This is a genomic window from Stenotrophomonas sp. YJH_SMC_127, from assembly GCF_059372445.1.
This window is the reverse complement of record NZ_JCAFVO010000009.1, coordinates 112,008-159,759: the sequence shown is the minus strand read 5'-3', so window position 1 is coordinate 159,759 and position 47,752 is coordinate 112,008. Positions and strand designations below refer to the sequence as shown.

Annotated in this window: 38 protein-coding genes and 1 riboswitch (1 of these 39 running past the window's edge); of the genes, 24 read left to right on the top strand and 14 right to left on the bottom strand. The window is 67.7% G+C overall.

Annotation, left to right across the window (positions count from 1 at the left end; genetic code table 11):
* Nucleotides 1–285, top strand: a 285-nt coding sequence (locus tag AC5QAB_RS17980) for a hypothetical protein (RefSeq protein WP_495233532.1), incomplete at its 5' end; no start/stop codon positions are given.
* Between the two features lie 24 nt (nucleotides 286–309).
* Here the strand turns inward: AC5QAB_RS17980 and AC5QAB_RS17975 are convergent.
* The 3 genes from AC5QAB_RS17975 to hemH all read right to left on the bottom strand — a co-directional run bounded on the left by AC5QAB_RS17975 (nucleotide 310) and on the right by hemH (nucleotide 4,519).
* Nucleotides 310–2,415: a methyl-accepting chemotaxis protein gene (locus AC5QAB_RS17975; protein ID WP_197561342.1), complete on the bottom strand. Its 2,106-nt coding sequence runs from the start codon at nucleotides 2,413–2,415 to the stop codon at nucleotides 310–312.
* 290 nt (nucleotides 2,416–2,705) lie between these two features.
* A complete protein-coding gene (locus tag AC5QAB_RS17970; RefSeq protein ID WP_032957858.1) occupies nucleotides 2,706–3,560 on the bottom strand; it encodes an alpha/beta fold hydrolase in 855 nt (284 codons plus the stop codon).
* Nucleotides 3,557–4,519, bottom strand: a complete 963-nt coding sequence (hemH, locus tag AC5QAB_RS17965; protein WP_197561341.1) for a ferrochelatase — start codon at nucleotides 4,517–4,519, stop codon at nucleotides 3,557–3,559. Before hemH ends, AC5QAB_RS17970 begins: the two co-directional genes overlap by 4 nt.
* A gap of 165 nt (nucleotides 4,520–4,684) precedes the next feature.
* Between hemH and AC5QAB_RS17960 the strand changes: the two genes are divergently transcribed.
* From AC5QAB_RS17960 to tatC, 4 genes are all read left to right on the top strand, one after another.
* Complete coding sequence (locus AC5QAB_RS17960) at nucleotides 4,685–5,578, top strand: lipid-binding SYLF domain-containing protein (protein WP_024957775.1); 894 nt, start codon at nucleotides 4,685–4,687, stop codon at nucleotides 5,576–5,578.
* A 75-nt stretch (nucleotides 5,579–5,653) separates the two neighbouring features.
* Nucleotides 5,654–5,881 (top strand): Sec-independent protein translocase subunit TatA, encoded by a 228-nt coding sequence (gene tatA / locus AC5QAB_RS17955; protein ID WP_014648907.1) that lies wholly within the window; start codon nucleotides 5,654–5,656, stop codon nucleotides 5,879–5,881.
* 15 nt (nucleotides 5,882–5,896) lie between these two features.
* Nucleotides 5,897–6,355 (top strand): Sec-independent protein translocase protein TatB, encoded by a 459-nt coding sequence (gene tatB, locus AC5QAB_RS17950; RefSeq protein WP_197561340.1) that lies wholly within the window; start codon nucleotides 5,897–5,899, stop codon nucleotides 6,353–6,355.
* The gene (gene tatC / locus AC5QAB_RS17945) at nucleotides 6,352–7,101 is read left to right on the top strand and encodes a twin-arginine translocase subunit TatC (RefSeq protein ID WP_005420449.1); all 750 of its coding nucleotides are present in this window, start codon (nucleotides 6,352–6,354) and stop codon (nucleotides 7,099–7,101) included. The genes tatB and tatC overlap by 4 nt, the downstream gene beginning before the upstream one ends.
* 85 nt (nucleotides 7,102–7,186) lie before the next feature.
* Here tatC and AC5QAB_RS17940 read toward each other — a convergent pair whose 3' ends face one another.
* Genes AC5QAB_RS17940 through AC5QAB_RS17930 form a run of 3 tightly spaced genes read right to left on the bottom strand, consistent with a single transcriptional unit; the run spans nucleotide 7,187 to nucleotide 10,702 of the window.
* Nucleotides 7,187–8,098, bottom strand: a complete 912-nt coding sequence (locus AC5QAB_RS17940) for a BPSS1780 family membrane protein (protein ID WP_014648905.1) — start codon at nucleotides 8,096–8,098, stop codon at nucleotides 7,187–7,189.
* Between the two features lie 50 nt (nucleotides 8,099–8,148).
* Nucleotides 8,149–8,895: a glutamine amidotransferase gene (locus AC5QAB_RS17935; RefSeq protein WP_197561339.1), complete on the bottom strand. Its 747-nt coding sequence runs from the start codon at nucleotides 8,893–8,895 to the stop codon at nucleotides 8,149–8,151.
* Nucleotides 8,867–10,702, bottom strand: coding sequence for a GspE/PulE family protein (locus AC5QAB_RS17930; protein WP_014648903.1), 1,836 nt, complete (start codon nucleotides 10,700–10,702; stop codon nucleotides 8,867–8,869). The genes AC5QAB_RS17935 and AC5QAB_RS17930 overlap by 29 nt, the downstream gene beginning before the upstream one ends.
* Nucleotides 10,703–10,785: 83 nt before the next feature.
* Here AC5QAB_RS17930 and glyQ point away from each other — a divergent pair, with 83 nt between their 5' ends.
* From glyQ to AC5QAB_RS17910, 4 genes are all read left to right on the top strand, one after another.
* Nucleotides 10,786–11,697, top strand: a complete 912-nt coding sequence (gene glyQ / locus AC5QAB_RS17925; protein ID WP_014648902.1) for a glycine--tRNA ligase subunit alpha — start codon at nucleotides 10,786–10,788, stop codon at nucleotides 11,695–11,697.
* Between the two features lie 87 nt (nucleotides 11,698–11,784).
* Nucleotides 11,785–13,860 (top strand): glycine--tRNA ligase subunit beta, encoded by a 2,076-nt coding sequence (glyS, locus tag AC5QAB_RS17920; protein WP_197561338.1) that lies wholly within the window; start codon nucleotides 11,785–11,787, stop codon nucleotides 13,858–13,860.
* Between the two features lie 213 nt (nucleotides 13,861–14,073).
* Nucleotides 14,074–15,870, top strand: a complete 1,797-nt coding sequence (locus AC5QAB_RS17915) for an autotransporter assembly complex protein TamA (RefSeq protein ID WP_164232652.1) — start codon at nucleotides 14,074–14,076, stop codon at nucleotides 15,868–15,870.
* Nucleotides 15,867–19,724, top strand: coding sequence for a translocation/assembly module TamB domain-containing protein (locus tag AC5QAB_RS17910; protein WP_197561337.1), 3,858 nt, complete (start codon nucleotides 15,867–15,869; stop codon nucleotides 19,722–19,724). Before AC5QAB_RS17915 ends, AC5QAB_RS17910 begins: the two co-directional genes overlap by 4 nt.
* An 11-nt stretch (nucleotides 19,725–19,735) precedes the next feature.
* Here the strand turns inward: AC5QAB_RS17910 and AC5QAB_RS17905 are convergent, their stop codons facing one another.
* From AC5QAB_RS17905 to AC5QAB_RS17895, 3 genes are all read right to left on the bottom strand, one after another.
* On the bottom strand, nucleotides 19,736–20,983 hold the full coding sequence (locus AC5QAB_RS17905) for a J domain-containing protein (RefSeq protein WP_495233531.1): 1,248 nt from the start codon (nucleotides 20,981–20,983) through the stop codon (nucleotides 19,736–19,738).
* A complete protein-coding gene (locus AC5QAB_RS17900; RefSeq protein ID WP_495233530.1) occupies nucleotides 20,980–22,125 on the bottom strand; it encodes a heat-shock protein in 1,146 nt (381 codons plus the stop codon). The genes AC5QAB_RS17905 and AC5QAB_RS17900 overlap by 4 nt, the downstream gene beginning before the upstream one ends.
* Nucleotides 22,126–22,430: 305 nt before the next feature.
* Entirely contained in the window at nucleotides 22,431–24,119 is a 1,689-nt protein-coding gene (locus AC5QAB_RS17895; protein ID WP_032957843.1) for a molecular chaperone HscC, read from the bottom strand.
* Nucleotides 24,120–24,245: 126 nt separating this feature from the next.
* Here AC5QAB_RS17895 and AC5QAB_RS17890 point away from each other — a divergent pair, with 126 nt between their 5' ends.
* On the top strand, nucleotides 24,246–26,393 hold the full coding sequence (locus AC5QAB_RS17890) for a S46 family peptidase (RefSeq protein ID WP_197561335.1): 2,148 nt from the start codon (nucleotides 24,246–24,248) through the stop codon (nucleotides 26,391–26,393).
* A 233-nt stretch (nucleotides 26,394–26,626) separates the two neighbouring features.
* On the top strand, nucleotides 26,627–30,073 hold the full coding sequence (locus AC5QAB_RS17885; protein ID WP_049407653.1) for a hybrid sensor histidine kinase/response regulator: 3,447 nt from the start codon (nucleotides 26,627–26,629) through the stop codon (nucleotides 30,071–30,073).
* A 153-nt stretch (nucleotides 30,074–30,226) separates the two neighbouring features.
* Here the strand turns inward: AC5QAB_RS17885 and AC5QAB_RS17880 are convergent, their stop codons facing one another.
* The 4 genes from AC5QAB_RS17880 to acs all read right to left on the bottom strand — a co-directional run bounded on the left by AC5QAB_RS17880 (nucleotide 30,227) and on the right by acs (nucleotide 34,413).
* Nucleotides 30,227–30,802, bottom strand: a complete 576-nt coding sequence (locus AC5QAB_RS17880) for a manganese efflux pump MntP (RefSeq protein ID WP_049407655.1) — start codon at nucleotides 30,800–30,802, stop codon at nucleotides 30,227–30,229.
* A gap of 88 nt (nucleotides 30,803–30,890) precedes the next feature.
* A riboswitch (yybP-ykoY riboswitch) is annotated at nucleotides 30,891–30,980 on the bottom strand.
* 179 nt (nucleotides 30,981–31,159) lie between these two features.
* Nucleotides 31,160–31,552: a hypothetical protein gene (locus tag AC5QAB_RS17875; protein WP_197561334.1), complete on the bottom strand. Its 393-nt coding sequence runs from the start codon at nucleotides 31,550–31,552 to the stop codon at nucleotides 31,160–31,162.
* A gap of 171 nt (nucleotides 31,553–31,723) precedes the next feature.
* Nucleotides 31,724–32,389 carry a response regulator transcription factor gene (locus AC5QAB_RS17870; protein ID WP_006477308.1) on the bottom strand — a complete coding sequence of 222 codons (666 nt, stop codon included), beginning with the start codon at nucleotides 32,387–32,389 and terminating at the stop codon, nucleotides 31,724–31,726.
* A gap of 80 nt (nucleotides 32,390–32,469) precedes the next feature.
* The gene (gene acs / locus AC5QAB_RS17865; RefSeq protein WP_049407658.1) at nucleotides 32,470–34,413 is read right to left on the bottom strand and encodes an acetate--CoA ligase; all 1,944 of its coding nucleotides are present in this window, start codon (nucleotides 34,411–34,413) and stop codon (nucleotides 32,470–32,472) included.
* Between the two features lie 245 nt (nucleotides 34,414–34,658).
* On the opposite strand from acs, the gene AC5QAB_RS17860 reads away from it, so the two are divergent.
* The 4 genes from AC5QAB_RS17860 (at nucleotide 34,659) to xth (ending at nucleotide 40,424) form a co-directional block, all read left to right on the top strand.
* Entirely contained in the window at nucleotides 34,659–36,086 is a 1,428-nt protein-coding gene (locus tag AC5QAB_RS17860) for a DcaP family trimeric outer membrane transporter (RefSeq protein WP_032957835.1), read from the top strand.
* A gap of 127 nt (nucleotides 36,087–36,213) precedes the next feature.
* Nucleotides 36,214–37,878 carry an MFS transporter gene (locus AC5QAB_RS17855; protein ID WP_014648890.1) on the top strand — a complete coding sequence of 555 codons (1,665 nt, stop codon included), beginning with the start codon at nucleotides 36,214–36,216 and terminating at the stop codon, nucleotides 37,876–37,878.
* Nucleotides 37,879–38,076: 198 nt separating this feature from the next.
* The gene (locus AC5QAB_RS17850; protein ID WP_197561333.1) at nucleotides 38,077–39,486 is read left to right on the top strand and encodes an aldehyde dehydrogenase family protein; all 1,410 of its coding nucleotides are present in this window, start codon (nucleotides 38,077–38,079) and stop codon (nucleotides 39,484–39,486) included.
* 170 nt (nucleotides 39,487–39,656) lie between these two features.
* Nucleotides 39,657–40,424, top strand: coding sequence for an exodeoxyribonuclease III (xth, locus tag AC5QAB_RS17845; protein WP_164167328.1), 768 nt, complete (start codon nucleotides 39,657–39,659; stop codon nucleotides 40,422–40,424).
* A 72-nt stretch (nucleotides 40,425–40,496) separates the two neighbouring features.
* Here the strand turns inward: xth and AC5QAB_RS17840 are convergent, their stop codons facing one another.
* On the bottom strand, nucleotides 40,497–40,748 hold the full coding sequence (locus AC5QAB_RS17840) for a GlsB/YeaQ/YmgE family stress response membrane protein (protein ID WP_014648887.1): 252 nt from the start codon (nucleotides 40,746–40,748) through the stop codon (nucleotides 40,497–40,499).
* Nucleotides 40,749–40,832: 84 nt separating this feature from the next.
* On the opposite strand from AC5QAB_RS17840, the gene AC5QAB_RS17835 reads away from it, so the two are divergent.
* The 9 genes from AC5QAB_RS17835 to AC5QAB_RS17795 all read left to right on the top strand — a co-directional run.
* Nucleotides 40,833–41,432 carry a 4'-phosphopantetheinyl transferase superfamily protein gene (locus AC5QAB_RS17835; RefSeq protein WP_197561909.1) on the top strand — a complete coding sequence of 200 codons (600 nt, stop codon included), beginning with the start codon at nucleotides 40,833–40,835 and terminating at the stop codon, nucleotides 41,430–41,432.
* Nucleotides 41,433–41,471: 39 nt separating this feature from the next.
* Nucleotides 41,472–42,110 (top strand): 16S rRNA (guanine(527)-N(7))-methyltransferase RsmG, encoded by a 639-nt coding sequence (gene rsmG, locus AC5QAB_RS17830; RefSeq protein WP_197561910.1) that lies wholly within the window; start codon nucleotides 41,472–41,474, stop codon nucleotides 42,108–42,110.
* Between the two features lie 112 nt (nucleotides 42,111–42,222).
* Nucleotides 42,223–43,020 carry a ParA family protein gene (locus AC5QAB_RS17825; RefSeq protein ID WP_014648884.1) on the top strand — a complete coding sequence of 266 codons (798 nt, stop codon included), beginning with the start codon at nucleotides 42,223–42,225 and terminating at the stop codon, nucleotides 43,018–43,020.
* A complete protein-coding gene (locus tag AC5QAB_RS17820) occupies nucleotides 43,020–43,943 on the top strand; it encodes a ParB/RepB/Spo0J family partition protein (RefSeq protein WP_014648883.1) in 924 nt (307 codons plus the stop codon). The genes AC5QAB_RS17825 and AC5QAB_RS17820 overlap by 1 nt, the downstream gene beginning before the upstream one ends.
* A 126-nt stretch (nucleotides 43,944–44,069) precedes the next feature.
* Nucleotides 44,070–44,804, top strand: coding sequence for a suppressor of fused domain protein (locus tag AC5QAB_RS17815; RefSeq protein WP_197556635.1), 735 nt, complete (start codon nucleotides 44,070–44,072; stop codon nucleotides 44,802–44,804).
* 45 nt (nucleotides 44,805–44,849) lie between these two features.
* Nucleotides 44,850–45,815, top strand: coding sequence for an NAD-dependent epimerase/dehydratase family protein (locus tag AC5QAB_RS17810; RefSeq protein ID WP_197561911.1), 966 nt, complete (start codon nucleotides 44,850–44,852; stop codon nucleotides 45,813–45,815).
* A gap of 90 nt (nucleotides 45,816–45,905) precedes the next feature.
* A complete protein-coding gene (locus tag AC5QAB_RS17805) occupies nucleotides 45,906–46,628 on the top strand; it encodes a glycosyltransferase family 2 protein (protein ID WP_005420380.1) in 723 nt (240 codons plus the stop codon).
* Nucleotides 46,628–46,975, top strand: a complete 348-nt coding sequence (locus AC5QAB_RS17800) for a lipid-A-disaccharide synthase N-terminal domain-containing protein (protein WP_014648879.1) — start codon at nucleotides 46,628–46,630, stop codon at nucleotides 46,973–46,975. The genes AC5QAB_RS17805 and AC5QAB_RS17800 overlap by 1 nt, the downstream gene beginning before the upstream one ends.
* Before the next feature lie 280 nt (nucleotides 46,976–47,255).
* A protein-coding gene (locus AC5QAB_RS17795) for a DUF885 domain-containing protein (protein ID WP_075075845.1) crosses the window boundary here: on the top strand, nucleotides 47,256–47,752 show its 5' portion. Its footprint extends 1,276 nt past the window's final position; 497 of the gene's 1,773 nt are visible here — the first part of the coding sequence; its start codon is at nucleotides 47,256–47,258; its stop codon lies beyond the right edge, outside the window.

Genomic DNA, 47,752 nt, shown 5'->3' with positions numbered 1-47,752 from the left:
TATCAGTTCGAGCGCCAACTCAACCAACTGTTCGGGCGGTTCAGGGAGAATCCGGCGTGGGGACCCAAGCTACTTCTCGGTCGCAAGACCTGGATCCACACGGTCGCCCACGCCGGGCTCTCGGCCCCCAAGGTGCCAGATTGGCAAGAGATAAGATCCACGCCGTGTGTGGATGCGGCGCCAGCCAGGGTTGGTCGCTCCTCACGGCAGGTCCGGAAGCGGACTTTCCTGACCCATCACGCAAAAGCAGGCAAAAAAAACGGCGCCCTGCGGGCGCCGTCTTGACCGGGATGGAACTGCAGGCCCGGATCAGGCGGCCCGCGAGACCTCGTGCGGTTCCTGCTGGCGGAACACCGATACCGCCTCGGTAAGCGTACCCGCCTGCAATTGCAGCTCGCGTGCGGCCGCGGTGGCTTCCTCCACAAGCGCGGCATTCTGCTGCGTCGCCTGGTCCATCTGCACCACGGTCTGGTTGATCTGCTCGATGCCGACCGACTGCTCCTGCGAGGCCGCCGAGATCTCGTGCATCAGGTGGCTGACATTCTCAACGCCCCCGACAATGCCCTGCATCCGCTGGCCCGCATCGGCCACCAGCTGGGCGCCTTCGCCCACCTGGCGACCTGCCTCATCGATCAGCTTCTTGATTTCTTGAGCCGCAGCGGCGGAGCGCTGCGCCAGCACGCGCACCTCGCTGGCCACCACCGCGAAGCCACGGCCCTGCTCGCCGGCACGGGCGGCCTCCACTGCCGCGTTGAGCGCGAGGATATTGGTCTGGAAGGCGATGCCATCGATCACGCCAGTGATGTCGCCGATCCGCTTCGAGGCTCCCTCGATCGCCTGCATGGTGTCGACGACCCGCTGCATGGCGACGTTGCCGTCGCTGGCGGCGCTCTGGGTGGTGATCGCCAGCTGGCTCGCCTCGCGCGCATGGGCAGCGTTCTGGCGCACGGTGGCAGTCAGCTCTTCCATCGAAGCGGCGGTTTCCTGCAGGTGCGCTGCCTGGCGCTCGCTGCGCTCGGACAGCGCGCCATTGCCCGCAGCGATTTCGCTGGCAGCGGTGCTGATCGAGGACGCGCACTGCTGGATACGGCCCACCATGCGCGCCAGCTGGCCGGCGGTGGCGTTGGCATCGCGCTGGATCGCGGCAAAGGCGCCGTGATACTCGCCATGCATGCGTCGATCGAGATCGCCGCTGGCCAGCGCCGAGAGCATCTGCCGCACCTCGTCAACCGTACTGCCCAACGTATCCAGCAGCTGGTTGATGCCACCGGTGAGGCCATCGAGGAAGCTGGCACCTTCGGTTGCCTGCAGGCGCTGGTCGAGGTCGCCGGCGGCGGCGGCCGCGACGATGCCGGCGACGGCGTTCTCCAAGGCGAGCTCATGGGTACGGTCATGCCACTCCACGGCAAAGCCCAGGCGCACGCCCTGTGCGTCGAAGACCGGAGTAACCACCTGTGCGAAGTGCACCGGGCCGATCTGTACCTTGCCGTTGTGGCTGACCTGCAGGCCATTGAGGATGGCGCGGATCCGGTCCGGGTTGGCGTGGAAGCGATGAATGCTGCTACCGACCAGGCGCTCGGCATCGAAATCGGGGAAGGCCTGGCGCAACGTTGCCTGCTGGTTGCGCAGCAGGGCCACCACCGAGCGGTTCACGTAGCGGATCACGTGATCGTTGTCGGCAATCATCATCGCGGTGCGCGAGGCATCGAGGGCCTGGCGGATCTGCGCGTTCTCGGCGTGTGCCTCCGCTTCGCGTCCACGCTGGGCCTGCACATGGCGTGCGGTGTCGGCCAGCGCATGGGCCAGCGAACCCGGTGCGTAGGCGGTGGTGTCAGCATGTGCACCAAGATCGGCGCCGGTGGCGATGTCGCGCGCCAGCGCGGCCAGCCGGCGGGGACCGTGGCCGAGTGCTTCGGTCTGCTGGCGGAGCCGCAGTGCGACCTGGCCAAGGAACAGGGTCAGGCCGGCCAGCATCGCGGCCTGCAGCAGCGCCGGCCCCACCGCAGCACCGGCCGGCAGCGGGGCCAGCAGTGCAAGCGTGCCGATGCTACCGGCCAGCCACACCGGCAGACGATCGCGATGGTCCAGCAGCACGCCCAGCAGCAGGGCGATCGGCAACGCCGGCGACAGGCCGGCGATCGCGGACAACAGGGCCAGCTGCAGCGCCACCAGGATTGCCAGGGCGTTGCGGGCGATGCCGCGGCCTGCCAGCGGACCGGCCAGCCACAAGGCGGGCAGCACAGCGCCCGCGGCCAACGCGGCGGCCACACCGTGCGGACCGCGCAGGGCCAGCACCAGCCCGGTCACGGCCAGTGCCGCGCTGCCGGTCAGCAGGCGGCGGTCAGCACCGCGGGCGAGCTGTTGCAGGTGCGACAGGCGGGCGGTATCGGGGGGACGGGCGGATGCAATGGACATCGGAGGCTCCTGGGTCAGCAGACGACAACGAGCACGCCGCAACGCACGCAGCAGGGCGTGACGAGGGCGGGTGCCGGGAATTCGAGGGATGCGGCGCGATCAGCGACGCGGAGACGGGACACCGCGGCCACATCCTGTGGGTGACGGTGCAGCAGAGCGGGCATGCGGACTTCCTTGCAGAACCAGACACATGCCGCAGGACCGACCGGGCCCGCGTGCAGCGGGCGCAGGGGCCCACAACTGATGTATCGGCCGCAAACGCGCGGAGTGAAGCGCGCGGACGCCTGCGCTCAGCCGGCGTTGTCGTTGCTGAAGAAGTGCAGGATCACGCCTGCGATCTGTTCCGGATCTTCCATGTGCAGGTGATGGTTGCCGGGAAATACTGCCAGCCGGCCATCCCGCAGGTGCTGCAGGCGATCGCTGCGCATCGGCTCGGGATAATACGACTGCGCCGGCGTGGCATAGATCACCTGTGTCGGGCAGGCGATGGCCTGCAGCAGGTTGTCGATCTGGCCCTCGCTGAGGCGGATCGCGGTGGGCAGCATCAGGCGCGGATCGCTGCACCAGCGATACCCGCCTTCGACCGGTTCCACGCCGCGCTCGACCAGCAGTCGTGCGCACGGTTCGCTGAGCTGGTTGGTCATCATCCGTGCGCGGATCGGCGCGGCCAGGTCGGGGAACACGCGCAGCTGCTTGCGCGCCAACGCACGGGTGGCGTTCACATGCTCGCGCAGGCGATGGGCGGTCTCTTCTTCGGGGCCGCGCAGGCCGCCGAGAGCTTCGATCGCCACCAGGCGCTCGACGCGGTCGCTGACCGAGGCGGTGAGGCTGGCGATGCCGGCGCCCATCGAATGGCCGAGCAGGCTGAAGCGGTCCCAGCCCAGGGCGTCGGCCACATCAAGCACGTGGCAGATCGCGGCCGCCGTGGTGTAGCTGGCACCGGCCGGCAGGTGCGCGCTGTGGCCATGGCCGGGCAGGTCGATCGCCACCAGCTGCAGCGACGCCAGGTGCGGCGCCAGCGGCACGAAGCTGGCGGCATTGTCGAGCCAGCCATGCAGGGCCAGCACGCGCGGGCCGTCGCCGCTGTTGCGCAGGCCGGCGACGCGGGTGCCGCCCACCTCGAGTTCAAAGGGTTGCAGACTCATGCCAGCGAGGCCACGGCCAGTCGTGCCAGGGCGCGCGCGTGTTCCGGTTCGGCATTGAGGCAGGGGATGTAGCGCATCGTCGCGCCACGTTCGGCCAGCGTTTCGGTGAAGCCCATCGCGACTTCTTCCAGCGTTTCCAGGCAATCGGTGGCGAAGCCGGGGCAGACCACGTCGATCTGCTTCACACCGGATTCGGCCAACGCCCACAGGCTCGGCTCAGCGTAAGGCTGCAGCCAGCGCTCGCGGCCGAAGCGCGACTGGTAACCCATCTGCCAGTCGTCCTTGCCCAGGCCCAGCGCGTTGGCGATGGCCTGCGCGCTGGCCTCGCAGCGCCGCGGATACGGATCACCCGCGTCGGCCAGGCGCTGCGGGATGCCGTGGAAGGAGAACATCAGTTTCTGGCTGCGGCCGTGCTGTTCCCAGTAGCGGCGGATCGAGCCGGCAACGGCCTCGACCCAGCCCGGGTCGACCGAGTAGTCGCGTACCAGACTGACGGTCACGCCCGGGTTGCGCCGCTGCCAGGCGTCGACGCGGTCCTCGACCGAGGCGGTGGTGGTGGTGGAGTACTGCGGGTACAGCGGCAGCACCACGATGCGGCGTGCGCCTTCGGCGGCGAGGCGGTCGAGCTCGTGGGCCAGGGCCGGTTCGCCATAGCGCATTGCGTGGCGCACTTTCAGGGTTGGCAGCAGGGCCTGCATCGCCTGCGCCAGCTGCCGGGTATGGACCATCAGCGGTGAGCCATCCGGCAGCCAGACCTGGGCGTACTTGGCCGCCGAACGGCTGCTGCGCAGCGGCAGGATCAGTCCGCGCAGCAGCGGCTGCCACAGCAGTGGCGGGATCGCGACCACGCGGCGGTCGGACAGGAATTCGGCCAGGTAACGGCGTACGGCGGGGGCCGTCGGCGTATCGGGCGTGCCTAGGTTGACCGCCAGCACGGCGGTATCGGGTGCGTCGAGCATGGGGTGCATTGTCGCCGATCCGGTGTCGCACTGGGATGCAGGGTTCGGATTGCAGGCATAGCGGGCATCTATGTGAGCGGGGAGCGCTCATTGGCGATTCATGACAACACTACTAATTTCAGTCACTTGCTATATCTTCCTATGGACTGACTTCTGGAGCCTGCCATGCGTCGCCCGATCCAAGCCCTGCTGATCGCCGCCAGCCTGCTGTCCAGCCAGGCCATGGCCGGACCGCAGGAAGACCAGCGCGCCCGCAATGCCGTGCGCGTGCTGGCGGAGATCCAGGAAATCCCTGAACAGGGCATTCCGGATAAATTGCTGGACGAAGGCCGCGCGGTCATCGTCATTCCCGACACGATCAAGGCCGGTCTGGTCATTGGCGGTCGTCGTGGCCACGGCCTGATGTCGGTGCGCATGCCCAACGGCGCCTGGTCCAACCCGGTGTTCGTGAAGCTTACCGGCGGCAGCATCGGCTTCCAGGCCGGCGTGCAGTCCTCCGATGTGGTGCTGGTGTTCCGCAACGACCGCAGCCTGGACAACCTGGTCAACGGCAAGTTCACGCTGGGTGCCGACGCTGGCGTCGCCGCCGGTCCGGTGGGCCGCAACGCCGCCGCGGCCACCGACGGCCAGCTGAAGGCCGAGATCTGGTCCTGGTCGCGCGCCCGCGGCCTGTTTGCCGGCGTCGCGCTGGATGGCGCGGTGCTGCAGATCGACGATGCCGCCAATCTGGACGCCTACGGCAGCAACACTACGCCGCGGATGATCTTCGAAGGCCGCGCCGCCGGTTCGCCGTCGATGGATGTGGTCGCCTTCCGCGATCGCCTGGAAGAGGCCACCTACGCGGCGCGCAACAACCGCAGCGGCAACGGCGGCAGCGCGCCGCGCCCGGCTGCCGCCCCGGCCGCTGCTCCGGCGCCTGTTCAGGCAGCGCCGGCTGCGCCGGCTGAGGCCACCACCGCGCCGCTGCAGAACGTTCCGCAGAACCCGCCGCCGCAGCAGCAGGGCTTCCAGCCGGTCAACGACGGCGAAATCCGCACGGAAACGCTGGGCGGAAACTGACTTTCGTCACGCGCGCCGGCTAACAGCCGGTGCGCTATGCTCGACAGCCTGATCACTAACGTAACGAGCGTCTTTATGGGCAGTTTCAGCATCTGGCATTGGTTGGTCGTGCTGGCCATCGTCCTGCTGGTGTTCGGCACCAAGCGCCTGACCAGTGGCGCCAAGGACCTCGGTTCGGCGGTCAAGGAATTCAAGAAGGGCATGCGCGACGACGACAAGCCGAACGCGCAGCTGGGCGACGAGTCGCGCAGCCAGGACGCCTCGCGCACCGCGCAGGACGAGCACGACCGCACCCCTCGCTGATCCGGAGCGGTCGCGGTGTTTGATATCGGCTTCAGCGAACTGCTGGTGATCGCCGTGGTCGCCCTGGTGGTGCTCGGTCCCGAGCGCCTGCCCAAGGCGGCCCGCTTTGCCGGCCTGTGGGTGCGTCGCGCCCGCAATCAATGGGATTCGGTGAAACAGGAACTGGAGCGCGAACTGCAGGCCGAGGAGATCAAGCGGCAGATGCAGGACGTTCGCCAGGGCATGCAGGACACCGAGAACCAGCTGCGTGCCAGCGGCGAAGCGATCCGTCGCGAAGCGCAGGAGGCGCAGCAGCAGGGCGATACGCTGGCGCAGGAGGTACGCGCACCGGCGCCTGCGGATCTGCCGCCGCATATGGGCGGCCTGACCCGTGCCGATGCACCGGTACAGGAGGGCGTCGCTCCCGAGCCGACGCCGGCGACACCCCCAGAAGCCGGTGCGCCGCCGCCGCCGCGCACGGAGCGCCAGCCATGAGTGAACAGGATTTCGGCGAGAGCTCGCTGGTCGAACATCTGGTGGAACTGCGCGGCCGCCTGGTGCGCGCATTGCTGGGCCTGGGCGTGGTGCTGCTGGCGCTGCTGCCGTTCACCCAGAAACTGTACAACGCGTTGGCCGAGCCGCTGGTCTCGCAGCTGCCGAACGGGCAGACGATGATTGCCACCAATCCGGCCGGCGCCTTCTTCGCGCCGTTGAAGCTGACCTTCTTCGTTGCCCTGTTCGTGGCGGTGCCGTGGCTGCTGTACCAGCTGTGGGCCTTCGTCGCGCCCGGCCTGTATGCGCGCGAGAAGCGCCTGGCGGTGCCGCTGCTGGTGTCCTCGGTGCTGCTGTTCTACACCGGCTGTGCCTTTGCCTACTTCCTGGTGCTGCCGGCGGTGTTCCACTTCCTCACCACCTTCAGCCCGGACGTGATTGCGATCACCCCGGATGCAAATGCCTACCTGGATTTCGTGCTGGCGATCTTCTTCGCCTTCGGCGGCAGCTTCGAACTGCCGGTGGCGATGGTGATCCTGGTGCTGCTGGGCTGGGTGACGCCGCAGCAGTTCAAGGAAGGCCGCGGCTACGCGATCGTCGGCATCTTCGTGCTGGCGGCGGTGCTGACCCCGCCGGACGTGGTTTCGCAGCTGATGCTGGCGATCCCGATGTGCCTGCTCTATGAGCTGGGCATCCACGCCGCACGCTGGCTGGTGCCGTCGTCGGCAGTCAAGAAGCCCGCCGCCTGAAAGAAAAAAGGGGACGGAGGGGATTAAGTCGTTTATGCCCAGTGTGTGCAGCTAACGACTTAATCCCCTCCGTCCCCTTTTTTCATCAGGCGTGGAAGATGTCGCTCGAGGTCGGCGTGGTCGGGATCGGCGGTGCGGCGCGGCTGCCACGGTGCACGAACATCTGCTTCCACGCGGCGTAGACCGCGCCGACATACAGCGGCATCAGCACCGTGGTCAGCACCAGCTGGGCGATGAAGGCGGCGGCCAGCGGGCCGCCGATCAGCATCGCGATCTGGATCACGATCACGAACAGGATGTAGATGCAGAACGCGGCGATCAGGCCGAGCACGGCGAACACGATCATTGCGCCGATGTTCTCGATGCAGCCCTGCAGGCTCAGGCGCAGCGCGTGCATGCCGCTCTGCTTGTCGAACACCACCAGCGCCGGCTGGGTGAACATTGCCAGCGACAGTGCGACCGCGCTCAGGAACACCAGCAGCATCCACAGTGCGATGCGCTTGGCCGGCAGGTTGGCCACCAGCGCCGCGGCATCGTCCGGCTTGATCTGCTGGCCACTGCGGCTGATCTCTTCCATCTTGGTCATGACCTCGCTGAAGGCGGTGAAGCCTTCGCGGCCGATCATCAGGAACAGCAGCGCGCCCAGCAGCAGCACCGCCAGCACCTGGATCGCCAGCGGCACCAGCAGGTGGCTGACGCGGTGGTCGCGGATCGGCTGCAGCAGGTGCGAGGCCAGGCCCGGGCGACCTTCGTCGATCTCACCCACGGCGTACAGCATGCCGCCGAACATGATCGGCGAGATGGCCAGGGTCATCAGCTGTACGGCCATGCCGGCGGCGCCGGGAATCAGCGTCGACAACAGGGTGACCACCCAGCTCACCAGCAGCCAGGTCAGACCGATCCGGGCCAGCTGCAGCGGCGCACGCCGGTACAGCGAGAACGTATCCAGCAACCACTGGGCGCCCGCCGAGGCCGGCAGCTTGCGAATCTCTTTCATGGACATCCGGGAAGGACAGGAGGGGGCCGGGCGCTTGCCCGTGCCGCCGATTATCCCTGTTTTGCCGCCGGCTGGGCTGAAGACAGCCGCGCCTGGCGAACGAAGCGGCGCAGCAGCTGGCGCGCCAGCGGTGCGGCGCTGACCGCGCGCTCGATGCTGCGGGCACAGCCGCCATGGCGGCCGATGCAGTCGGCGCGGGCACGCACGTAGCCGCGCATGTGGTGGGTGGCGAACTCGGGGTGGAACTGCACGCCCCAGGCCTGGCGCCCCCAGCGGAAGGCATGGCAGCCATCCAGCGGCGAGCGTGCCAGTACTTCGGCACCGTCAGGCGCGCGCAGCACGGTCTGCAGGTGGGTGGCGTGGGCGGCGAAGTGCTGCGGCAGGCCCTGGAACAGCGGGTCCTGCGCGGCCTGCGGCTGCAGCTCCAGTTCGATCGTGCCCGACTCGCGCCCGGCCGGGTTGTAGGCCACCTCGCCACCCAGCGCGTGCGCCAGCAGCTGGTGCCCGTAGCAGATACCGAACACGGGCAGGTCGTCGTGGGCGGCCTGGCGCAGCCATGCGGCACTGCGCTCACTCCATTCGGCGTGGTCGGTGACGAAGGCGGCCGAGCCGGTCACCAGCACGCCGGCGAAGGCATGCGGGTCGGGCAGGGCATCCCCGTGTTCGACATCGACCGCCACCGTCTCGTGCTCTTCCAGCCCGGCAGCCACCCGGATCCAGTGCGGGAAGCGCCCGTAGCGGCGCAGCGACGGCACCGGTCGGCCGGTTTCAAGGATCAGGAACGGGGCTGGGTTCATCCGGGGGCGGCAGGACTGACAGGACTTCCTCGATTGTAGTCAGCCCCTGCGCCACCTTTTCAAGCCCGGCCTGGCGCAGGGTTCGCAGCCCTTCAGCCCGCGCGGCACGGGTGAAACCGGCCAGATCCATGTCGGCGCGGATCTGCCCACGCAGCCGCGAGCCCAATGGCAGCAACTCATACAGGCCGATGCGGCCGAGGAATCCGGTGCGCCGGCACTCCAGGCAACCAACCGGCCGACAGGGCGTGGCGGCATCTGGATATGCAGCTTGGCTATCAGCCAGCACCGCCCAGTCGGCAGCACCAAGGGTGTGCGGCTGCTTGCAGTGCGGGCACAGGGTGCGCACCAGGCGCTGGGCGAGGATGCCGTTGAGGGTGCTGGCCAGCAGGTAGTGCGGCACGCCCAGGTCGAGCAGGCGGGTGACCGCCGACGGCGCGTCGTTGGTATGCAGCGTGGACAGCACCAGATGGCCGGTCAGCGAGGCCTGCACCGCCATCTGCGCGGTTTCCAGATCGCGGATCTCGCCGATCATGATGATGTCCGGGTCCTGCCGCAGCAGGGTGCGCACGCCGCTGGCGAAGTCCAGGTCGATGTTGGCCTGCACCTGCATCTGGTTGAACTCGGGCGCGATCATCTCGATCGGGTCCTCCACGGTGCACACGTTCACGTCCGGCGTGGCCAGCCGCTTCAGCGTGGAATACAGGGTGGTGGTCTTGCCTGAGCCGGTCGGGCCGGTGACCAGCACGATGCCGTGCGGGCGTTCGACCAGTGCATTCCAGCCGGCGGCCTCCTGCGGACTGAAACCCAGCTGGTCGATGCTCTTGAAGGCGGCATCCGGGTCGAAGATGCGCATCACGCACTTCTCGCCGAAGGCGGTGGGCATGGTCGACAGGCGCATCTCGACCTCGCGGCCGCCCGGCGAGCGGGTCTTGATGCGGCCGTCCTGCGGGCGCCGGCGTTCGGCCAGGTCCATGCGGCCGAGCACCTTGATGCGGCTGACCACGGCGGTCATCACCGCCGGTGGCACCTCGAAGACCTTGTGCAGCACGCCATCGATGCGGAAGCGCATGCGCCCCATCTCGCGGCGCGGTTCCAGGTGGATGTCCGAGGCGCGCTGTTCGTAGGCATATTGCAGCAGCCAGTCGACGATGTGCACGATGTGCTGGTCGTCGGCATTGACGTCGCCGGTACGGCCCAGCTCGACCAGCTGCTCGAAGCTGGGCAGGGTGGTGCTGGCTTCGCCGCGGACATCGCCGCGCGCGCCACGCACCGAGCGGGTCACCCCGTAGAACTCCATGGTGTAGCGGTGCAGGTCGAGCGGATTGACCACCGCCAGCTCGATGCTGCGGCGGGTCAGGTGCTGCAGGTCGCGGCGCCACTCCTGCACCAGCGGCTCGCTGGTGGCCACCAGCACCCGTTCGGCATCCACCGCCAGCGGCAGGAAGCGGTGGCGGCGGGCGTAGGCATGGGAGACCAGCGCGGTGACCGCAGCGACGTCGACCCGGGTCGGATCGATGCGCAGGTAGCGGCTGCCGGTGCGCCGGGCCAGCCATTCGGTCAGGCGTTCCAGGGTCAGTTCGCCACCGTCGCGGGCGGCCAGCTTGAGGTTGGACAGCAACACCAGCGGGTGCACTTCACTGGCGTTGCGCGCGCCCTGTGCGGAAAACCGCATGCGCTCGACGTCGTGCTCGGCCACCAGGCCATCGGCCAGCAGCGCTGCGCAGACCTGTTCGAAATGCAGGCGGCCCCACGGCAGCGGGATGTCGCCTGGCTCGCCGGGCGTGCCCACCGGCAGCCGATGTTCCATCTGCCTGCTCCTCCCGGGTACGGAATGCCCCGCAGGTCGGCCGTTATACTAACGCACCCCCTTGCCGGCCAAGACTCGTACGCATGTCCGCGACCCCGACCGTTCCGATCACCTTCCAGGGCCTGATCCAGACCCTGAACCAGTTCTGGGCCCAGCAGGGCTGCGTGCTCATCCAGCCGCTCGACCTGGAGGTGGGCGCCGGTACCTTCCATCCGGCCACCTTCCTGCGTGCGATCGGTCCGGAACGCTGGAACGCGGCCTACGTGCAGCCGTCGCGCCGCCCGACCGATGGCCGCTACGGCGAGAACCCGAACCGCCTGCAGCGCTACTACCAGTACCAGGTGGCGATGAAGCCGGCGCCGGACAACATCCAGCAGCTGTACCTGGATTCGCTGAAGGCGCTGGGCATCGACCCGCTGGTGCACGACCTGCGTTTCGTCGAGGACAACTGGGAATCGCCGACGCTGGGCGCCTGGGGCCTGGGCTGGGAAGTCTGGCTCAACGGCATGGAAGTGACCCAGTTCACCTACTTCCAGCAGGCCGGTGGCCTGGAGTGCCGCCCGGTGCTGGGCGAGATCACCTACGGTCTCGAACGCCTGTGCATGTACCTGCAGAACTGCGACAACGTCTACGACCTGGTCTGGACCTACGGCCCGGACGGGCAACCGGTGACCTATGGCGACGTCTACCACCAGAACGAAGTCGAGCAGAGCACCTACAACTTCGAATACGCCGACGTGGACGAAATGTTCCACCGCTTCGATGCCTGCGAGCGTGAAGCGCAGAAGCTGGTCGAGGTGGGCCTGCCGCTGCCGGCCTACGAGCAGGTGATGAAGGCCAGCCACACCTTCAACCTGCTCGATGCACGCCGCGCGATCAGCGTGACCGAGCGCCAGCGCTACATCCTGCGCGTGCGCGCGCTGGCCCAGGCGGTGGCCAAGGCGTACTACGAGCAGCGCGAGAAGCTGGGCTTCCCGGGCGCGAAGAAGGCCTGACGGGCCGTCGGCACCCACCCGCTTTTCATCAACTACCCGGGGCGCCGGACGCGTCGCGCGCTGCGCCCCCACCACAGGATCGAACCGATGAGCCAACTGTCCCCCCTGCTGATCGAACTGGGCACCGAGGAGCTGCCGGTCAAGGCGCTGCCGGGCCTGGCCCAGGCGTTCTTCGACGGTGTTGTCGAAGGCCTGCGCACGCGCGGCGTCGCGCTGGAACTGGGTGATGCACGCCCGCTGTCGACCCCGCGCCGCCTGGCCGTGCTGCTGCCGGGCGTGGGCCTGGAACAGCCGGAACAGCACAGCGAAGTGCTGGGCCCGTACCTGAACATCGCACTGGACGCCGAAGGCCAGCCGACCAAGGCGTTGCAGGGCTTCGCCGCCAAGGCCGGGATCGACTGGACCGCGCTGGAGAAGACCACCGACAACAAGGGTGAGCGCTTCGTGCACCGCGCGGTGACCCCGGGCGCACGCACCGCCAGCCTGCTGCCGGAGATCCTGCGCGAGGCGATTGCAGCGATGCCGATTCCCAAGCCGATGCGCTGGGGCGGCCACACCTGGGGCTTTGCCCGCCCGGCGCACTGGCTGGTGCTGCTGCACGGTACCGAGGTGGTGGAGGCCGAACTGTTCGGCCTGCAGGCCGGCCGTGTCAGCCGTGGCCATCGCTTCCACCACGACCAGCCCGTGTCGCTGGCCCAGCCGCAGGACTATGTTGAAGCCCTGCGCGCCGCCTTCGTGCTGGTCGACCCGCGCGAGCGCCGTGCGCGCATCGTCGCCGAGGTCGAGGCCGCCGCGGCCAGGGCCGGTGGCAGCGCCCGCATCACCGACGACAACCTGGAGCAGGTGGTGAACCTGGTCGAGTGGCCGTCGGCGGTGCTGTGCAGCTTCGAACGTGCGTTCCTGGCAGTGCCGCAGGAAGCGCTGATCGAAACGATGGAGATCAACCAGAAGTTCTTCCCGGTGCTGGATGCCGCAGGCACGCTGACCGAGAAGTTCATCGGCATCGCCAACATCGAATCGAAGGACGTGGCCGAAGTGGCCAAGGGCTACGAGCGGGTGATCCGCCCGCGCTTTGCCGACGCCAAGTTCTTCTTCGACGAGGACCTGAAGCAGGGCCTGGCGTCGATGGGCGACGGCCTGAAGACGGTGACCTACCAGGCCAAGCTGGGCAGCGTGGCCGACAAGGTGGCGCGCGTGGCCGCCCTGGCCGAAGTGATCGCACCCCAGGTGGGCGCCGATGCCGTGCAGGCCAGGCGGGCTGCCGGATTGGCCAAGAACGATCTGCAGTCGCGCATGGTCAACGAGTTCCCGGAGCTGCAGGGCATCGCCGGCCGCCACTACGCCGTGGCCGGTGGTGAGCCGGAAGAGGTGGCGCTGGCCATCGACGAGGCCTACCAGCCGCGCTTCGGCGGTGATGACATCGCGCTGTCGCCGCTGGGCAAGGTGCTGGCCATCGCCGAACGCGTCGACACGCTGGCCGGTGGTTTCGCCGCGGGCCTGAAGCCGACCGGCAACAAGGACCCGTTCGCGCTGCGCCGCAATGCGCTGGGCCTGGCCCGCACGATCATCGAAAGCGGCTTCGAGCTGGACCTGCGCGCGCTGCTGGCCAGCGCCAACGCCGGCCTGGCCGCGCGCAACGTGCAGGCCGATGTCGGCGAGCTGTACGACTTCATTCTCGACCGCCTGAAGGGCTATTACGGCGACAAGGGCGTGCCGGCCACGCACTTCAACGCGGTGGCCGAACTGAAGCCGGCCTCGCTGTACGACTTCGACCGCCGCCTGGATGCGATCGGCACCTTCGCCGCACTGCCGGAAGCCGAAGCACTGGCTGCGGCGAACAAGCGCATCCGCAACATCCTGCGCAAGGCCGAGGGCGACATTCCGGCGCAGATCGACCCGGCGCTGCTGCAGGAAGACGCCGAGCGCGCGCTGGCCGAAGCGGTCACCGCCGCCATCGACGACACCGGCGCCAGCCTGCACCAGAAGGACTACGTGGCCGTGCTGGCACGCCTGGCGCGCCTGCGCCCGCAGGTCGACGCGTTCTTCGACGGGGTGATGGTCAATGCGGACGATCTGGCGCTGCGTGGCAACCGCCTGGCGCTGCTGACGATGCTGGGCGAGCGCCTGGGCAAGGTCGCGGCGATCGAGCATCTGTCGAGCTGATGCCCGTATCGGTAGTGCCGGCCGCTGGCCGGCATTACCCCCGCGCACCGCATCGCCGGTGGATGTCCATCGGGGTCATTGCCGGCATCGCGCACGATGCCGGCATCCTCGCCTGCATTCACGATGATCGCCACAAAGGTGCGTATTTTGACCGCCACTTAACAACCGATCCCGAATGACGTGATGCATTTCGCATCGTCACCTTCGGTCGGTATGCTGTCCCGCATGCAGCCAAAGAAATACGCCCTGCCGCTGATGGTCCTGTCGTTGGCCGCCACTTCCGTGGCCCACGCGCGCGGCACCATCGACAAGGTGGACATCAAGGGATTGGACAAGGGCGACGACGCCGCAATCATCGAGAACATCCAGGAATCGCTGTCGCTGTACGACACGATCGGCAAGGAACAGGGCGAATCACGCCTGGAGTACCTGCTGTCGCAGGCCGAGCGGCAGACCCGCCAGGCACTGGAACCGTTCGGGTACTACAACCCGGTGATCAAGGTCGAGGCACCGCGCGAGGACGAACACGTGCGTGTGCTGATCCATGTCGACAAGGGCACCCCGGTGACCGTGCGCCGCGAGCACATCGACATCACCGGCCCGGCGATGTACGACCAGTACCTGCAGGATGACCTGGCCGCGTTCAAGCCGCGCAAGGGCCAGCGCTTCGAGCACACCCAGTACGAAGCCAGCAAGATCACCATCACCCGGCGCCTGGCCGAGCGCGGCTACTTCGACGCCGACTACACCCAGCGCCAGGTGCAGATCACCCGCGCCGACAACGCCGCCGACATCGACCTGACCTGGGACAGCGGCCGCCGCTACAACATGGGCCCGGTGCGCTTCCAGCAGGACTACTTCGTCGACAAGCTGTTCGATCCACTGGTCTACTGGGACCAGGGCAGCTACTACCACGAGGGCAAGCTGGACCGGCTGCGCGAGTCGCTGACCAAGCTGGACTACTTCAGCGTGATCGACATCCAGCCGCGCCCGGACCAGGCCGACGAGAACGGCGAAGTGCCGGTGGACGTGAAGCTGACGCGCGCCAAGCGCACCATCTATACCGCCGGCCTGAGCTACGGCAGCGAGAGCGGCCCGGGTGTGCGCGGTGGCATCGAGCGGCGCTTCCTGAACAACCGCGGCCACAAGATGAACACGCAGCTGGACTATGCGCAGAAGCGCAAGAGCCTGGTCACCAGTTACCGCATTCCGGCCTTCAACTGGCTTGACGGCTGGTACACCTTCGCCGCCAGTGCGTATGACGAGCAGACCGATTACATCGACCTGCGCAACTTCAAGCTGATCGCCAGCCGCAGCGGCGAGATCAACGAGCACTGGACCGCGATCGCCTCGATCAACGCACTGCGCGAGCGCTGGCGCTACGCGTCCGGCACCGAATTCACCGATGCCGTCTACAACACCTCGACGTTGGTGTACCCGCAGATGGTTGCCGACTACGTCAACGTCGACGACGAGATGTTCCCGCGCAAGGGTGTCAGCGGCGCGGCGACGGTGCGTGCCGGCGTGGAAGGCGCCGGCTCGGATACCAGCTTCGTGCAGGCCAACGCCGTGCTGCGCTGGTACATCCCGGTGGGTGAAAGCAACCGCCTGATCCTGCGCGGTGAAGGCGGCACCACCTGGACCAGCGACCTGGTGGCGATGCCACCGAGCCTGCGCTACTTCGCCGGCGGTGATCGCAGCATCCGCGGCTACGCCTACCGCGAAGTTGGTCCGCGCACGCCCAAACCCGACAAATACGCGCTGGGCGCCAAGAACCTGGTGATCGGCTCGGCCGAGTACGAGCACTACTTCAATGGCGGCCCGTGGGGCGCGGCGGTGTTCGTCGATACCGGCAGCGCATTCGACAACACCATTGACCTGCACACCGGCGTCGGCTTCGGCGTGCGCTGGAAATCGCCGGTGGGCCCGGTGCGGGTGGATATCGCGCATGGCCTGAACAACCCGGATTCACAGTTCCAGCTTTACCTCAACATCGGAGCGGACCTGTGAGCACGCCCGCACCCACCCCGAACACGCCGCCGCCGCGCGTGCGTTTCTACCGCCGCCGCCGCTTCTGGGCGTGGTCCGGCGTGGGCGTGATCGGCCTGGTGCTGCTGGCGTTGCTGGCGGTGTACTGGCTGCTGCAGACCGTGGCCGGCCGCGATGTGCTGCTGGCCCAGGTGGTGGCGCGACTGCCGGTGGGCGCCAGCTTCACCTGGGACAAGGTGGACGGCCCGGTGGCCGGTCCGCTGACCCTGTACAACGTCGATTTCCGCTACGACGACATCCACTTCCACGCCGAGCGTGCGCACCTGGAGCCGGACCTGCGCCCGCTGCTGGGCCGCAAGCTGCTGCTGGACAAGCTGGAGCTGACCAACGCGACGTTGAACCTGGCCAAGAGTGACGAGCCGTTCAAGCTGCCATCGTGGCCGGATTCGCTGCCGCAGATCGAGATGCCGCTGGCGATCCAGGCCGATGCCATCGCCATCGACGGCTTCCGCATCAGCCAGGCCAACGAACCGGTGATCGACATCAGCCGGGTGCGCGGCGGCATCGAGATCGCCAATGGCGAGTTCCAGGCGCACAAGCTGGTGGTGGACAGCGACATGGGCAACTTCACCGCCCAGGGCCGTTACATTCCGGCCGAGGACTACGACACCGATGTGACGGTGACGGCGGTGCTGCCAGCACCGCGTGGGCGCACCGCCGCTACGGTGGGCCTGGTCGCACGTGGCGACCTGTCGCACATGGAAGTGGCCGTAGCCGGGCGCGCGCCGAAGCCGCTGCACGCGATGCTGGTGTTCGATGGCCGCACCGACCCGAGCTGGAGCGCCAGCATCCGCAGCGACGAGCTGGATCTGGCGCTGTTGTCGCCAGCATTGGCGAGCTCGGCGATTGCGCCGTTGTCGCTGGACTTCACCGCCGCCGGCAAGGGCGGCAATGCCAACCTGCGCGGCAGGGTGAAGCAGGGCGACCAGGAGCTGGAACTGGCACCGTCGGTGGTGTCGCTGCAGGACCAGGTGCTGAAGGTCTCACCGCTGCTGGTGAAGGGCCTCGGTGGCGAAGCGCGGCTGGAAGGCACCGCCGACTTCAGCCAGGACGATCAGCAGAAACTCAATTTCTCGGTGGTCGCACGCGATCTGACCTACGTGCCGGCACCCGACCCGAACACGGCTGGCAGCGCACCGGTGCCGGTCACCCTGAAGGAAGCACGCTTCGGCCTGGCCGGTACCCTGAAGGCCTGGGCGGCGATCGGCCGTGCCGAGATCGAACGCGAGGCGCAGAAGGCGCAGCTGCAGTTCGACGTACGCGGCAATGACCAGGCCGCGTCGATCCACCAGCTGCAGGCGCAGACGCCGGGTGGGCAGCTGCAGGTGGAAGGCCAGGTGGCCTGGGCGCCGCAGCTGGACTGGGACGCCAAGGCCACGCTGAAGGACTTCGACCCCGGCTATTTCGTGCCGGGCTGGAACGGCCGCCTGTCCGGCAACCTGGCCTCCAAGGGCCGTCAGCTGCCGCCGCCGGCCAATGCCGCACCGGGCACGGCCGGCACGCTGGAAGCCACCGTCGACCTGCCGTCGCTGAAGGGCATCCTGCGCCAGCGCAACCTTGATGCACAGGGCAAGTTCGCGCTGCAGGGCGCGCAGGGCCAGGGTGACCTGAAGCTGTCGCTGGGCAGCAGCCGGGTGACCGCGTCGGGCAAGGTCGGCGACCGCCTCGACATCGATGCACGTTTCGAACCGCTGCAGCTGAGTGACCTGCTGCCGGGCGCCGACGGCGGCCTGCGCGGCCAGGTGCAGGTGAAGGGGCCGCGCGATGCGCCGGACATCACCGCCGACCTGGTCGGCAACAATCTCAACTGGGAGGGCTACGGCGCCGAGAGCGTGAGCATCAAGGGCCACCTGCCGTGGCGCGGCGACAGCGGCACGCTGGCGGTGCAGGGCCAGCAGGTCAACGCCGGCATGCTGCTGGAGCGCTTGAACGTGGATGCGCAGGGCAGTGTGTCCAACCTGCGCCTGGCTGCGCAGACCCGCAATGAGATGGGCGCGATCGAGCTGCAGGGCAGCGTGCGCCAGCAGGGGACGCAGTGGCGTGGCGAGCTGGCCTCGCTGCGCATCGCACCGGTGAAGGGCGATGCGTGGTCGCTGCGTGCACCGGCGGCGTTCGCGATCAACGGCAGCACCTACATCCTGTCCGAAGCCTGCCTGGCCGCCGCCAGCAGCGGCGCGCTGTGCGCACAGGCCAACTGGCCGCGAGAAGGCCTGGTGCTGCGCAGTGACGCGCTGCCGCTGGCGCTGGTGCAGCCGTGGCTGCCGCCGCAGTCCGGCCGCCGCATCTACCTGCGCGGCGACGTCAGCCTGGACGCGCAGATCCGCCCGCGCGGCGCGGCCTGGGAAGGCCATGTGGAAGTGCGCTCGAAGGAAGGCGGCGTGCGCCTGGGCGAGAACCGCAACACCGTGGGCGATACCACCCGCGGCGAGCTGGTGCGCTATGACCAGTTCTCGCTGAAGCTCGACATGACCCCGGCCAGCATCAAGGGCTACCTGGGCATGGGCTTCCAGGGCAATGGCTTCGTCGACGCGAAGATGCAGACCGGCTGGGAAGCCAGCGCACCGCTGAACGGTGAGCTCTACCTCAACATGTCGCGGCTGTACTGGCTGGAGCTGTTCTCGCCGGACATCGTGCGCCCGACCGGCCTGATCGAAGGCCACGTCAGCCTGCGCGGTACGCGCGGGCAGCCGTCGCTGGGCGGCGACGCGCAGCTGAGCAACTTCAAGGGCGAATTCCCCGCGCTGGGCCTGACCTTCGACCAGGGCAAGGGCAGCTTCGTGGCCCAGCCCGACGGCTCGGCCAAGATCACCGCGCAGGCCAACTCGGGCCAGGGCACGCTGTATGTCGACGGCGGCCTGTCGTGGTTCGGTGATGCACAGCCGCTGCAGCTGAAGATCCACGGCGAGAACGTGCTGCTGTCCAACACCAGCGAGCTGCGCATCGTCGCCAACCCCAACCTCGACTTCACGTTGGCCAAGGCGGCGATGGAGCTGCGTGGCACCGTGCACGTGCCCGAGGCCGACATCGACCTGGAGCGCCTGGACCGTGGCACCTCGGTGTCCGAAGACGTGGTGGTGCTGGACCCGGCCGATCCGGAAGAGTCGCGCACCTCGCCGCTGGACATGGACCTGACGGTCAGCCTCGGCGACAAGGTGAAGATGACCGGGTTCGGCCTGAAGGGCGCGCTGACCGGCAAGATGCAGGTCTGGGCCAAGCCCGGCCGTGAAATGACCGCCAATGGCGGCCTGGAAGTGAGCGGCCGCTACAAGGCGTATGGGCAGGACCTGACCATCACCCGCGGCAACCTCACCTGGAACTACAACGCGGTGTCCGACCCGCGCATCAACATCCGCGCCGAGCGCCGGATCGGTGATGTCACCGCCGGCATCGACGTGACCGGGCGTGCGCAGCAGCCGCGCGCGGACGTGTGGTCCGATCCGGCGATGTCGCAGTCCGAGGCACTGGCCTATCTGGTGCTGGGACGCAGCCTGACCGGTGCCAGCAGCGACCAGGCGCAGCAGGTCAACGCGGCCTCGGCGGCGCTCTCGGCGGGCAGCGGCCTGCTGGCTTCGCAGCTGGGCGCCAAGCTGGGCCTGGACGACGCCGGCGTGAGCCAGTCGCGCGCGCTGGGCGGCTCGGTGATCGGTGTCGGCAAGTACATCTCGCCCAAGCTGTACGTCGGCTACGGCGTGTCGCTGGTCGGTGCCGGTTCGGTGATCACGCTGAAGTACCTGCTGCGCCGCGGGTTCGACGTGGAAGTGGAGTCGAGCACCGTGGAAAACCGCGGGTCGATCAACTGGCGGCGGGAGAAGTAACCCGCTGCCCCTCAACCACCCTCTGTGTCGGGATCGGTCTGGCTGACAACGGCGAAGCAGGGGGCTGGCCTGCGCGGACGAGGCCCGTGCGTGAGCATGCCGTGCCCATCAAGCGCCGACGGTGGCTCGACGGGCGCTGGCGCGGACGCCGTCCGCGATGGGGTGCCTCCAACGAAAGGCGTCAGCATGAGGACGCCAGACACGATGACCACCGAGGCATGGATTGCCACGTGTTTCATGCTGGACGTGCTGATCGCGATAGGGCGAGCGGCATCACCGAGCAATGCCAGCGCCGCCAGAACGGCCAGCACGACGAGAGCGCCCAGCAGGCAGCGGACAATGGCCACCTGCATCTTCATGAGATTGAAGTGCCCGGGTTGGGATACCGCCATCCAGAAGGCGACCTGATCCGTGTCCAGTGGCGCCAGCGTGTCACGGACACCATGCACTCCCAGACGCTGCATCGTTTGCCGCATGATGCCAGCACGCCCGGGCACGCTGGCCGACAGCAGCGATTGCAGCCAGTGCCACGGTCGGGTCAAGCGTTCCATGCGGGCATGGGCCTCGGTTACGGACACCCGGTCATGCGGTTGGTCCAGGGCTGCGGTGAGGGCCGTGTGGTTGCGCGGCTGCAGCTGCCAGCGGCGATGCAGCAGGTTGCGCCGTGCGCGGACCCGGTAGGGATCGATATCAGCCCGGATCTCATCCCAGCAGAAGTATCGACCCAGCAGATCGAAGTTGGACTCGCACAGCGGCTGGCCCTGGTGCAGCAGCTGCTGCAGTACCACGTCACCGATACGCGGCCTGTCGGCCAATGACCACAGCTCCGGGCGATGGGCCAGCCAGTGCTCGAAGCTGGCCGGGTCGGCGTCGCCGGCGGTGTTGATCAGCAGGCGCGCAAACCGGGGCAGGTTCAATGATGGCTCCACCACATCGTCCGGCATGTCGGTGTCGGGCGTGCATGGATGATGCAGCACCGGCATGTGGTCCATCGGCGAATGGCTGTCGTACGGCGCCGGTGGGCCGGGTGGGCTGTTGTCTGCAGGTGGCGTCGACAGCGCTTCTGCACTGCTTTCCTCCTGCCATTGCGTGCGGCTGCGTGCCCACAGCAGGGCCTGCTGGTAAGCCTCGTGCAGCGCCTGGAATGCCACCGGGTCTTCGTCCGGGCGTGCCGCGCGCAGTCTCTGCGCGTAGGCGCGCTTGATCGCCTTTTCGTCGGCGCTGGCGTCGAGCCCGAGAGCGTCCAGTGCCCGGTTCACACGGTGTTTCCAGAAGCAGGTGGAGGCAGGTCGATCGACAGGCGACGGCACCTGTCACGCAGGAACCAGGTGGTCCATAGCAGCAGGACCAGGGCGCAGCCCACTTCGGGGACGAACATGCCGATGCCCGGTCCAATCAGGTTGCGCGGCCGGAATCCCCGGCCATCCTCGCGCCGGATCCAGCGTGCCGTCGCCAGAGCAAGGCCAGGGAACAGCAGCAACGTACCTTCCAGCCGCAGATCCAGGCCATGGACCAGGATCAGGCTGGCGAGGGCGATCAGCGGCGCTGGCAACGCCAGTAGCCATCCCCAGCGCGAAGGGGGCAGATCCAGCGTCAGCTGGCGCAGCGCCCAACGGACATGGACCCACAGAGCGCCGGCCAGGGCGAGCAGGACCCCGAGCAGCACGCCGCCTATGCCGAGCGCGGCGGCGGTGCGCAGGTCACGCTGGGCAAGACTCATGAGAGTCGAGCCACCGGCAATCGCGAGCGTCAGGGCAGCCAACAGGCCGCCCCGCAGCGCATTGACCTGGCAACGCCAGCGGTTGGGACGGGAAACGTCGGCAAGGCTGCGCCAGAACTGCACCTGCTGCCGATCCCAGGCGGCGGGCAATGGCTCCTGGCCGCCGCGTTCCAGCGCATCCAGCAGCGCGTTGACCTCAATGATGTGCTCGGGCAGCTGCGCCTGCCAGAGGGATCGTCGCGCGTGCCATGGCTGCGACAGGTAGCGCAGGCAACGCGCAAGGGTGACCCTCCCCAGCCGCAGGCTGCCCTCCTCCTCCAGCAGCGCCGACAGCTCCGCCGCATTGCCGGATTCGGCAGCCCAGCGCCGATGACCGCGCGACTGGATCGATGCCAGCCTGTCCGGGTCCACGCCGTCGTGTACATCATCCCAGCCAAAGCAGCGTGCCAGCAGACCCATGTTGGCTGCGCTGACGCTGTTGTGACTGCGTGCCAGTTCATCCAGCAGCGCGTCGCCCACCAATGGCTTGTAGCGCAGCGACCACAGCACCGGCGTGGCCTCCAGCCAGGGGCCGAAGTCTTCAGGGGAAGACAGATGGGCCATGCGCAGGATCGTGTGCGCATGGCCCGATACGTGGACCGCTCCCTCCAGTTCCGCCACTGGTGCCGTGCGCAGCAGCACAGGCGTGCCGCGAGGTGGCCATGGAGGCGAGTACGAACGCGTTTCGGGCGGCGCCCATGCCACGTCTGCGTCGGGCGGCCAGGGTGCGATGTCGGTTGCATGCTCCGCCGGTTCGTCTTCGTCCGCGATATCGGCCAGCGCTTCCTGGCGGACCCAGTCCAATGCCGCCTGATAGGCCTCATGCAGGTGCTGGAAGGCGACCGGATCCTCGTCGGGTCGAGTCACCCGCAGGCGCTTTGCATAGGCGCGCTTGACCGCGCGCTCGTCAGCCGTTTGGTCCAGCTCCAGGACGTGCAGTGCCCAGCTCATGCATCGCGCTCGAGGGCGTCGAGTGCCTCGTCCAGCTGACGGCGATGACGCTCGACGGCAACGGCATCCTGGCTCTCCAGCACATGGCGGAAGCTGCTCAGCCACGACTGCAACTGTTCACGGTGATGGATGCGTTCCTCGTACAGGCGCTCGGTGCGGGCGATCACCGCGAGGTTGGGCTGGGCGTCACGCGGGTGGATCTTCAGCGCTTCCAGCGCGCGCAGGCGCTGCTGGATCTCTTCGGGTGACAGCAGCCCGGGATTCTGTTCCAGGATGAGCTCGTGGCGCCTGCCGGTGGCATCCTCGGTGACTTCCACCTGCAGCAGCCCGTTCACGTCGTAGGTGAAGCGGGCGGTGACGCTGCGTTCCTGCATCGGGACAGAATGGGTCAGCGGCACGGTCAGCTCACCGAGCTTGATGTTGCGATCCACCGTCGGGCTCTCGCCCTGGAACACGTCGATGCGGATGGCACTTTGCCGCTCGTGCAGCGGGTAGAAGCGATCCTCGCGGCTGACCGGCACCACGCTGTTGCGCTGGATGATCGGGTGGAAATAGCCGCTGCGCTCGCCACCGGCAGCATCCTGGCGGGACACCTGCGTGCCAAGCGTGTAGGGGCAGACATCGGTCAGCACGACTTCGCGCAGCGATTCGTCGCGCGCCTTCAATCCCGCTGCAACGGCGGCACCCAAGGCAATCGCCTGGTCCGGATGGACATGGCGCAGCGGCAGCCGGCCGAACATGCGGGTCGCAAGCCTGCTGACCATCGGCATGCGTACCGCACCGCCGACCAGGATGATGTCGTCCAGCGCCTCGGGCTTGAGCCGGGCGTCGCGGATCGCGCGCTCGATGGGCGCGCGCATGCGCAGCAGCAGTGGCTCGCAGAGCTGGGTGTAGCGAGCTTCATCCAGCTGCCACTGGCGTTCGCTGCCGGCCAGGGGCAACTGCAGGCTGGCAGTGCCGCTCTGGCTGAGTTCGCGCTTGAACAGTTCCAGCCGACGCAGCAGCTGCGCCTGCTCGGCAGCGGACAGGTCGCTGGCGGACGTGCCCTGGTCGGCGTGGAAGGCCTGCACGAGTACCTGCAGGAAATCCTCGCCGCCCAGGAAATTGTCGCCGGCGCTGGCATGCACTTCGACCACGCCATCGAACAGTTCCAGGATGGAGACGTCGAAGGTGCCGCCGCCCAGGTCCAGCACCAGCACGCGGCCTTCGCCGTCACGCTCCTGCAGACCATAGGCCAGCGCAGCGGCCGTGGGTTCATTGATCAGGCGCTCGACGCGGATGCCGGCCAGTTCGCCGGCGGCCCGGGTGGCCTTGCGCTGGGCGTCGGAGAAGTAGGCCGGCACGCTGATCACCGCTTCCTCCACCTTGTGGCCCAGGGCGGCTTCGGCGTCGGCCAGCAGCGAGCGCAGCACCATGGCCGAGAGCTCCTCGGGACGGAAACTGCGCTCACCCAGCCGGGTCTCACGGTCGCTGCCCATCCAGCGCTTGAAATGGGCCACGGTCTGCTGCGGATGGCTGACCAGGCGGTCACGGGCCGGCTGGCCGACCAGTACGGCACCATCGACGAGGCTGACCACCGAAGGGGTCAACAGCTCGCCATGGGCATTGGGGAACAGCTGCGGCCCTGCTGCCGTGTGCCTGCCGATGAGGGAATGGGTGGTGCCAAGATCGATGCCGACGATCATCTGCGAACGTCCGATGTGCAGAAAACGGCAATTCTAGGAGCGCGGCGCAGGCCTGACTATCGGGCGTTGCCCGACAGCGCCCCACGGGCTATGGTCCCGGGCTGTTCTGTCGTACCGGATTGCCTCATGTCATCACGCAAAGCCCTTCCCACCGCCCTGGCCCTGGGCCTGACCCTCGCCACCGGCGCCCACGCCGATGAAGGCATGTGGATGCCGACGCAGCTGCCGGACCTGGCCCAACCGCTGCAGGCCGCTGGCTTCAAGGGCAATCCGGCCGACCTGGCCAACGTCACCGCGCCGCCGCTGAGCGCCGTGGTGCGCGCCGGTGGTGGCACCGGTTCGTTCGTGTCCGCCGACGGCCTGCTGCTGACCAACCACCACGTGGCGATGGGCGTGATCCAGTACAACAGCTCGCCCGAGCACGACCTGATCGCTGGTGGCTTCATCGCCAGGGACCGTGCCGACGAGCGCCCGGCCAACCCGGACTTCCGCGTGCTGGTCACCGTCGGCTTCGACAAGGTGACCGACCAGGTGCTGGCGCAGGCCCGTGGCAAGACCGGCCGTGCCTACTTCGATGCCGTGGATGCAGCCAGCAAGCAGATCGTGGCCGAGTGCGAGAAGGACGGCAGCGTGCGCTGCTCGGTGGCCAACATGTACTACGGCACCGATTTCTACCGCATTGCCCAGCTGGAACTGAGCGACGTGCGCCTGGTGTATGCGCCGCCGCGTGCGATCGGCAACTACGGCGATGAGATCGACAACTTCATGTGGCCCCGCCACACCGGCGACTTCACCCTGCTGCGCGCCTACGTGGGCAAGGACGGCAAGCCGGCCGCCTACAGCAAGGACAACGTGCCCTACCAGGCGCCGGCACACCTGCAGATGTCGGTGGAAGGCCCGAAGGAAGGCGATTACGCGATGCTGGCCGGTTACCCGGGCATCACCTACCGCCACCGCACCGCGGCCGAATTCGCCGGCCAGATCGATACCGTGCTGCCGCGCCGCGTATCGGTGTTCCAGCAGATGATCGACACCATCGAGGCCGCCAGCGCCAAGGACGCGCAGGCGCGTACCCGCTACGCCTCGCAGCTGCAGTCGCTGAAGAACAACCGCAAGCGCGCCGCCGGCGAACTGGAAGGCCTGCTGCGCAGCGATGCGAAGGCCCAGCGTGCCGCCGACGAGACGGCCATGCTGGCTGCCACCGACCGCAGGTACCAGGGTGACATCAAGGCGCTGCTGGCCAACCTGTCGCAGGGTGCGGCGGTGGGCGAGCGTGACCTGCTGCTGGAGCAGATGGCCGCGCAGAGCCAGCTGCTGCGCTCGGCGCTGCTGCTGGAACGCCTGCGCATCGAATCGGCCAAGCCGGACGCGCAGCGCGAGAGCGGCTACCAGCAGCGCGACCAGGCGATGATCGAAGGGGTGCTCAAGCAGGTCCAGCGCCGTTACGCGCCGGAGGTCGAGAAGGCCCTGCTGACCACCCTGCTGACCCGCTACCAGCAGCTGCCGGACGCGCAGCGCGTGGCCGAGTTCGACGCGGCCTTTGGTCGTACCCCACAGCAGCTGGCCAAGGCGCTGGACACCCTGTATGCCGGTACCCAGCTGGGTGAGGAAGCGCAGCGCCTGTCGCGCTTTGCCGCCGCACGCGAAGGCAAGGCACTGGCCGCCGATCCGCTGATCAGCGTGGCCGGTCCGCTGGTGGCCGCGCAGCTGCGCATCGAGAACGAGAGCAAGACCCGCGAAGGCGAGCAGCTGCGCCTGCGCCCGGCGTACATGCAGGCGCTGTTCGCCTGGCGTGCCAAGCAGGGCCGCGCGGTGTATCCGGATGCCAACCGCACCCTGCGCATCAGCTACGGCAAGGTCGAGGCGCTGCACCCGCGCGATGGCGTGACCTACTCGCCGGTGACCACCGTGGCCGGCATCGTCGAGAAGAACACCAACGCCTACCCGTTCGATGCACCCAAGCCGCTGCTGGCCGCCATCGCCAAGGGTGACTTCGGCAGCACCGCCGATCCGGCACTGAAGACCCAGACGGTCAACTTCCTGACCAACCTGGACACCACGGGCGGCAACTCCGGCTCGCCGGTGCTCAACGCCAGGGGCGAACTGATCGGCCTGAACTTCGACAGCAACTGGGAGTCGGTCAGCGCCAGCTGGTGGTTCGACCCGCGCTACAAGCGCGCCGTGCACGTGGACATGCGCTACCTGCGCTGGCTGCTGGCCAAGGTCTACCCGGCGCCCGAGCTGCTGAAGGAAATGGGCGTGCCGGCCCAATAACGCCGGTACCTGGCAGGCGCCCACCGCTTCCTGGTGGGTGCCCATTGATTCCCGGTAGGTGCCCACTGTTAGTGGGCACGGATGTCCCCGTCACGACCAACGGTCGTGACCCACCAGACGGATCAACGATCGTGACCTACTGCCATGCCCCACCCTTGCGGTCCTTCCTCGTGACCTACCCGCACGACCAACGGTCGTGATCTACTGACCCCTGTCCTGACGGAAACGCACGCGTGGTCTCCAGCTGGATCCTGCTGCTGGTCTCGGTTGCCTATGCCGCGCTGCTGTTCGGCGTGGCGTGGTGGGGCGACCGTCGGCCGATGTACCCCGACCGGCCGTGGCTGCGGCCGGTGGTCTACAGCCTGGCACTGGCCGTGTACTGCTCGTCGTGGACCTTCTACGGCGCGGTCGGCACCGCCGTGCGCAACGGCGTGGGCTATCTGCCCATCTACATCGGCCCACTGCTGCTGCTGCTGTTCGGCTGGCGCATCATCGAGCGCCTGGCGCTGATCGCGCGCAGCCAGAACGTGGTCTCCATCGCCGACTTCATCTCCTCGCGCTTCGGTCGCTCGCGGCGGCTGGCGGCGCTGGTGGCGATCATCGCGCTGATCGGCATCATTCCGTACCTGGCGCTGCAGTACAAAGCGGTGGCGATGAGCCTGCAGGTGCTGACCGGCAACACCGGCCCGACCGGCTTCTTCACCGATCCCGCGCTGTACGTGGCGCTGCTGATGGCGCTGTTCGCCACCCTGTTCGGTACCCGCCAGGTCGATGCCACCGAACACCACCACGGCATGATGCTGGCCATCGCCTTCGAATCGGTGATCAAGCTGCTGGCGATGCTGGCCGTGGGCGTGTTCGCCTACCTGTGGCTGAGCAACCGCACCGACGCGGTGGTCGAGTCGGTGCATACGCTGTTCACCGGCCTGCCGCCGGTGGGCTTCATCTCGCAGACGCTGCTCAGTTTCCTGGCCATCATCTGCCTGCCGCGCCAGTTCCACGTGGCCGTGGTCGAGTGCGGCGATGTGCGCGACGTGCGCCGCGCGCGCTGGATGTTCGGCGGCTACCTGGTGCTGATCTCGGGCATGGTGCTGCCGATCGCCACCGCCGGCGTGACCCTGTTCGGCACCGGCGGCAGCGTCGCCGACGACTCGATGGTGCTGGCCCTGCCGCTGGCCGAGGGCCGCAACGCGCTGGCGCTGATCGCCTACGTGGGCGGCTTTTCGGCGGCCACCGGCATGGTCATCGTGTCGTCCATCGCGCTGGCTACCATGGTCAGCAACGACCTGGTGATGCCGGTGCTGCTGCGTCGGAGCGGTGACCATCAGGAGGCCGCCGACGTCGCCTCGCGCGTGCTGTGGATCCGCCGCCTGGCGATCCTGCTGCTGGCGCTGATGGCCTACAGCTACTACCGCACCAGCAGCAACGACAGCACGCTGGCCTCGTACGGCCTGATGGCGTTCGCAGCGGTGGCGCAGTTCGCGCCCGGCCTGATCGGCGGCCTGTACTGGCGTGGTGCCAGCCGGCGCGGCGTCGAGGTGGGCATGCTGCTCGGCTTCGCCACCTGGCTGTACACCCTGCTGTTGCCGGCGATGACCATGGCCGGCTGGGTCGATGCCGCCTGGGTGCAGCACGGCCCGTTCGGCATCGAGTGGCTGCGCCCGCAGCAGCTGTTCGGCATGACCGGCTGGGATCCGCTGACCCATGGCACGTTCTGGTCGCTGCTGGTCAATGCGGCGACGATGATGCTGGTGTCCGCACGCTGGCGACCCGGCGTCGACGAGCGCCTGCGCGCTGCCCCCTTCCTCGACCCGTATGCCGAGCGCCCGTCGGTGGCCGGCGGCTGGCCCGGCCACGTGCACGTGGGCGACCTGCTGGCACTGGCGTCGCGCGTGGTCGGCGAGCGCCACGCGCGGCGTTCGTTCTTCGAGCAGGCGCAGTCGCTGGGCCGCGAGCTGCAATCCTCGGCGCCTGCGGACCGGCCGTGGGTACAGTTCACCGAGCGTCTGTTGGCGGCCTCGATCGGCGCGGCATCGGCGCGCCTGCTGCTGACCAGCCTGCTGCGTGGCTCGGGCATGGACCTGGGCGAAGTGGTGGCGGTGCTGGACGAAGCGGGGCAGGAGCTGCGCTTCAACCGCGAGATCCTGTCGACCACGTTGGAGAACATCAGCGCCGGGGTCAGCGTGGTTGATCCGGACATGCGCCTGACCGCATGGAACCGCCGCTACCAGGACATGTTCGGCTACCCCGACGGCATGCTCTACGTGGGCCGCCCGGTGGCCGACCTGATCCGCTACAACGCCGAGCGCGGCGAGCTGGGCGAGGGCGATATCGAAGTGCAGATCAACCGCCGCATCGGCTACATGCGCGCCGGCTCACCGCACGTGTTCGAGCGCACCCGCAGCGACGGCAAGGTGATCGAGATGCGCGGCCAGGCGCTGCCCGGCGGCGGTTACGTGACCAGCTACAACGACATCACCGACTACAAGCACGCGGAGAAGGCACTGCTGGAAGCCAACGAGACGCTGGAACAGCGCGTGGCCGAGCGCTCGCACGAGGCCGAGGTCGCGCAGCAGTCGAAGACCCGCTTCCTGGCGGCGATCAGCCATGACGTGCTGCAGCCGCTGAATGCCGCGCGGCTGTTTGCTTCGGCGCTGCGCGACAGCGACCATGTGAGCGACGAGCAGAAGCATCTGGCCGAACGCGTGGATGCGTCGCTGCGCGCCGCCGAAGAACTGCTCGATGGCCTGCTGGACGTGTCGCGGCTGGATGCCGGTGGCCTGCACCCGGTGATCGGCGAGTTCGACGTGAGCGCGCTGATGCGCGAACTGGCCGCGCAGTACACGCCGGTCGCCGCCGGCCGTGGCCTGCGCCTGGACCTGTTCACGCGTCCGGCCTGGGTGCGCAGTGATCGCCGCCTGCTGCGCCGCGTGCTGCAGAACTTCCTGGCCAATGCGCTGCGCTACACCCGTCAGGGCCGCATCGTGCTGGCGGTGCGCCAGCGTGGCAACGAAGTGGAGCTGCAGGTATGGGATACCGGCCCGGGCATTCCCGAGCACCACATGCGGCAGATCTTCGACGAGTTCCACCGCTACCAGCAGCCGTTCGATTGGGGCGAACAGGGGTTGGGCCTGGGCCTGTCGATCTGCCAGCGCATCTCGCGCCTGCTTGACCATCGCCTCAATGCGCGCAGCCGGGTTGGCAAGGGCTCGATGTTCTCGATCATCCTGCCGCGGGTGGCGCCGCTGCCGGGCTATACCGAACTGGCCGCGCCGGTACAGGCCGCAGCCGCGCCGCTGCGCAGCGATTCGCTGGCCGGCCTGCGCGTGCTGTGCGTGGACAACGACGAAGAGATCCTCGACGGCATGCGCGCGCTGCTCGGTCGCTGGCAGGTGCAGGTGATTACGGCATCGACGGTGGATCAGGCGCTGGAGAAAGTGGCCGAGCGGCCGCAGGTGATGCTGGTGGACTACCACCTGCACGACCGCATGGACGGCCTGGATGCGCTGGTGGCGCTGCGTGAAGCCGCCGGTTACCCGCTGCCGGGTGCGTTGTTGACCGCCGATGGCCGCGACGAACTGAAGCGGATGGCACGCGAACGCGGCTACCGCGTGCTGACCAAGCCGATCAAGCCGGCCTCGCTGCGCGCCTTCCTGGGCGCGCTGCGCGATGCGCAGTAGTGCCGGCCGCTGGCCGGCAACCACGACGTAAAACCATGCCAGGCAAGCCTGGCATCGACCAGAGCTTCATCCTGGCAGTAGATCCACGCCATGCGTGGATGTGACGTCAGGTAGTGCCGGCCGCTGGCCGGCAACCACGTAATCGCGGAAGCGTTACCCCACGCCGTGCAGGTGCTCGTACAGGATCATCGCGCCGATGATCACCAGGATCACGCCACCGATGATCTCGGCACGCTTGCCGACCATGCTGCCCAGCACACGGCCGAGCATGATGCCGACGGTGACCATGGAGAGCGTGCACAGGCCAATGACCGCGGCCATCACGCCGATATGGACGTCCATGAAGGCCAGGCCGATACCCACCGCCATCGCGTCGATGCTGGTGGCGAAACCGGTCAGCGCCAGCTTCCAGAAGCCGTGGTGATGCGAGGGGTCCTCGTCGTCCTCGGTACTATCCGGGCGCAGGCCGTTGTAGATCATGTGGATGCCCAGCGCACCGAGCAGGCCGAACGCGATCCAGTGGTCGAAAGCTTCCACGTACTGCAGGGCGGCGCGACCGAGCAGCCAGCCGATGATGGGCGTGATCGCCTCGATGACGCCGAAGATGATGCCGGCACGCAGTGCATCGCGGAACACCGGCTTGCGCATGGCCGCACCCTTGCCGATCGCCGCAGCGAAGGCATCGGTGGACATGGCAAAGCCGATCAGGAGGATCGAAATGGGGGACATGGACAGCTGCTGAGGTCGGGCAAGGACGGACGCACGGCTCGCGCTCGCGCCCAACCTGACGTTGCGCGCGCGGGCCGCTGGTCTCGCCAACCATCATGGTTGTCCACGCCACGGCGCACTGGCCGAGTATGTTGACGTGGACGATTCCTGCGAAGGAATCCGGCTACTCCCCAAGGGGACGCGAAGCTTAGCACCGCGATTCGCGCGTGGCGCGTTTCCAGCGAAACGCGCAGGCAGGGCTGGTTTGTATAGCGATGGCTATAACAGGGCGAAGCAAAGGCGTGCCAAGCAAGCTTGGCACCCACCCGGGATGCGGTAGTGCCGGCCGCTGGCCGGCATGGCTCCTGCCACAACCGGCTACATCACGTGCATGTCGTACAGCCTGGGCCCGCTGAACGCTGCACTCTCACGATCAAGATCGAAAGTGGCGGTCAAGTCGCATCGCTCGCCATCAGCGAATAGATCCAACTCCACGTGAATACCCGATGGGTGCTCGTAGACCTGGGCCTCAGCACGGATGTACTCATCGCTGGGGACATCAATCCGGAAATGATTGATGGGATCTGGCGGATCGGAGAAGTACTCGAGGGCTGCGCGCCTGAAGTCGTCGATCCGGTCAGCAGGAAAACCGGGAGGACAAGCGCCGTCTGGACAGCCTTCGCGGACGAAGGCAATCAACCTGCGGATGGACTCCCGTTCTTCCGGTTGGAGCTGTAGCCGAGCCCCTGTGGTGTCGAGCGGATTGTTCATTGTCGGCGGTGTGTGGAATGGCAGCAGCAGTTTGCAACGACAGCCGGTTCAGCCACAGGGCCGAAAGCGTCGTTCGAGTCGGCGATGTTGCCCAGGTGGCGCCGGGCCATGCCCGGCGAGCACGGCGGCGACGCCGTTCCGGGCGATTGCCGGCCAGCGGCCGGCACTACCTCAATCTTCTTCCGGCGGCAGCACGATGGCGTCGTCGTCGATGGCCAGCTTGCCGGCCATCAGCACGGCCTGGGTGCGGTTGGTCACGCCCAGCTTGCGCAGGATGGCGGTGACGTGGGCCTTGATCGTCGCTTCGGAGACGTTGAGGTCGTAGGCGATCTGCTTGTTCAAGCGGCCGGCGCCCAGCATCTGCAGCACGCGGAACTGCTGCGGGGTCAGCTCGCGCAGGCGCTGGCCGACTTCGCGTTCTTCGCTGCCGGTGGGCGGCACGTTGTGCGCTTCCGGCGGTGCCCAGGTCTCGCCATCGAGGATGGTGCCCAGTGCGTGGCCGATGGTGTCCGAGTCCGCAGACTTCGGAATGAAGCCCAGCGCGCCGTGGTCGAGCGCGCGGCGCATCACCGTGGCTTCTTCGCGTGCGGACACCACCACCACCGGCAGGTGCGGGTGCAGCGAGCGCATGTGCACCAGCGCGTTGAAACCCTGCGCACCGGGCATGTTGAGGTCCATCAGGACCAGGTCGGCGTCGTTGTGCTGGTCGGCCAGTGCATACAGCGCTTCCACGCTGTCGGCCTCGAACAGCTGCACGCCGGGGATGACCCGCTGCACGGCCCCACGCAGGGCCTCGCGGAACAGCGGGTGGTCATCGGCAATCAGGAGGGTGGTCATGGTCGGGGGGAACCGTGGGGGAAAGCAGATGGGGTCAGAGCCCTTTCCTTGCGGAAAGGGATCCGACCCCGGGTCGTACGTCAGCGCACCTTGCGCTCGTCCACCAGCGAGGCCACCACCGATGGGTCGGCCAGGGTCGAGGTATCGCCGAGCTGGTCCGGCGCGTTCTCGGCGATCTTGCGCAGGATGCGGCGCATGATCTTGCCCGAGCGGGTCTTCGGCAGGCCCGGCGCCCACTGCAGGTGGTCCGGCGTGGCGATCGGGCCGATCTCCTTGCGCACCCAGGCGACCAGTTCCTTCTGCAGCTCGTCGCTCGGCGCCTCTTCGGCCACCAGCGTCACGTAGGCGTAGATGCCCTGGCCCTTCACGTCGTGCGGGAAGCCGACCACGGCCGCTTCGGCCACCTTCGGGTGCGAGACCAGCGCGCTTTCCACTTCGGCGGTGCCGATGCGGTGGCCGGACACGTTGATCACGTCGTCGACGCGACCAGTGATCCAGTAGTAGCCGTCCTCGTCGCGGCGGCAACCGTCGCCGGTGAAGTAGCTGCCCGGGTAGGTGCGGAAATAGGTATCGATGAAACGCTGGTGGTCGCCGTACACCGTGCGCATCTGGCCCGGCCAGGAATCACGGATGATCAGGTTGCCCTCGGTCGGGCCGTCCTGGATCTCGCCATCGGCATTGACCAGCGCCGGCTGCACGCCGAAGAAGGGCAGGGTGGCCGACCCCGGCTTGAGGTCCATCGCGCCGGCCAGCGGCGAGATCAGGATGCCGCCGGTCTCGGTCTGCCACCAGGTATCGACGATCGGGCAGCGGCTGTCGCCGACCACTTCGTAGTACCAGCGCCAGGCTTCCGGATTGATCGGCTCGCCGACGCTGCCGAGCAGGCGCAGCGACGCGCGCGAGGTCTTCTTCACCGGCTCCTCGCCTTCGCGCATCAGCGCACGGATCGCGGTCGGGGCGGTGTAGAAGATGGTCACCTTGTGCTTGTCGATGACGTTCCAGAAACGCGAGGTGTCCGGGTAGTTCGGCACGCCTTCGAACATCAGCGAGGTCGCGCCGTTGGCCAGCGGCCCGTACACGATGTAGCTGTGGCCGGTGACCCAGCCGACATCGGCGGTGCACCAGTAGATATCGTCTTCGCGCAGGTCGAACACCGCTTCATGGGTGTAGGCCGCGTACAGCAGGTAACCGCCGGTGGTGTGCAGCACGCCCTTGGGCTTGCCGGTGGAACCGGAGGTGTAGAGGATGAACAGCGGGTCTTCCGCGTTCATGCGTTCCGGTTCGCAGGTGGACGGCTGGCTGTCCACCACATCGTGGAACCAGCGGTCGCGCGGGGCCTGCATGTCCACCGCGCCGCCGGTGTGGCGCACCACCAGCACGGTTTCAACCGTATTCGTGCCCGGCAGCTTCAGCGCGGCATCAACGTTGGCCTTCAGCGGAATCCTGCGGCCACCGCGCAGGCCCTCGTCGGCGGTGATGATCAGCTTGCTCTGGCAGTCGCTGACGCGGTCGGCGATCGAATTCGGCGCGAAGCCACCGAACACCACCGAGTGGATCGCACCGATGCGCGCACAGGCCAGCATGGCCACCGCGGCGTCGACGATCATCGGCAGGTAGATGGTGACCCGGTCGCCCTTCTTGACGCCGAGGTTGCGCAGCGCGTTGCCGAGGCGGCAGGTGCGCTCGTACAGCTCGCGATAGGTCACGTGCTGGGCCGGTGCATCCGGGCCGTCCGGCTCGAACAGCAGGGCGGTCTTGTCGCCGCGCGTTTCCAGCTGGCGATCCAGGCAGTTCACGCTGGCATTGAGCTCGCCATCTTCGAACCACTTGATGTGGAAGTCGGACAGGTCATAGCTGACGTTCTTGATCTTCGTCGGCTTGCGCATCCATTGCAGGCGCTCGGCGGCCTTGCCCCAGAAACCATCCGGGTCGGTCACCGACGCCTGGTACTGCTGTTCGTACGACGTCTTGTCGATGCGTGCCTTGGCGGCGAACTGCGGATCGACGGGGTAGATATCAGCCATGGCACCCTCACTTGCACGTTGACTTTGTATGTGCGGTCGCAGCATCGCAACGACCGATCCCCCTCAGTTTGCCCCATCCACCCCCGGCCGCGTCACCACCCTGGTTAGACCATGGTCGAAAGTGAGCGCCCAGCAGGGCCGGGTTCGACCAATGGCCAATAGCCGCTGTGCGCGAACGCCCCGCAGTCTCGGCTCGACCGTGCCCCACGCGCGGCATCACCTTGCCACTTGGGAGAGAGGGCAACATGAGCCACCGTACGTTGAAAGCCGTGCGCACACCTTTGGCGGCCTGCCTGTTGGTCGCCCTGGTCGCACCGGGCATGGCGTTCGCAGAGACCGCCAAAGAGAAGGCACTGGAAGCACGCGTTGCCGAACTGGAACGCCAGGTCCAGCTGCTGCTGTCTTCGCAGCAACAACAACAGACCCAGATCAGCCAGACCCAGCAGGCGGTGACCGAAGTGCGCACGGTGCAGGCCGGGCAGAAGCCGGTCGCCTCGGTGCCGGCGGGCAAGCAGCCGATCCAGGTCACCACCATCACCCCGGGCGCCGCGCCGGGTACCACGGTCAAGATCGGCGGCTTCATCAAGGCCGACTTCCTGGCCACCCAGACCAGCGATGGCCAGTTGGCCGACGACGCCACCGGCCGCTCGCTGTACCTGCCGGGCCAGACCCCGGTGGAAGGCGCCGGCGGCAGCGGCAAGCGTTCGGGCACCGACTTCAACGCCCACGCCAAGTTCTCGCGCTTCAACCTGGGCATCGACAACGTGAGCGAATCGGGCAACAAGGCCGGTGCGTTCTTCGAGATGGACTTCTTCGGCAACTCGCTGGGCAACCAGACCGCCACCAATACCTATGGCGTGACCCTGCGCCACGCCTACATGTACTGGAACAACTGGATGGCCGGCCAGACCTGGTCCAACTTCATGGACGCGGCCGCGCTGCCGGAGGCGGTCGACTTCGTCGGCCCCACCGACGGCGTGATCTTCGTGCGCCAGGCCCAGGTGCGCTACACCCAGGGCGGCTTCAGCGTCGCACTGGAAAACCCGGAAACCACCACCCTCACCGGTACCCGCAACCCGGTCACCGGGGCCTGGACCAACGCTAGCGCCAACTCCGACCGTGGCAGCCTGCCCGACCTGACCATGCGTTATGGCTGGAAGGGCGACTGGGGCACCTTTGGTGTCGGTGGCATCGTCCGCCAGTTGAAGGTGGACAACCAGGCCACCGGCGCGAAGGCCGACAAGGTGGCCGGCGGCCTGACCCTGGGCGGCAAGTGGGTGATGGGTGACAGCGACTCGCTGCACTACCAGCTGACCGGTGGCGAAGGCATCGCCCGCTACATCGGCCTGGGCATCACTGCCGACAGTGCCTATGACGTGGCCCGCGACGAGCTCAACCCGACCGGCGTGCTGGCCGGCTACGTGGGCTGGCGGCATGCGTTCTCGCCGAAGCTGCGCACCAACCTGATCTACGCGCGCAGCGACTACGACAACGACAGCATCCTTGGCCCGCTGGTGACCAAGAGCGTGCAGAGCATCCGCGGCAACATCTTCTATTCGCCGCTGCCCAAGGTCGATATCGGCGCCGAGCTGATGTATGGCCGTCGCGAAGTGGAAAACGGCAACAAGGGTGACATCACCCGGTTGCAGTTCACCACGAAGTACAGCTTCTAAGAGCGTGCCGGCCAGCGGCCGGCACCTACCGAGATGGGGTGCCGACCAAGGTTGGCACCTACCGAATTGAGTGCCGACCAACGGTCGGCACCCACCCACAACGATTGCTTCGGAGGGGAAGCGTCTTATGTCCAGCACTGCACCAGGCCCGCACCATGCGGCGGGCACCCTGACCAAGGGCCACAAGAAAGTCATCTTCGCCTCGAGCCTCGGCACGGTCTTCGAGTGGTATGACTTCTTCCTGTACGGCTCGCTCGCGGCCATCATCGCCAAGCAGTTCTTCAGTGGCGTCAATGAAACCACGGGCATGATCTTCGCCCTGCTGGCGTTCGCTGCCGGCTTCTTCGTGCGTCCGTTCGGCGCGGCCTTCTTCGGCAGCCTCGGCGACCGCATCGGCCGCAAGTACACCTTCCTGGTCACCATCCTGATCATGGGCATCTCGACCTTCCTGGTCGGCGTGCTGCCCAACTACGCCTCGATCGGTTTCGCCGCACCGGTGATCCTGATCATCCTGCGCCTGGCCCAGGGCCTGGCGATGGGCGGCGAGTACGGCGGTGCCGCCACCTACGTGGCCGAGCACGCGCCGGACGACAAGCGCGGCCTGTACACCAGCTTCATCCAGTGCACCGCCACGCTCGGCCTGTTCCTGTCGCTGCTGATCATCCTGGCCTGCCGCATGACGCTGGGCAACGAGGCCTTCGAAGCCTGGGGCTGGCGCATCCCGTTCCTGGTCTCGATCCTGCTGCTGGGCATTTCGGTATGGATCCGCCTGCAGCTGAGCGAATCGCCGCTGTTCCAGCAGATGAAGGCTGAAGGCAAGGGCTCCAAGACCCCGTTCCGCGACAGCCTGAAGGGTGGCAACCTGAAGCTGATGCTGCTGGTCCTGCTCGGTGCGGCGGCTGGCCAGGCGGTGGTCTGGTACGGCGGCCAGTTCTACGCGCTGTTCTTCCTCAGCAGCATGCTGAAGGTCGATGCCACCACCTCCTACCTGCTGATCGCCGCTGCGCTGGCACTGGGCACGCCGTTCTTCATCTTCTTCGGCTGGCTGTCCGACCGCATCGGTCGCAAGAAGATCATCCTGGCCGGCTGCCTGCTGGCGGCCATCACCTACATCCCGATCTTCAAGGGCCTGACCCACTTCGCCAATCCGGCCATCGAAGAAGCCCGCAGCAGCTCGCCGGCCCTGGTCGTGGCCGATCCGGCTACCTGCTCGTTCCAGTTCGATCCGGTCGGCCTGCGCAAGTTCACCAGCTCCTGCGACGTGGCCACCGCCGCGCTGACCAAGGCCGGTGTGCCGTACGACGTGCAGCCCGCCGCCGCCGGTTCGCTGGCGATGGTGAACGTGGGCAGCGCCAGCGTCACCTCGTATGAGGCCGCCGGCCTGACCAAGGAAGAAGGCAAGGCCAAGGCCGATGCGTTCGGTGCGGAACTGAAGACCGCCCTGACCACCGCCGGCTACCCGGCCAAGGCCGATGGCGCCCGCATCAACATCGCCGGCACCATCTTCATGCTGTGGCTGCTGGTGCTGTACGTGACCATGGTCTATGGCCCGATCGCCGCCTACCTGGTCGAACTGTTCCCGACCCGCATCCGCTACACCTCGATGTCGCTGCCGTACCACATCGGCAACGGCTGGTTCGGTGGCTTCCTGCCGGCGATCTCGTTCGCGCTGGTGGCCGGTACCGGCAACCTGTACTACGGCCTGTGGTACCCGATCGCGATCGCACTGATGTCGGTGGTGATCGGCGGCCTGTTCCTGCGCGAAACCAAGAACGTGGATATCACCAAGTAACCGGTGGGTTCCATGCAGTGAAGGAAAGGCCGCGGTGCAGACCGCGGCCTTTCTGCTTGTGGGCCGTGCCCACTCGGCCCGCATCCGGTAGTGCCGGCCGCTGGCCGGCAACCTCCTGAATCGCCGCGGACATGAAGCCCTTGCCGGCCAGCGGCCGGCACTACCATTGCGTTGCGCAGCACCCCGTATAGTCGGCCCATGACCACCACCACGCCGGCCGACCTTCCCGCCCTCCTGCACACCCTGCGCAGCGCCTGGCAGGCCCAGCGCCCCACGTTCGACCAGCGCGAAGCCGACCTGCGCCGTCTGCGCGAGGCATTGAAGCCGCGCCTGGACGAAATGGCCCAGGCCATCGCCGAGGACTTCGGGCATCGCGCCCACGTTGAATCGAAACTGGCCGATGGCATGAGTGTGCTGTCGGCCATCGACCACCTGCGGCGCCACCTGCGGCGCTGGTCGAAGCCGCAGCGGGCATCGGCGGGATGGAAGCTGTGGCCGGCGCGCGCGCAGCTGCGGCCGACGCCGCTCGGCGTGGTGGGGGTGATCTCACCGTGGAACTACCCGGTCACGCTGGCGCTGGTGCCGCTGGTCACCGCGATTGCTGCCGGCAACCATGTGCTGCTGAAGCCTTCGGAACACACGCCGCGCACCAGCGCGTTCCTGGCCGATCTGCTGGCCAGCGTGTTCCCGCCCGATCGGGTGGCGGTGGTGCAGGGCGGGGCGGATGTGGCCGCAGCGGTGTCGTCGCTGCCGCTGGACCATCTGCTGTTCACCGGCTCGACGGCGGTTGGCCGCAAGGTGATGGCCGCCGCCGCTGAGCATCTGGTACCGGTCACACTGGAGCTGGGCGGCAAGTCGCCGGCGATTGTCTGTCGCGATTTCCCGCTGGACAAAGCCGCTGCGCGGCTGGCCACCGGCAAGTGGTTCAACGCGGGCCAGACCTGCATCGCGCCGGATTACGTGCTGATCGATACCGTTCGCCAGCGCGAATTCGTACAGGCGCTGCAGCAGCAGGTGCGCGAGCGCTATGGCGACTTCAGCGATGCCGACGACTACACCCGCATCATCAATGAAGGTCAGTACCGGCGCCTGCAGGGCTATCTGGCACAGGCGCGGCAACGCGGGGTGCCGGTGATTCCGTTGGCGCAGGTGGATGACGCGCGCGCCGACCGCGAGCGCCTGCTGGTGCCGACCGTGGTGCTGGACCCGCCGGACGACCTGGACCTGATGCGCGAGGAGATCTTCGGGCCGATCCTGCCGGTGCGGGCCTACCCGGATCTGGAGGCGGCGCTGGGCGACGTGCTGTCCCGCGACCGGCCGCTGGCGCTGTATCCCTTCAGCCACGACCGCGCGGCGGTGGAGCGCATCCTCGGCCAGGTGGTGGCCGGCGGGGTGACGGTGAATGACACGCTGCTGCACTTCGCCGCCGATGGCCTGCCGTTTGGCGGGGTAGGGGCAAGCGGCATGGGCGCGTACCACGGCCGCGCCGGGTTCGATGCGATGAGCAAGCGGCTGCCGGTGCTGTGGCAGTCGCGCTGGGCGGCCAGCGACCGGCTGCGGCCGCCGTATTCGAAGATTGCGGGGTTGTTGAAGCTGCTGCTTCGGTAGTGCCGGCCGCTGGCCGGCAACTGCAGGGTCTTGCCGACGGTTCATGGGGTTGCCGGCCAGCGGCCGGCACTACCGGTGGGTGCAAGCCTTGGTTGGCACATGGGGGCCTCGGCGCCAACCAAGGTTGGCGACTACCGGGCATGGGTGGCCCACCCGGGTAGAATGCCCCCATGAAAATCGCCTCGTGGAACGTCAATTCGCTCAATGTCCGCCTGCCGCACCTGGAGCAGTGGCTCAGGGAGTTCGGCCCGGACATCGTCGGCATCCAGGAAACCAAGCTGGAGGACCACAAGTTCCCCGATTCGGCGCTGATCGCCGCAGGCTATCGCAGCGTGTTCGCCGGCCAGAAGACCTACAACGGCGTGGCGCTGCTGTCGCGTGAGCCGGCGCAGGACGTGCAGATCGGCATTCCCGGTTTCGAGGACGAGCAGAAGCGCGTCATCGCCGGCACCTTCGGCGACCTGCGGGTGATCAACCTGTACGTGGTCAACGGCCAGGACATCGGTACCGACAAGTACGACTACAAGCTGCGCTGGCTGGAAGCGGTGCATGCCTGGATCGCCGGAGAACTGCAGCGCCACCCGAAGCTGATCGTGATGGGCGACTTCAACATCGCCCCGGACGCGCGCGACGTGCACGACCCGGCGGTGTGGAACGACAACCACATCCTGACCTCCACCGCCGAGCGCGGCGCATTGAACAAGCTGCTGCAGCTGGGCCTGCACGATGGCTTCCGCCTGCACAATGACGAGGCGGGTACCTTCAGCTGGTGGGACTACCGTGCCGCCGGCTTCCGCCGCAACCTGGGCCTGCGCATCGACCTGACCCTGGTCTCCGATGCGCTGAAGGACAGTGCGGTGGCCTCGGGCATCGACCGCGAGCCGCGCACCTGGGAACGCCCGAGTGACCATGCGCCGGCCTGGGTGCAGATCGGTTGAACGAACGGGGCCCGACGATTGCCGGGCCCGTTCTGGAACATCTGCCGGCCAGTGGCCGGCACTACCCTCAGATCACCGTATGCTCTTGCGGGTGAACAGGTTGACGATCGCCAGCAGGATCACTGCACCGATCAGCGAGAACAGGAACGTGCGGAGGGTGATCGCCTCGTTGATGCCGCCGCCGAACAGCCAGCCGGAAATCAGCGCGCCGACGATGCCGACCACGATGTTGAGGATGATGCCCTGCTGGGCATCGCGCTTCATGATGATGCTGGCCAGCCAGCCTACGATGCCGCCGACGATCAGCCAGATGATGATGCCCATGATCGAACCTCCGGTGGGGAACTGTGACCAGTTGACGCGCAGGGCTGTGAACCCGTCGTGGAATTGCGTGATGGGCGTGTGCGGATGAGCCTGCCAGCCACCCTCGATGGCCCGTGGCGCTTCGGTCCGGTGACGGTCTGGCGGCGCCCGCATGTGCCGGGCCAGCGTGGTGAACCGCAGGCGCGGCAGGTGCTGGCGCAGGCATTGGGCGCCGACCCGCAGACGCTGCCGCTGGTCCGCGATGACAAGGGCCGGCCGGAACTGAGCGGCCCGTTGGCCCACTACGGCACCGGCTGGAGCCATAGCGGCGAGGTGCTGCTGGTGGCGCTGGGCGAAGGCGTGCGGCTGGGCGTGGACTTGGAGCTCCTACGGCCGCGACCGCGCCTGCTGGAAATCGTGCAGCGCTTCTTCCACCCGCAGGAGGTGGCCTGGCTGGAACGCCTGGATGAGGCCGGGCGCGAGCACTGGTTCTTCCGCGTGTGGTGCGCCAAGGAAGCGATGCTGAAGGCGCACGGGCAGGGCATCTCGTTCGGCCTGCACCGCCTGCAGCTGGCGCCCGGGCCCGATGGCGCCCTGCACCTGCGCTGGTGCGACCCGGAACTGGGCGAGGCCGCGCGCTGGCACCTGCACGAGTGGCAGGCCAGCGGCCAGTTCCGCGCCGCATTGGCCTGGTATCCACACTGAAGCGGGGAATCGGCGCGCAAAACCGGCGATAATGCCGGCATGAGCGAACACCCACTTCCCGCCAGCGTGTCTGCCACGCTGGAACAGGGCCTGGCCAGCATGGGCCTGGACGCCGCGCTGGCGCCGCCGTTGCTGCGCTACCTGGCCCTGCTGCACCGCTGGAACGGCACCTACAACCTCACCGCCATCCGCGACCCGCAGGAGATGGTCACCCGCCACCTGCTCGACTCGCTGGCGATGCAGCCGTTCGTGGCCGACGGCAGCCTGGCCGACCTTGGCACCGGCCCCGGGCTGCCCGGCATCCCGCTGGCGATCGCCTGCCCGGGCCTGCAGGTCACCCTGGTCGAGAGCAACGGCAAGAAGGCGCGCTTCATGCGCGAAGCCGTGCGCCAGCTCGGCCTGGGCAACGCCCGCGTGGCCGAGTCGCGCGCCGAGGCGCTGGACGAGGCCGGCCGCTACGACCAGCTGACCGCGCGCGCGATGGACACCCTGGCCGGCATCGTCCGCGTCGGTAGCCACCTGCTGCGCCCCGGCGGCGTATTGCTGGCCATGAAGGGCGTCTACCCGCATGAGGAGATCGCGGACCTGCCGGCGGGCTGGCAGGTGCGTGAGGTGACCCCGTTGAGCGTGCCCGGCCTGGCCGGCGAACGCCACCTGGTCACTGTTACAGGCCCCTGATTCCCGCCGCCAGCCCCTTGTGGAACAACGGGTTGGCGATCCACGATTTCCGCAAGGGGCCGGTTGTACGCATAATGACCGGTCCCAGCACACGTCGACGAGGCACACCCGCATGGCCCGCATCATCGCCATCGCCAACCAGAAGGGTGGCGTCGGCAAGACCACGACCGCCGTCAACCTGGCCGCTTCCCTGGCCAACGCACCCAAGCGCGTGCTGTTGGTCGACCTGGATTCGCAGGGCAACGCGACCATGGGCAGTGGCGTGGACAAACGCGAGCTGGCCGCCTCCACCTGTGACCTGCTGCTCGGCGAGAACAGCGCTGCCGATGTACGCGTGCAGACTGCCGAGGGTTACGACCTGCTGCCCGGCAATATCGACCTGACCGCCGCCGAGATCCAGCTGATGGGCCAGAGCGAGCGCGAGCAGCGCCTGAAGCGCGCGCTGGCGCCGATCCGCGACGAGTACGACTACATCCTGATCGACTGCCCGCCGGCGCTGTCGCTGCTGACGCTCAACGCGCTGGCCGCCGCCGACTCGGTGATCGTGCCGATGCAGTGCGAGTACTACGCGCTGGAAGGCCTGAGCGCGCTGGTGGAAACCATCGAAGCGCTGCGCACCAGCCTGAACCCGGCGCTGGAGATCGAAGGCGTGCTGCGCACCATGTTCGACGTGCGCAACAACCTGGCCAACGCAGTGTCGGCCGAGCTCACCGAGCACTTCGGCGACCGCGTGTTCCGCACCATCGTGCCGCGCAACGTGCGCCTGGCCGAGGCACCCAGCCATGGCCAGAGCATCGTCGGCTACGACCGCGCCTCGCGCGGTGGCGTGGCCTACCTGGGCCTGGCCGGCGAGATCATCCGCCGCAACAACGAACGCAACAAGGCCGGCAAGGCCGTGGAGATCGTCTGATGACCAGCAGCAAGCCGGCAGCCAAGAAGCGAGGCCTCGGCCGTGGCCTGGATGCGCTGTTGGGCCCGAAAGGCGCGGTCAGCCAGGTGCAGGCCACCACCGCGGTGATCGAGCCGCTGCCGGGTGAAGTGCTGCGCAAGTTGCCGGTCGGCCAGCTGCAGCCGGGCAAGTACCAGCCGCGCCGCGAGATGGACGAGGGCAAGCTGTCCGAGTTGGCCGACTCGATCAAGTCGCAGGGCGTGATCCAGCCGATCCTGGTGCGCCAGCTGCCGGCGGGCAACTACGAAATCGTCGCCGGTGAACGCCGTTGGCGCGCATCGCAGCTGGCCGGCCTGGACGAAGTGCCGGTGGTGGTGCGCGAGCTGGAAGACCGCACCGTCATCGCGATGGCGCTGATCGAGAACATCCAGCGCGAAGACCTCAATCCGCTGGAAGAAGCCGAGGCGCTGCAGCGCCTGATCAGCGAGTTCACCCTGACCCATGCCGAGGCCGCCGAGGCCGTCGGCCGCTCGCGCGCGGCGGTGTCCAACCTGCTGCGCCTGCTGGAGCTGCCGGTGGCGATCCGCCTGCTGCTGGAAACCCGCCGCCTGGAAATGGGCCACGCCCGCGCGCTGCTGACCCTGGCTCCCGAGCTGGCTGGCAAGCTGGCCCAGGAAGCAGCCGATGAAGGCTGGTCGGTGCGCGAGGTCGAGCGCCGTGCGCAGGCCTTCGCCGCCGGCAAGGTGCCGAGCAACCGCCCGGCGGCCACGCCGAAGGTGCAGCAGGCCGACATCGCCTCGCTGGAAACCGAACTGTCCGAAGCATTGGGCGCCAAGGTGGCGATCAATCATGGCCGCGGTGGCAAGGGCAAGCTGATCATCCACTACACCGACCTGGATACCCTGGACGGCGTGCTGGAAAAGCTGCGCACGCGCCAGGGCTGAGCCCGGCGCAGTGACAGGGGCGCGGCCCGTTCCTGCCGTGTCCCGCCAATGACAGGGAACGTACCGCCGCGCGCGCCGAGGGAATGCACTGCCTTCCGGTCCGTGGCCTCATCCAGGGAGCAGGACATGAGCAACGAATACGAGGACGTCAGCCCGGACGGCACCCAGATACTGGTACATCGCCGCGAAAAGGACTTCGTGCTCGCCACCGGCGAAGAACGGCACATCGAGGCGATCAGCGCCCACCTCGAACGCCATCTGGGCCCGGTGTCCGGTGTCTTCCACGAGATCATCTCCGACCTGGTGCACATCGACGTGCACGTGGTGCCGGCCAATGACCACTGCCCTTACCTGCGCCTGGTCACCTCCGGCATGAGCGACCTGCCGATGACCGTGCCCGCCGAGGTGGACCCGGACGTGCCGCGCTACATGGAACTGATGGTGACCCTGCCGGCGGACTGGCCCATCTCCCAGGACGCCTTCGAGGACGAGCGCAATTACTGGCCGGTGCGCCTGCTGAAGGGCATGGCGCGGTTGCCGCACGAGTACGACACCTGGCTGGGCTTCGGCCACACCATTCCCAACGGCCATCCCAGCGAGCCCTATGCGCCGGGCGTGGGCTTCGACGGCGCCATCGTGCTGCCGCCGGTAACCACCCCGGAGGACTTTGCCACGCTGGAACTGGACGACGGCAAGACCATCAGCTTCATGAGCCTGGTCCCGCTGTACCCCGAAGAGATGGACCTGAAGCTGAGGAAGGGCGCCGAGGCGCTGCTCGACCGCTTCGACGCGAAGAAGATCCAGGATGTAATCGAACCCGGCCGCACCAACGTGGCGAAGAAGCGTTTCGGTTTGTTCTGAGACCGGTAACATCAGGGGCCTGAACTTCGTTTCCAGGCCCCTGCCATGACCATCCTGCTCACCGGCGCTGCCGGCTTCATCGGTGCCTACACCGCCCGCGCACTGCTGGAGGCCGGCCAGGCCGTGGTCGGCCTGGACAACTTCAACGATTACTACGACCCGCAGATCAAGCGCGACCGCGTGGCCGCGCTGTGCCCGTCGCTGGACCTGCGCGCGCTGGACCTGACCGACCGCGAGGGCCTGGCTGCGCTGTTCGATGAAGTGCAGCCGACGGCGGTGATCCATCTGGCCGCCCAGGCCGGCGTGCGCTATTCGCTGGAAAACCCGCACGCCTACGTCGACAGCAACCTGGTCGGCTTCGTCAACATGCTCGAACGGTGCCGCCACCGCGGCGTGCAGCACCTGGTGTATGCCTCCAGCAGCTCGGTCTACGGCGATTCGGCCACGCCGCCGTTCTCCGAGGACCAGCGCGTAGACCAGCCGCGTTCGCTGTACGCGGCGACCAAGGCGGCCAATGAGCTGATGGCTTACACCTACGCGCAGCTGTACGGCCTGCATGCCACCGGCCTGCGCTTCTTCACCGTGTATGGCCCGTGGGGCCGGCCGGACATGGCACCGCTGCTGTTCTCCCGCGCGGTGCTGGCCGGGCGGCCGATCGACGTGTTCAACGAAGGCCGCATGCAGCGCGATTTCACACATGTCTCCGACATTGTGTCCGGTATCCTCGGCGCCCTCGCGCATCCGGCCGACGGCCCGGTGCCGCACCGGGTGTTCAACCTCGGCAACCATACGCCGGTCGAGCTGGAGCGCTTCATCAGCGTGATCGAGCAGGCCGCCGGCCGCCCCGCGCAGAAGGTGTACAAGCCCATGCAGCCCGGCGACATGGTGCGCACGATGGCCGATACCCGGCGCGCACATGACGCTTTCGGCTTCGATGCGGTGACCCCGATCGAAGAAGGCCTGCCGCCTGTGGTGCAGTGGTGCCGCGAGTATTTTGGCGATCGCGCCTGAGGATGGATCCTCACGCCGCGGGGTTCATCTTCGGATAACCTCGGCAGCGGAGAATGCGCGGTCTTTGTCCCCCCTTTGGCCGAGTGCCTTATGAGCCAACCCGAGCTTTCCGTTGTCGTCCCGGTATTCAACGAGCGCGACAATGTCGCCCCGCTGGTCGCCGAAATCACCGCCGCGCTGCGTGGCCGGCTGCCGTTCGAAATCGTCTACATCGACGATCACTCGCGCGATGACACCCTGGCGGTGCTGCAGGGACTGAAGGCGACCACCCCGGAACTGCGCGTGCTGCACCATGTGAACCAGAGCGGGCAGAGCACCGCGGTGCGCACCGGCGTCAAGCACGCGCGCGCGCCGTGGATCGCGACCCTGGATGGCGATGGCCAGAACGATCCGGCCGATATCCCCAAGCTGCTCGCCGCACGCGACGCCGCCGAGGCGCAGGTGAAGCTGTTTGCCGGCTGGCGCGTCAACCGCCAGGACAGCGGCAGCAAGCGCTGGGCCAGCAAATGGGCCAACGCCATCCGTGCACGCATGCTGCGCGACGATACGCCCGATACCGGCTGCGGCATCAAGCTGTTCGAACGCAGCGCGTTCCTCGACCTGCCGTACTTCGACCACATGCACCGCTACCTGCCGGCGCTGATGCAGCGCGCCGGCTGGAAGACCACCAGCGTGCCGGTCAACCACCGCCACCGTACCGCTGGCGTGTCCAAGTACAACAACCTCGGCCGCGCGCTGGTCGGCATCCGCGACCTGCGTGGCGTGGCCTGGCTGATCACCCGCAGCAAGCGCACCGCGGTGGAGGAGCGCTGATGGATCTGGAGCTGCATTGGCTCGACCAGCCGCTGACCTGGCTGTACTGGACCGGCCTGCACGTGACCGGCTGGAAGCTGATCGGCTATACCGGCGCGCTGATGTTCGGCGGCCGCTGGCTGGTCCAGTTCGTCGCGTCCAAGCGCGCCGGCAAGCCGGTGATCCCGCGCCTGTTCTGGTACATGAGCGTGCTCGGCAGCCTGATGACGCTGAGCTACTTCCTGTTCTCGGCCAAGCAGGACTCGGTGGGCGTGCTGCAGAACCTGTTCCCGGCGTTCACCGCGCTGTACAGCCTGCACCTGGACATCAAGCACCGCGGCTGGAAGCGAGACAAGGCCAGCCACTGAGGCCCCGGGGTCGGATCCCTTTTCATGGGAAAGGGCTCTGACCCCGTCCGGATCACCCCGTCCGGATCCGCGGCGCATCCACGCATGACGTGGGTCTACTGCGTACCTGGCTACCGTGCCTGGTAGCTGCCAACCTTGGTTGGCACACGGGGAACCCAGCGCCAACCAAGGTTGGCGGCTACCGGGGCCCCGGTCTGCTGCGCAGGCAGGACCTTCGTCCCATGCCACGGGCGATGGGCGGTGCCATGATCGGGGTCTGCCTTCCCGGGAACCTGTGCTCGTGAAAACCCGTCTTGCCGTTGCCCTGCTGATCGCCCTGTCCGCCCCCGCCGTGGCCCTGGCCGCGCCGCCCGCCCCCGCCGCACCGTCCGGCGTGGCTACTGAATCGCCCGCCGACGCCGCCTTCCGCGCGCTGTACGAGAAGGAATGGAAGTGGCGCCAGCAGGGCGGTGGCGAGGCCAGCGAGGACGAGGACGCCCCGGCCAACGCCACCCGCATGCCCGACGTCGGCCCGGCCGCGCAGCAGGCGCGCCTGAAGGTGTGGGATGAGACCCTGGCCGCGCTGAAGAAGATCGACCCGAAGACCCTGTCGGCCGACAACCAGGTCAACTACGCGATCTACCACGACCAGGTGTTCAACCTGGCCGAAGAGACGCGCCTGCGCGGCTACGAGATGCCGTTCAACGCCGATTCCTCGTTCTGGTCCAACCTGTCCTTCATGGCCCGGCGCGAGATGAAGACCGTGCAGGACTACCAGAACTACATCGCACGCCTGAA

Bases quoted from the DNA above. Each gene is read 5' to 3' on its own strand.
- AC5QAB_RS17975 (WP_197561342.1), bottom strand. From the start codon at position 2,415: ATGTCCATTGCATCCGCCCGTCCCCCCGATACCGCCCGCCTGTCGCAC.
- AC5QAB_RS17970 (WP_032957858.1), bottom strand. From the start codon at position 3,560: ATGAGTCTGCAACCCTTTGAACTCGAGGTGGGCGGCACCCGCGTCGCC.
- hemH (WP_197561341.1), bottom strand. From the start codon at position 4,519: ATGCTCGACGCACCCGATACCGCCGTGCTGGCGGTCAACCTAGGCACG.
- AC5QAB_RS17960 (WP_024957775.1), top strand. From the start codon at position 4,685: ATGCGTCGCCCGATCCAAGCCCTGCTGATCGCCGCCAGCCTGCTGTCC.
- tatA (WP_014648907.1), top strand. From the start codon at position 5,654: ATGGGCAGTTTCAGCATCTGGCATTGGTTGGTCGTGCTGGCCATCGTC.
- tatC (WP_005420449.1), top strand. From the start codon at position 6,352: ATGAGTGAACAGGATTTCGGCGAGAGCTCGCTGGTCGAACATCTGGTG.
- AC5QAB_RS17940 (WP_014648905.1), bottom strand. From the start codon at position 8,098: ATGAAAGAGATTCGCAAGCTGCCGGCCTCGGCGGGCGCCCAGTGGTTG.
- AC5QAB_RS17935 (WP_197561339.1), bottom strand. From the start codon at position 8,895: ATGAACCCAGCCCCGTTCCTGATCCTTGAAACCGGCCGACCGGTGCCG.
- AC5QAB_RS17930 (WP_014648903.1), bottom strand. From the start codon at position 10,702: ATGGAACATCGGCTGCCGGTGGGCACGCCCGGCGAGCCAGGCGACATC.
- glyQ (WP_014648902.1), top strand. From the start codon at position 10,786: ATGTCCGCGACCCCGACCGTTCCGATCACCTTCCAGGGCCTGATCCAG.
- glyS (WP_197561338.1), top strand. From the start codon at position 11,785: ATGAGCCAACTGTCCCCCCTGCTGATCGAACTGGGCACCGAGGAGCTG.
- AC5QAB_RS17915 (WP_164232652.1), top strand. From the start codon at position 14,074: ATGCTGTCCCGCATGCAGCCAAAGAAATACGCCCTGCCGCTGATGGTC.
- AC5QAB_RS17895 (WP_032957843.1), bottom strand. From the start codon at position 24,119: ATGATCGTCGGCATCGATCTTGGCACCACCCATTCCCTCATCGGCAGG.
- AC5QAB_RS17890 (WP_197561335.1), top strand. From the start codon at position 24,246: ATGTCATCACGCAAAGCCCTTCCCACCGCCCTGGCCCTGGGCCTGACC.
- AC5QAB_RS17880 (WP_049407655.1), bottom strand. From the start codon at position 30,802: ATGTCCCCCATTTCGATCCTCCTGATCGGCTTTGCCATGTCCACCGAT.
- AC5QAB_RS17875 (WP_197561334.1), bottom strand. From the start codon at position 31,552: ATGAACAATCCGCTCGACACCACAGGGGCTCGGCTACAGCTCCAACCG.
- AC5QAB_RS17870 (WP_006477308.1), bottom strand. From the start codon at position 32,389: ATGACCACCCTCCTGATTGCCGATGACCACCCGCTGTTCCGCGAGGCC.
- acs (WP_049407658.1), bottom strand. From the start codon at position 34,413: ATGGCTGATATCTACCCCGTCGATCCGCAGTTCGCCGCCAAGGCACGC.
- AC5QAB_RS17860 (WP_032957835.1), top strand. From the start codon at position 34,659: ATGAGCCACCGTACGTTGAAAGCCGTGCGCACACCTTTGGCGGCCTGC.
- AC5QAB_RS17855 (WP_014648890.1), top strand. From the start codon at position 36,214: ATGTCCAGCACTGCACCAGGCCCGCACCATGCGGCGGGCACCCTGACC.
- AC5QAB_RS17850 (WP_197561333.1), top strand. From the start codon at position 38,077: ATGACCACCACCACGCCGGCCGACCTTCCCGCCCTCCTGCACACCCTG.
- xth (WP_164167328.1), top strand. From the start codon at position 39,657: ATGAAAATCGCCTCGTGGAACGTCAATTCGCTCAATGTCCGCCTGCCG.
- AC5QAB_RS17840 (WP_014648887.1), bottom strand. From the start codon at position 40,748: ATGGGCATCATCATCTGGCTGATCGTCGGCGGCATCGTAGGCTGGCTG.
- AC5QAB_RS17835 (WP_197561909.1), top strand. From the start codon at position 40,833: ATGAGCCTGCCAGCCACCCTCGATGGCCCGTGGCGCTTCGGTCCGGTG.
- rsmG (WP_197561910.1), top strand. From the start codon at position 41,472: ATGAGCGAACACCCACTTCCCGCCAGCGTGTCTGCCACGCTGGAACAG.
- AC5QAB_RS17825 (WP_014648884.1), top strand. From the start codon at position 42,223: ATGGCCCGCATCATCGCCATCGCCAACCAGAAGGGTGGCGTCGGCAAG.
- AC5QAB_RS17820 (WP_014648883.1), top strand. From the start codon at position 43,020: ATGACCAGCAGCAAGCCGGCAGCCAAGAAGCGAGGCCTCGGCCGTGGC.
- AC5QAB_RS17815 (WP_197556635.1), top strand. From the start codon at position 44,070: ATGAGCAACGAATACGAGGACGTCAGCCCGGACGGCACCCAGATACTG.
- AC5QAB_RS17810 (WP_197561911.1), top strand. From the start codon at position 44,850: ATGACCATCCTGCTCACCGGCGCTGCCGGCTTCATCGGTGCCTACACC.
- AC5QAB_RS17805 (WP_005420380.1), top strand. From the start codon at position 45,906: ATGAGCCAACCCGAGCTTTCCGTTGTCGTCCCGGTATTCAACGAGCGC.
- AC5QAB_RS17800 (WP_014648879.1), top strand. From the start codon at position 46,628: ATGGATCTGGAGCTGCATTGGCTCGACCAGCCGCTGACCTGGCTGTAC.